Origin of the sequence: Massilia agri, from assembly GCF_024753255.1 — a bacterium.
Taxonomy (GTDB): domain Bacteria; phylum Pseudomonadota; class Gammaproteobacteria; order Burkholderiales; family Burkholderiaceae_D; genus Telluria; species Telluria agri.
This window is the reverse complement of record NZ_JANUHA010000001.1, coordinates 510844-567037: the sequence shown is the minus strand read 5'-3', so window position 1 is coordinate 567037 and position 56194 is coordinate 510844. Positions and strand designations below refer to the sequence as shown.

At 63.1% G+C, this 56194-nt stretch carries 54 protein-coding genes, 2 tRNA genes and 3 pseudogenes (2 of these 59 running past the window's edge); 36 read left to right on the top strand and 23 right to left on the bottom strand.

What is annotated here, in order from left to right:
• Both NX780_RS02610 and NX780_RS02605 read left to right on the top strand, forming a co-directional pair.
• Positions 1-667: the 3' portion of an AraC family transcriptional regulator gene (locus NX780_RS02610; RefSeq protein ID WP_258826303.1), read on the top strand. 155 nt of this gene lie to the left of the window's left edge; the window shows 667 of its 822 coding nt (coding positions 156-822); its start codon lies beyond the left edge, outside the window; the stop codon is at positions 665-667.
• Between the two features lie 120 nt (positions 668-787).
• On the top strand, positions 788-1105 hold the full coding sequence (locus tag NX780_RS02605) for a hypothetical protein (protein ID WP_258826302.1): 318 nt from the start codon (positions 788-790) through the stop codon (positions 1103-1105).
• A 73-nt stretch (positions 1106-1178) separates the two neighbouring features.
• Here the strand turns inward: NX780_RS02605 and NX780_RS02600 are convergent, their stop codons facing one another.
• Together NX780_RS02600 and NX780_RS02595 are read right to left on the bottom strand one after the other, a co-directional pair.
• Positions 1179-1364 carry a hypothetical protein gene (locus NX780_RS02600; protein WP_258826301.1) on the bottom strand — a complete coding sequence of 62 codons (186 nt, stop codon included), beginning with the start codon at positions 1362-1364 and terminating at the stop codon, positions 1179-1181.
• 134 nt (positions 1365-1498) lie between these two features.
• Positions 1499-2149: a TetR/AcrR family transcriptional regulator gene (locus NX780_RS02595; protein WP_258826300.1), complete on the bottom strand. Its 651-nt coding sequence runs from the start codon at positions 2147-2149 to the stop codon at positions 1499-1501.
• Positions 2150-2266: 117 nt separating this feature from the next.
• Between NX780_RS02595 and NX780_RS02590 the strand changes: the two genes are divergently transcribed.
• The 10 genes and pseudogenes from NX780_RS02590 (at position 2267) to NX780_RS02545 (ending at position 14642) form a co-directional block, all read left to right on the top strand.
• Entirely contained in the window at positions 2267-3406 is a 1140-nt protein-coding gene (locus tag NX780_RS02590) for an HlyD family secretion protein (RefSeq protein WP_258826299.1), read from the top strand.
• A 9-nt stretch (positions 3407-3415) separates the two neighbouring features.
• The gene (locus tag NX780_RS02585) at positions 3416-5020 is read left to right on the top strand and encodes a DHA2 family efflux MFS transporter permease subunit (protein WP_258826298.1); all 1605 of its coding nucleotides are present in this window, start codon (positions 3416-3418) and stop codon (positions 5018-5020) included.
• Positions 5021-5034: 14 nt separating this feature from the next.
• A complete protein-coding gene (locus tag NX780_RS02580; protein ID WP_258826297.1) occupies positions 5035-6477 on the top strand; it encodes an efflux transporter outer membrane subunit in 1443 nt (480 codons plus the stop codon).
• Between the two features lie 147 nt (positions 6478-6624).
• Positions 6625-7665 (top strand): WD40/YVTN/BNR-like repeat-containing protein, encoded by a 1041-nt coding sequence (locus NX780_RS02575; protein WP_258826296.1) that lies wholly within the window; start codon positions 6625-6627, stop codon positions 7663-7665.
• 35 nt (positions 7666-7700) lie between these two features.
• Complete coding sequence (locus NX780_RS02570; protein ID WP_258826295.1) at positions 7701-9401, top strand: DUF8614 domain-containing protein; 1701 nt, start codon at positions 7701-7703, stop codon at positions 9399-9401.
• Between the two features lie 203 nt (positions 9402-9604).
• Entirely contained in the window at positions 9605-10744 is a 1140-nt protein-coding gene (locus NX780_RS02565) for a methyl-accepting chemotaxis protein (RefSeq protein WP_258826294.1), read from the top strand.
• Positions 10745-10852: 108 nt separating this feature from the next.
• Entirely contained in the window at positions 10853-11539 is a 687-nt protein-coding gene (locus tag NX780_RS02560; RefSeq protein ID WP_258826293.1) for a hypothetical protein, read from the top strand.
• A 109-nt stretch (positions 11540-11648) separates the two neighbouring features.
• A pseudogene (locus NX780_RS02555) lies at positions 11649-12611 on the top strand (IS1595 family transposase); the annotation flags it as partial.
• A gap of 99 nt (positions 12612-12710) precedes the next feature.
• Entirely contained in the window at positions 12711-13724 is a 1014-nt protein-coding gene (locus NX780_RS02550; protein WP_258826292.1) for a BON domain-containing protein, read from the top strand.
• A gap of 102 nt (positions 13725-13826) precedes the next feature.
• Positions 13827-14642, top strand: a complete 816-nt coding sequence (locus tag NX780_RS02545) for an HDOD domain-containing protein (RefSeq protein WP_258826291.1) — start codon at positions 13827-13829, stop codon at positions 14640-14642.
• Here the strand turns inward: NX780_RS02545 and NX780_RS02540 are convergent, their stop codons facing one another.
• On the bottom strand, positions 14643-15602 hold the full coding sequence (locus NX780_RS02540; RefSeq protein WP_258826290.1) for a LysR family transcriptional regulator: 960 nt from the start codon (positions 15600-15602) through the stop codon (positions 14643-14645). It lies immediately after the preceding gene.
• A gap of 64 nt (positions 15603-15666) precedes the next feature.
• Here NX780_RS02540 and NX780_RS02535 point away from each other — a divergent pair, with 64 nt between their 5' ends.
• On the top strand, positions 15667-16266 hold the full coding sequence (locus NX780_RS02535) for a cysteine hydrolase family protein (protein WP_258826289.1): 600 nt from the start codon (positions 15667-15669) through the stop codon (positions 16264-16266).
• 45 nt (positions 16267-16311) lie between these two features.
• Positions 16312-17295: a choice-of-anchor A family protein gene (locus NX780_RS02530; protein ID WP_258826288.1), complete on the top strand. Its 984-nt coding sequence runs from the start codon at positions 16312-16314 to the stop codon at positions 17293-17295.
• A gap of 16 nt (positions 17296-17311) precedes the next feature.
• On the opposite strand, the gene NX780_RS02525 is transcribed toward NX780_RS02530, so the two are convergent.
• From NX780_RS02525 to NX780_RS02485, 9 genes are all read right to left on the bottom strand, one after another.
• On the bottom strand, positions 17312-18475 hold the full coding sequence (locus tag NX780_RS02525) for an MFS transporter (protein ID WP_258826287.1): 1164 nt from the start codon (positions 18473-18475) through the stop codon (positions 17312-17314).
• Positions 18476-18580: 105 nt separating this feature from the next.
• Complete coding sequence (locus NX780_RS02520) at positions 18581-19171, bottom strand: IMPACT family protein (protein ID WP_258826286.1); 591 nt, start codon at positions 19169-19171, stop codon at positions 18581-18583.
• A gap of 48 nt (positions 19172-19219) precedes the next feature.
• The gene (locus NX780_RS02515; protein WP_258826285.1) at positions 19220-20869 is read right to left on the bottom strand and encodes a choice-of-anchor I family protein; all 1650 of its coding nucleotides are present in this window, start codon (positions 20867-20869) and stop codon (positions 19220-19222) included.
• A 127-nt stretch (positions 20870-20996) separates the two neighbouring features.
• Positions 20997-21072: transfer RNA gene (locus NX780_RS02510), tRNA-Lys, on the bottom strand.
• A 79-nt stretch (positions 21073-21151) separates the two neighbouring features.
• Complete coding sequence (locus tag NX780_RS02505) at positions 21152-21667, bottom strand: hypothetical protein (protein ID WP_258826284.1); 516 nt, start codon at positions 21665-21667, stop codon at positions 21152-21154.
• Between the two features lie 230 nt (positions 21668-21897).
• Positions 21898-21973, bottom strand: a tRNA-Lys gene (locus NX780_RS02500).
• 63 nt (positions 21974-22036) lie between these two features.
• On the bottom strand, positions 22037-23851 hold the full coding sequence (gene tfpB, locus NX780_RS02495) for a type IV pilus assembly ATPase TfpB (RefSeq protein ID WP_502572586.1): 1815 nt from the start codon (positions 23849-23851) through the stop codon (positions 22037-22039).
• Between the two features lie 25 nt (positions 23852-23876).
• Positions 23877-24659 carry a spermine/spermidine synthase domain-containing protein gene (locus tag NX780_RS02490; RefSeq protein WP_258826283.1) on the bottom strand — a complete coding sequence of 261 codons (783 nt, stop codon included), beginning with the start codon at positions 24657-24659 and terminating at the stop codon, positions 23877-23879.
• Between the two features lie 126 nt (positions 24660-24785).
• Positions 24786-25307, bottom strand: a complete 522-nt coding sequence (locus NX780_RS02485) for a glycine zipper 2TM domain-containing protein (RefSeq protein ID WP_258826282.1) — start codon at positions 25305-25307, stop codon at positions 24786-24788.
• Positions 25308-25727: 420 nt separating this feature from the next.
• Between NX780_RS02485 and NX780_RS02480 the strand changes: the two genes are divergently transcribed.
• The 5 genes from NX780_RS02480 (at position 25728) to NX780_RS02460 (ending at position 30845) form a co-directional block, all read left to right on the top strand.
• Positions 25728-26147 (top strand): barstar family protein, encoded by a 420-nt coding sequence (locus tag NX780_RS02480; protein ID WP_258826281.1) that lies wholly within the window; start codon positions 25728-25730, stop codon positions 26145-26147.
• 71 nt (positions 26148-26218) lie between these two features.
• Complete coding sequence (gene purN / locus NX780_RS02475) at positions 26219-26851, top strand: phosphoribosylglycinamide formyltransferase (RefSeq protein ID WP_258826280.1); 633 nt, start codon at positions 26219-26221, stop codon at positions 26849-26851.
• Between the two features lie 15 nt (positions 26852-26866).
• Positions 26867-28186 carry an RsmB/NOP family class I SAM-dependent RNA methyltransferase gene (locus tag NX780_RS02470; protein ID WP_258826279.1) on the top strand — a complete coding sequence of 440 codons (1320 nt, stop codon included), beginning with the start codon at positions 26867-26869 and terminating at the stop codon, positions 28184-28186.
• Positions 28187-28195: 9 nt separating this feature from the next.
• Complete coding sequence (locus NX780_RS02465; protein ID WP_258826278.1) at positions 28196-29515, top strand: mechanosensitive ion channel family protein; 1320 nt, start codon at positions 28196-28198, stop codon at positions 29513-29515.
• A gap of 115 nt (positions 29516-29630) precedes the next feature.
• Positions 29631-30845 carry a DesA family fatty acid desaturase gene (locus NX780_RS02460; RefSeq protein ID WP_258826277.1) on the top strand — a complete coding sequence of 405 codons (1215 nt, stop codon included), beginning with the start codon at positions 29631-29633 and terminating at the stop codon, positions 30843-30845.
• 66 nt (positions 30846-30911) lie between these two features.
• Here the strand turns inward: NX780_RS02460 and NX780_RS02455 are convergent, their stop codons facing one another.
• From NX780_RS02455 to rpmB, 3 genes are all read right to left on the bottom strand, one after another.
• Positions 30912-31634, bottom strand: coding sequence for a hypothetical protein (locus NX780_RS02455; protein WP_258826276.1), 723 nt, complete (start codon positions 31632-31634; stop codon positions 30912-30914).
• A gap of 168 nt (positions 31635-31802) precedes the next feature.
• Positions 31803-31970, bottom strand: coding sequence for a 50S ribosomal protein L33 (gene rpmG, locus NX780_RS02450; protein ID WP_005665735.1), 168 nt, complete (start codon positions 31968-31970; stop codon positions 31803-31805).
• A gap of 13 nt (positions 31971-31983) precedes the next feature.
• Positions 31984-32220, bottom strand: a complete 237-nt coding sequence (gene rpmB / locus NX780_RS02445) for a 50S ribosomal protein L28 (protein WP_026354825.1) — start codon at positions 32218-32220, stop codon at positions 31984-31986.
• 239 nt (positions 32221-32459) lie between these two features.
• On the opposite strand from rpmB, the gene NX780_RS02440 reads away from it, so the two are divergent.
• The gene (locus NX780_RS02440; protein ID WP_258826275.1) at positions 32460-32903 is read left to right on the top strand and encodes a hypothetical protein; all 444 of its coding nucleotides are present in this window, start codon (positions 32460-32462) and stop codon (positions 32901-32903) included.
• Between the two features lie 6 nt (positions 32904-32909).
• On the opposite strand, the pseudogene NX780_RS02435 reads toward NX780_RS02440, so the two are convergent.
• Positions 32910-33143 (bottom strand): annotated as a pseudogene (locus NX780_RS02435) (JAB domain-containing protein); the annotation flags it as partial.
• A 37-nt stretch (positions 33144-33180) separates the two neighbouring features.
• On the opposite strand from NX780_RS02435, the gene NX780_RS02430 reads away from it, so the two are divergent.
• Positions 33181-34836 (top strand): recombinase family protein, encoded by a 1656-nt coding sequence (locus NX780_RS02430; protein ID WP_258826274.1) that lies wholly within the window; start codon positions 33181-33183, stop codon positions 34834-34836.
• A gap of 346 nt (positions 34837-35182) precedes the next feature.
• On the opposite strand, the gene NX780_RS02425 is transcribed toward NX780_RS02430, so the two are convergent.
• From NX780_RS02425 to NX780_RS02405, 5 genes and pseudogenes are all read right to left on the bottom strand, one after another.
• Positions 35183-35983 (bottom strand): hypothetical protein, encoded by an 801-nt coding sequence (locus tag NX780_RS02425; protein WP_258826273.1) that lies wholly within the window; start codon positions 35981-35983, stop codon positions 35183-35185.
• 2199 nt (positions 35984-38182) lie between these two features.
• Positions 38183-38659 (bottom strand): response regulator, encoded by a 477-nt coding sequence (locus tag NX780_RS02420; RefSeq protein WP_258826272.1) that lies wholly within the window; start codon positions 38657-38659, stop codon positions 38183-38185.
• Positions 38647-39405: a sensor histidine kinase gene (locus NX780_RS02415; protein WP_258826271.1), complete on the bottom strand. Its 759-nt coding sequence runs from the start codon at positions 39403-39405 to the stop codon at positions 38647-38649. The genes NX780_RS02420 and NX780_RS02415 overlap by 13 nt, the downstream gene beginning before the upstream one ends.
• A gap of 3 nt (positions 39406-39408) precedes the next feature.
• Complete coding sequence (locus NX780_RS02410; RefSeq protein WP_258826270.1) at positions 39409-40320, bottom strand: restriction endonuclease; 912 nt, start codon at positions 40318-40320, stop codon at positions 39409-39411.
• 384 nt (positions 40321-40704) lie between these two features.
• Positions 40705-41160, bottom strand: a pseudogene (locus NX780_RS02405) (UPF0758 domain-containing protein); the annotation flags it as partial.
• A 136-nt stretch (positions 41161-41296) separates the two neighbouring features.
• Between NX780_RS02405 and NX780_RS02400 the strand changes: the two are divergent.
• From NX780_RS02400 to NX780_RS02375, 6 genes are all read left to right on the top strand, one after another.
• The gene (locus tag NX780_RS02400) at positions 41297-41746 is read left to right on the top strand and encodes an FKBP-type peptidyl-prolyl cis-trans isomerase (protein WP_258826269.1); all 450 of its coding nucleotides are present in this window, start codon (positions 41297-41299) and stop codon (positions 41744-41746) included.
• Between the two features lie 17 nt (positions 41747-41763).
• Positions 41764-42711 carry a 4-hydroxy-3-methylbut-2-enyl diphosphate reductase gene (gene ispH, locus NX780_RS02395; protein WP_258826268.1) on the top strand — a complete coding sequence of 316 codons (948 nt, stop codon included), beginning with the start codon at positions 41764-41766 and terminating at the stop codon, positions 42709-42711.
• 169 nt (positions 42712-42880) lie between these two features.
• On the top strand, positions 42881-43810 hold the full coding sequence (locus NX780_RS02390; RefSeq protein WP_258826393.1) for a branched-chain amino acid ABC transporter permease: 930 nt from the start codon (positions 42881-42883) through the stop codon (positions 43808-43810).
• Positions 43811-43826: 16 nt separating this feature from the next.
• Positions 43827-45029: an ABC transporter permease subunit gene (locus tag NX780_RS02385; protein ID WP_258826267.1), complete on the top strand. Its 1203-nt coding sequence runs from the start codon at positions 43827-43829 to the stop codon at positions 45027-45029.
• Positions 45026-45808, top strand: coding sequence for an ABC transporter ATP-binding protein (locus NX780_RS02380; RefSeq protein ID WP_258826266.1), 783 nt, complete (start codon positions 45026-45028; stop codon positions 45806-45808). The genes NX780_RS02385 and NX780_RS02380 overlap by 4 nt, the downstream gene beginning before the upstream one ends.
• Positions 45805-46527: an ABC transporter ATP-binding protein gene (locus tag NX780_RS02375; RefSeq protein WP_258826265.1), complete on the top strand. Its 723-nt coding sequence runs from the start codon at positions 45805-45807 to the stop codon at positions 46525-46527. Before NX780_RS02380 ends, NX780_RS02375 begins: the two co-directional genes overlap by 4 nt.
• A 196-nt stretch (positions 46528-46723) precedes the next feature.
• Here the strand turns inward: NX780_RS02375 and NX780_RS02370 are convergent, their stop codons facing one another.
• Positions 46724-47308, bottom strand: a complete 585-nt coding sequence (locus tag NX780_RS02370) for a phasin family protein (RefSeq protein WP_258826264.1) — start codon at positions 47306-47308, stop codon at positions 46724-46726.
• Between the two features lie 334 nt (positions 47309-47642).
• Between NX780_RS02370 and NX780_RS02365 the strand changes: the two genes are divergently transcribed.
• From NX780_RS02365 to NX780_RS02355, 3 genes are all read left to right on the top strand, one after another.
• The gene (locus NX780_RS02365; RefSeq protein WP_258826263.1) at positions 47643-48563 is read left to right on the top strand and encodes a DMT family transporter; all 921 of its coding nucleotides are present in this window, start codon (positions 47643-47645) and stop codon (positions 48561-48563) included.
• Positions 48560-49255: a nitroreductase gene (locus NX780_RS02360; RefSeq protein ID WP_258826262.1), complete on the top strand. Its 696-nt coding sequence runs from the start codon at positions 48560-48562 to the stop codon at positions 49253-49255. The genes NX780_RS02365 and NX780_RS02360 overlap by 4 nt, the downstream gene beginning before the upstream one ends.
• A gap of 124 nt (positions 49256-49379) precedes the next feature.
• Positions 49380-50576, top strand: a complete 1197-nt coding sequence (locus NX780_RS02355) for a serine hydrolase (protein ID WP_258826261.1) — start codon at positions 49380-49382, stop codon at positions 50574-50576.
• On the opposite strand, the gene NX780_RS02350 is transcribed toward NX780_RS02355, so the two are convergent.
• A complete protein-coding gene (locus NX780_RS02350) occupies positions 50577-51380 on the bottom strand; it encodes an IclR family transcriptional regulator (protein WP_258826260.1) in 804 nt (267 codons plus the stop codon).
• Positions 51381-51513: 133 nt separating this feature from the next.
• Here NX780_RS02350 and NX780_RS02345 point away from each other — a divergent pair, with 133 nt between their 5' ends.
• The 6 genes from NX780_RS02345 to NX780_RS02320 all read left to right on the top strand — a co-directional run.
• On the top strand, positions 51514-51900 hold the full coding sequence (locus NX780_RS02345; protein WP_258826259.1) for a diacylglycerol kinase: 387 nt from the start codon (positions 51514-51516) through the stop codon (positions 51898-51900).
• 112 nt (positions 51901-52012) lie between these two features.
• Positions 52013-52651: a peroxiredoxin gene (locus NX780_RS02340; protein WP_231056851.1), complete on the top strand. Its 639-nt coding sequence runs from the start codon at positions 52013-52015 to the stop codon at positions 52649-52651.
• A 119-nt stretch (positions 52652-52770) separates the two neighbouring features.
• Entirely contained in the window at positions 52771-53544 is a 774-nt protein-coding gene (locus NX780_RS02335) for a sulfite exporter TauE/SafE family protein (protein ID WP_258826258.1), read from the top strand.
• 118 nt (positions 53545-53662) lie between these two features.
• Positions 53663-54523, top strand: a complete 861-nt coding sequence (gene cysT / locus NX780_RS02330) for a sulfate ABC transporter permease subunit CysT (protein WP_258826257.1) — start codon at positions 53663-53665, stop codon at positions 54521-54523.
• Positions 54523-55437 carry a sulfate ABC transporter permease subunit CysW gene (gene cysW / locus NX780_RS02325; protein ID WP_258826256.1) on the top strand — a complete coding sequence of 305 codons (915 nt, stop codon included), beginning with the start codon at positions 54523-54525 and terminating at the stop codon, positions 55435-55437. Before cysT ends, cysW begins: the two co-directional genes overlap by 1 nt.
• Positions 55434-56194, top strand: the 5' portion of a protein-coding gene (locus NX780_RS02320; protein WP_258826255.1) for a sulfate/molybdate ABC transporter ATP-binding protein. Its footprint extends 313 nt past the window's final position; only the first 761 of its 1074 coding nucleotides appear in the window; it begins with the start codon at positions 55434-55436; its stop codon lies beyond the right edge, outside the window. Before cysW ends, NX780_RS02320 begins: the two co-directional genes overlap by 4 nt.

Below are 56194 nucleotides of genomic sequence, written 5' to 3'. Positions count from 1 at the left end.
CGGCGAGCTGATCCGGGCGAACGAGCCCTCGCTGGTCTTTTATCCGCGCGGCATGAGCCATCTCTTGCGCATCCCTGCCGGGCACAGCGCTTCGCTGCTGTGCGCCGACATCGTGTTCGAAGAAGGGGTAGCCAACCCGCTTGCGCGCCTGCTGCCCGATTGCATGCACATGCCCCTGTCCGAAACCCCCGGTCTCGGGGCGACGCTGGAGATGCTGTTCGGCGAAGCGGCGGCAGAGGCGCCCGGGCGCGAGCTGGTGCTGGACCGCCTGTGCGACGTGCTGCTCGTGCAGCTCATGCGACGCGAGTTCGACAGCGGGCGTCTCTCCCCCGGGCTGCTCGCCGGGCTGGCTGACCGGCAGCTGTCACTGGCGCTGGCCGCGATCCACGAACGCCCGCAGGAACCGTGGACCCTGCAGTCGCTCGCCACCGTCGCCTGCATGTCGCGCGCGGCCTTCGCCGAACATTTCCGGAATGTCGTCGGGGTGCCACCCGGCGAGTACCTCAGCCGTTGGCGCATTGCCCTGGGTGGCCGTCTGCTTCGGCAAGGCATGCCGGTCAAGCTGGTGAGTGCGCAGACGGGTTTCACCAGTCCTTCCACGTTCACGCGCGCCTTCACCACCCGGATGGGGACGTCGCCGCGCGGATGGCTCAAGCAGGCAGCGTGAGCGGAGGGTGCGCCGTTTCAATCGTGCCGGGGTTGCCACGATCGTATTGACGCTATGATGGGGGCGTGTGGCGGCAAGCCACTTTGCCGCCGGTCGCGTGTCAAGCCCGAGGAGATCGTTATGTACGAACACGGCAATGAATACATCGGGACGGTATTCGTCCTGCCCGAAACGCGCTGCTTTGAACTGAAGACCACCGTTCACGGCGCGCCGGCCATCGTCCACGGCACGATTTCCCAGCAACTGGCGGCCCGCTTCGCCGATGGTGCGCCCGATGCGATCGATCCGCGCCAGGTGGCCGCCCAGCCGCGCCGCGTGGAGGTCATGACCCGCGAGATCCACGAACGCCACCGCGCGCCGCGCAAGGTCTATTGCCTGACCCGGCTGTTCGATTTCGAGACGCAGGCCCAGGCGGACCCAGCGCCGGCCCTGGCCTAGTCGCGGGCGAAAAAAATGCCGCCCGGCTTGCGCGGGGCGGCAGTTCTGCTTGTTCGTTCAGCGGGGCAGCTGCTCAGCTGAAGGCAATGAAGCGCTCGGGGATATCGATGGTCCCCGCCTGTGCGGCGGCGGCATAGGCGCGCATGTCGGCAACGACCGCTTCCAGCTGTTCGTTGTTCGGGTTCTGGAGGAAACCTTTCATGCGTTCCTGCAGGGCGGCCTGCTGGTCGCGCCATTCGTATCGGGAAGACTTGCTCATGCTTCCTCCTCGCGGCGAACTGCCGCTGTCGTTTTTTTGTTCATGACATCCTCCTTTGGTAAGGATGTCAGATTGACATAACAATGCGCTCCCGGTCGGTGCGATGACGCACAGACCACTTTTTGACCATCTGGTCAAAGAATGCTGTGATAAAAAAGCTCTAGACGATCGGCAAGTAAGCGGCGGGCTTCCTCATGGCTCGGCTGGCGTTGCGGAAACAGGAAACGCATGACCGGGTCGCCATTGATGCAGGCGATCAGGTGCGAGGGGAGCAGGGCCACCGGCACGTCGGGACGCAGCTGGGCGCGGATGTCGGGCCGGGCAAAGTAGCGCTCCAGCATTTCGCGGGTGGCGCGCGGGCCGGCTTCATAGAAGGCCTCGGCCAGTTCCGGGTTGCTGCCGGCCTCGGCGATCACCACGCGCTGCAAGGCCATCGCATCCGGTTCGCACAACATGTCGTAGAAATAGCCGGCGAACTCGCCGATAACCTCGCGCAGCGGACGCTGGTCGACGTCCATTTTCCCGACCGGGAAAAAGCGCTCGCGGCGCGCCGCCAGCACGGCCTTCAGCAGGCCGGCCTTGCCGCCGAACTTCACATAAATGGTGCGCACCGCGACCCGCGCCTCGCGCGCGATCGCTTCCAGGCTCACGCCGGTATAGCCGTGCTTCAGGAAGAGACAGCCGGCGACGTCGATCAGTTCGCGGGTGCGCGCTTCGACCTCGGAGGCCTTGGGGCGGCCGGCCGACTTCAGGGGCGGATTGGACTCGGGAAGGTCTTTACTCATGAGGGGTAGAGTAATGCACCTAAAAATGAAATGCAACCGTTTCATTTCTTGACTTCGCCTGCGGCTTGCCGAATAATGCGATTGACCCATTTCATTTTTCTTCGGAGTTTGACCGTCATGGCAGAATCGCACACCCCGGCCGCGCAGCCGCCAGCCCAGCAAGCGCCAGCACCCGCTGCACCCGGCAAGACGCCACCCAACAAGCGCGTGCTCGGCGTGGTGGCGGTGATCGCCCTCGTCGCCCTGGGGGCGGGCGGCCGCATGTGGTACCGCAGCCATCACTATGTGGAGACCGAGAACGCCTACGTGACCGGCCGCGTGCACCCGGTCTCGAGCCGCGTGGCCGGCGTCGTCACCCGCGTGCTGGTGGACGACAACCAGATGGTCAAGGCCGGCGACGTGATCGCCGAGCTGGACCCGGCCGACCACAGCGTGCGCGTCGAGCAGATCGAGGCGCAGATCGCCAGCGTCCGGCAGCAGATGGCGCAGGCCGACGCGCAGATCGCGCAGGTGAAGGCCCAGGCCGCCGCCGCCGGCGCCCAGGTGAAGCAGGCCGAAGCCCAGCTGGTGCGCGCGCGCCAGGATGCCGAACGCTTCGGCCAGCTGTACAACGACACCATGAAGGCAGTCTCGAAGGCCGAGGTGGATGCGTCCAGCGCCGCCCGTGCCTCGGCCCAGGCCGACGTGGCCGCGCGCCGCGACAGCGCAGCCGCCGCCCAGGCGCAGGTGCTGGCCGCCAGCGCCGGCCGCGACGTGCTCGGGGCCCAGGTCAAGGTGCTGCAGGCGCAGCTGAAGGACGCGCAGCAGCAGCTGGGCTACAACCGCATCGTCGCGCCGGTCTCCGGGCGCATCGGCAAGCGCAGCGTCGAAGTCGGCGCGCGTGTGCAGCCGGGCCAGCAGATGCTGGCCGTGGTCGAGGACGATGTCTGGGTGACCGCCAACTTCAAGGAAACCCAGCTGGCCGGCCTCGAGCCGGGCCAGGAAGTGGAGCTTGCCGTCGACGCGCTGCCGGGCAAGCACCTGGTCGGCCGCGTGCACAGCTTCTCGCCGGCCTCGGGCAACCAGTTCGCCCTGCTGCCGGCCGATAATGCGACCGGCAACTTCACCAAGATCGTCCAGCGCGTGCCGGTCAAGATCGTGCTCGACCCGCGGGACGTGAAGAAGTACGCCGGCCGCCTGGTGCCGGGCATGTCGGTGGTGGCCGAGGTCGCGCTTGGCCAGAAGAGCGCGCACACCCAGACCGCCAGCGCCCGCTAAGGAATCGCGATGACCAGCCTTAGCAAGGCAGCCGTGCCCGCCGCCGTGCCGGGCGCGCCGGCCAACGGCGCCCACATCGATGCGCGCACCTGGATGGCGGTAGCCGCAGGCATGCTGGGCGCCTTCATGGCGGTGCTCGACATCCAGATCACCAACTCCTCGCTGCGCGACATCCTGGGCACGCTGTCGGCCACCCAGGAAGAGGGCTCGTGGATCTCGACCGCCTACCTGTGCGCGGAGATCGTCGTGATCCCGATGACGGCGCTGTTCACCCGCGCCTTCGGCGCCCGTCTCTACATGATCGGGACCACCGTCCTGTTCCTGCTCTTCTCGACCCTGTGCGGCGCGGCCTGGAACCTGGAAAGCATGATCGTGTTCCGCATGCTGCAAGGCTTTACCGGCGGCGCCCTGATCCCGATGGCCCTGACGCTGGTGGTGACCCGGCTGCCGGCATCCAGGCGCGCGGCCGGCATGGCGATCTTCGGCCTCACGGCCACGCTCGCCCCGGCCATGGGCCCGACCCTGGGCGGCTACCTGTCCGAACTCTACGGCTGGCCCTCGATCTTCTACATCAACTGGGTGCCGGGCGTGCTCCTGGTTGCCGGCATGGTGTACGGCCTGGACAAGGAAAAGCCGAATTTCAACGCGCTGTTGAAGGCGGACTGGCTCGGCATCGGCCTGATGGCGATGGGCCTGGCCTGCCTCACCATCTTCCTGGAAGAGGGCAATTCGAAGGACTGGTTCGAATCCTCCTTCATCGTCACCTTCGCCTCGCTGTCCCTGGTCGGCATCCTGGGCTGGGTGGCGGTGAGCTTCTCGCGCCCCGACCCCTTCGTGAACCTGCGCCTCTACGGGCAGCGCAACTTCCTGGTCGCGACCGTGCTGTCGGCCGTGATCGGCATGGGGCTGTATGGTTCGTCGTTCCTGCTGCCGCTCTACCTGGGCCAGATCGCGGGCTACACGCCGATGCAGATCGGTGAAGTGATCGCCTGGGTCGGCCTGCCGCAGTTGTTCGTGATGCCCTTTGCCGCCGCGCTGTCCTCGAAAGTCGACAACCGCATCCTGTGCTCCTTCGGGCTGCTGCTGTTCGGCGGCTCCTGCCTGATGAACGCCTTCATGGACGCCACCACCGGCTACGACCAGCTGATGTGGACGCAGGTGATCCGCGCGATCGGCCAGCCCTTCGTGATGCTGACCCTGTCGAACTTCGCGATGCAGGGACTGCCGCCGCAGGACATGCCCTCGGCCTCGAGCCTGTTCAACATGACCCGCAACCTGGGCGGTTCGATCGGCATCGCGCTGCTGGCCACCAGCCTCACCAACCGCGAGCACTTCCACTCGGCGATGCTGGGCGAATCCGTGTCGCACTTCGCCCCGGCGACCCAGCAGCGCCTGGATGCGCTGACCCAGGGTTTCATTGCCAATGGCATGGATCCGGCGACGGCCGCGAGCCAGGCCCTGGCCGTGGTCGACCGCCTGGTGCGGCGCGAGTCCTATGTGATGGCCTACAACGACGGCTTCTGGATCATCGGCATCGTGCTGATCGCCTGCATCGCGGCGATCTGGCTGGCCGACAAGGTGAAGTCCCCGAGCGGCGCCTCCGGCGCGCATTGAAAGAGAGAATAGACATGCTGAAGAATACTGTACTGATCGCGGCCCTTGGCGCGGCGCTTGCCGGCTGCACCACCATCGGCCCCGACTTCAAGGCGCCGGCCACCGCAGCCGATGCATCCTGGCGCCACGCGGCAGCGACCGACGAGGCGGCGCGCCTGCCGGCCCGGTGGTGGACCGTGTTCGGCGACGCCACCCTCGACGACCTGGAGGGCCGCGCCCTGCGCGACAATCCGGGCGTGAAGGCGGCCGCGCAGCGCCTGCTGCAGGCCCAGGCCCAGCTGGGCGTGGTGCGCGCCGGCCAACTGCCGAGCGTCGCGGTGAGCGCGGGCGTGTCGAACTCGCGCACCTCCGCCGAAACCTCGCAGGGCATCGCGCTCGGTGGCCGCTCGATCGAGGGCAACAATTTCAGCGTCGGGGCCTCGCTCTCGTATGAGCTCGACCTGTGGGGCCGCGTGCGCCGCGTGGTCGAAGCGGCCGATGCCCAGGCCCTGGCGGCCCAGGACGATCGCGATGGCGTGATCCTGCTGCTGTCCAGCCAGGTGGCCTCGAACTACTGGCAGCTGCGCGGCCTGGACGCCGAGCTGTCCATCCTGCGCGGCGCGCTCGACGCCCGCCGCGAAGCCCAGGACCTGGTCGAGGCGCGCTTCAAGGCCGGCCTGTCCAATGAGCTGGACGTCTCGCGCGCCCGCATCGAACGCGCCAATGCCGAAGCCGACCTGCACGAGGTGCAGCGCCAGCGCAACGCGGTCGAGCACGCGCTCGCGACCCTGGTAGGCGCTTCCCCGAGTGCGCCGCTGCTCGCGAGTGCGGCGGGCGCGCGGCTGCCGCAGCCCCCTGGCATCCCGGTCGGCCTGCCGGCCAGCCTGGTGGGACAGCGTCCGGACCTGGCCGCCAGTGTCGCCCAGCTGAAGGCCGCCAACGCCCAGGTGGGCGTGGCCGAAGGCGCCTTCTATCCTTCGCTCTCGCTGACCTCGAACTTCGGCTACGCCTCCGAGCACCTGCGCGACCTCGCCAGCGGCGGCGCGCGCCAGTTCTCCTTCGGTCCGCTGGCCCTGTCGCTTCCGGTCTTCGACGGCGGCCGCAACCGCGCCAACCTGGCGCTGTCGAAAGCGCGTTACGAAGAAGCGGTGGCCAACCACCAGGCGCGCCTCCTGACCGCGCTGCGCGAAGTCGAGGATGCGCTGTCGGACGTGCAGCAGCGCCGGCAGCAGGGCGAGGTGCAGGCGCAGTCGCAGCAGGCCGCGGCGCGCGCCCTGCAGGTGGCGCAGGCCAGGTACGAGCGCGGCGTGTCGACCTACCTCGACGTCACCGACGCCCAGCGCAATGCGCTGGCGGCCGACCGTGCGGCGGCGCAGATCGCAACAGGGCGCCTGCTGGCCACCGTCGCCGTGGCGCGCGCCCTCGGCGGCGGCTGGGAGCAGGGCGAGCCGCTGGCCACCATCGCAAAAGCACCGTAGGGTGGGCGGTCCTCCGCCCACGCGTTCAACGCTCGCATGAAATGATGCGGCGCGGTTGTTCACCGGCTGGTTGAACGCGCGGTCGGCAAAGCCGACCACCCTACGAGATACAATGGGCGAACACTCAACCATACGAGGATCCGTCCCATGTCCCTGCCTGCACGTGCCCTGATCACCGCCGCCCTCCTGGTTTCCAACGCGGCCCTTGCCCAATCCTGGCAAGCCATCCCGAGCGGCACGGTTGCCGAACTGCGCGGCCTGTCCGTCGTCAGCGACAAGGTGGCCTGGGCCAGCGGCGCCAAGGGCACGGTCCTGCGCACGGTCGACGGCCAGCAATGGCAGGCCATGCAGGTGCCGGACGCGGACAAGATCGACTTCCGCGACATCCAGGCCTTCGACGCGAAGACTGCCATCGTGATGGGGGCCGGGCCCGGCGCGGCCTCGCGCATCTACCGCACGGTCGATGGCGGGGCGACGTGGAAGCTGGTCACCACGAACCAGGTGCTTGATGGCTTCTGGGACGCGATGGCCTTCTGGGACAAGGACAACGGCATCCTGTTCGGCGACCCGGTCAAGGGCAGCTTCCAGGTCTACACGACGGCCGACGGCGGCCTCACCTGGCAGGAAGTCGCAGCCAGGGGCATCGAAGCGATGCCGAACGAGGGCGCTTTTGCCGCCAGCGGCACCTGCCTCACCGTGGCCGGCTCAAACGACGCCTGGATCGCCACGGGCGGCAGCGCCAGCGCGCGCGTTTTCCATTCCTCTGATCGCGGCAAGACCTGGCGCGCGAGCTCGACGCCAATTCCCGCCGGTGCGCCCGCACGCGGCGTGTTCTCGGTCGCCTTCCTGAACAGCAAGGAGGGTTTCGCCGCAGGCGGCGACTACAAGGAAACCCGCATGGCCGGCATCAACGGCGCCTACACGGCGGACGGCGGCGCGAGCTGGACGCCGGTCGAGGTGGCCCCGGCCGGCTATATGTCGGTGGTGGTGCCGGTGCCGGGCGCACCGCGCGCCTTCGTCGCCGCCGGCCTGGCCGGTTCGGGCTATTCGACGAACGGCGGCCGCAACTGGGTCGAACTCGACAGGACGCCGATGAACACGGTCGGCTTCGCCAGCCCCACGCAAGGATGGGCGGTGGGCCCGAAGGGGCTGCTGATGAAATATACCGGACCGTCGCTGAACAAATAATAGAATCGCCGGACAATAACACCCAAGGAGACACCATGAAGAAACTGCTCGCTCCCCTCGTGCTGTTTGTGGCCGTCAGTGCCGCTTATGCCGAACCCGCCACCGTCGCCCAGCTCGACGCCATGGCCAAGCGCTTCGCGCCGGCCGAACTGAAGGCCGACACTTCCAGGCTGTCCAAAGGCGACCGCGCCGCCATCGCCAAGCTGATCGAAGCGGCGAAGATCGTCGACACCCTGCAGCTGCGCCAGCGCTGGTCCGGCAACGAGGCCCTGTGGGCGGCCCTGCAGAAGGACCAGACGCCATTGGGACGCGCGCGCCTGAACGCGTTCTGGCTGAACAAGGGGCCCTGGTCCTCGCTCGACGACAACCGTTCCTTCATGCCCGCCGAATATGCCGGCATCAAGATCCCGGCCAAGAAGCCGGAAGGCGCCAACTTCTACCCGGAGAATGCGAGCAAGGCCGCGCTGGAGAGCTGGATGAACGGCTTGCCCGCCGCGCAGAAGGCCGATGCCCAATGGTTCTTCACCGTGATCCGCACCGGGCCGGACGGAAAATTCAAGACCGTGAAGTACTCGGACGAATACCGCGCCGACCTGGAAAAACTGGCCAGGCTGCTGCGCGAAGCGGCCGCCGCCACCGACAACGCCTCGCTCAAGAAATTCCTGCTACTCCGCGCCGACGCTTTCCTGTCGAACGACTACCTGGCCTCGGACTTCGCCTGGATGGACCTGGATTCGCCGGTCGACATCACCATCGGCCCCTACGAGACCTATAACGACGAGCTGTTCGGCTACAAGGCCGCTTTCGAAGCGTACGTGAGCATCCGCGACCAGAAGGAGACGCAGAAGCTGGCCTTCTTCGGCAAGCACCTGCAGGAACTCGAGGACAACCTCCCGCTCGATAAACAGTACCGCAATCCGAAGGTCGGTGCGATCGCCCCGATGGTCGTGGTCAACGAAGTCTACGGCGCCGGCGACGGCAATATGGGCGTGCAGACCGCCGCCTACAACCTGCCCAATGACGAGCGCGTGATCCGCGAGCGCGGCTCCAAGCGCGTGATGCTCAAGAACGTGCAGGAAGCGAAGTTCGAATCGACCCTGAAGCCGATCTCGAAGCTGGTGCTGCGCGCCGAGGACCAGAAGGACCTCGACTTCGATTCCTTCTTCACCCACATCCTGGCGCACGAGATCATGCACGGCCTCGGCCCGCACCACACGAAAAAGGATGGCAAGGAATCGACCCCGCGCCAGGACCTGAAGGACACCTATTCCACCATCGAGGAAGCCAAGGCCGACATCACCGGCCTGTGGGCGCTCGGCTACATGATGGACAAGGGCCTGCTGAAGGACACGCTGGGGCAGGGCGTGCAAGCCGAACGCAAGCTGTACAACACCTTCCTGGCGTCGAGCTTCCGCACGCTGCACTTCGGCCTGACCTCCTCGCACGCGCGCGGCATGGCGATCCAGATGAACTACCTGCTGGACAAGGGCGGTTTTATCGCCAATGGCGACGGCACGTTCTCGGTCGACTTCAAGAAGATCAAACAGGCCGTCATCGATCTCGACCGCGAATTCCTCACCATCGAAGCGACCGGCGACTATGCGCGTGCCAAGGCCATGATGACGAAATACGTGGTGATCCGTCCGGAAGTGCAAAAGGCGCTCGACCGCCTGAAGTCCTCGGTGCCGAACGACATTCGTCCGTCCTTCGTGACGGCGGCGGCGCTGACGAAATAGCAAGAGAATGCGCGGGACCCGGGCGGCTGCGGCCGCCCGCATGGCAACGACGCAACACTTGGGCTGCTTTTTACTTAACTTAAACTGAAGGCCCCGTCAATCCATACAGCGCCATGTTATAGTGAGTGCATTGCCTGAGGGAAAGTATTGGCGCGCACGGCGTGCCAATACCGCCGTCCCACGGTGCTGACAGATACCACGACATGACGACGAAGCCCACCTCGATTGGCGCGCGGCTGGCCATCGGCTACGGCGCCTTCCTCCTCCTGATCATTGCCTTGAGCGCCCTCGCCATCGTGCGCGTGGGCCAGATCGGCAGCCTGCTCGACGGAGCCGAAGGCGTGGCCCGCGCCAAGCAGCGCCACGCCACGGAGATGCGCGGCAGCGTGCGCGAGCGCGCCACCGCCCTGCGCGACGTGGTGCTGGCGGCGGACGCCGCCGCCGCGGCCGGCCCCATCAGCCGCATCACGACCCTGAGCGACAACTACGCACGCGCCGCTTCGCCGCTGGACGCCCTGTTCCACGAACTGCCCGACGTCCAGCCCGAGGAAAGGAAGGCGCTGGCCGCGATCAAGGAACAGGAGCGCCGCGCACGTCCGCTGCTCGAGCGCGTCATCGCCCTGCATGCGCAGGGCAGCCCGCACGAAGCCGCCACCCTGCTGACCCAGCAGGCCGGCCCCGCCTTCGCCGACTGGATGGCCAGCCTCACCCGTTTCATCGAAGTCGAGGACAAGCTCGCCGGCGACGGCATGGGTGCGGCGCGTGGACTGGCCTCGAGCTTCGCCGGCTGGATGTCGGCGCTGTGCCTGGCCGCGCTGGCGGCGACGGTGCCCGGCGCCTGGTTCGTCGCCCGGGGCCTGGCGCGCAAGGCGCAGGAATCCGAGGCGCCTGCAACGGTGGCGCCAGGTCTTGCGCCACCCCCGCCGAAGAATGCGGACGACATCGTCGGCGCCATCGACGGCATCGCCTTCCAGGCCAATATCCTGGCCCTCGATGCCGCGGTGGAAGCGGTCAGGAACGGCGCCCACGAGGGTGGCGCGGCCGAGGAGGCGCGGGCGCTGGCGCAGCGCGCCGCATCCGTCGCCCGCGACATCCGCCAGCTGCTTGCCAGTCCGGCCGCCCAGCAGGAAGAGGCGAGCTCCATTGGTGCGATCGCCGATGCCGCAGCCAGGGTCACGGCGGTGATGTCGGCCATCGTCCCCGGCGCCGAACTGCTCGAGACGGCGCGCCGCGAGACGGCGCTGCTGCGTGCGGCATCGGCCGCCACCGCCCTCGAACAGGGTGCGCAGCGCCTGGCGCGCGCACTGGATGCGCCGGCCGCCAGCGCCGGTGTATCGGGCTGATTTGACAAGTTTGCTCTTCTTAACACAGAGCAATATTTTCCTCAAAGCAGGGCTTGATATGGGGCTAGAATTGCCGATAGGCATTCTATCGTCCCCGAAAGCACCACCATGCTCAAGCCTCTCCTGCTTGCCGCCCTCTGTGCGGCCCCGGCCCTGCAAGCCGCGGAACTGACGGCGCTGGAACAGCGCTGGCTCAAGGCCGCCGGCCCCGTGCTGGCCTATTCCCAGCAGCTCAAGCTTCCCCTCGACATCACGGTCCAACCGCAACCCCGTCCCAACGACGTGCCGCTGGCCATGGGTTTCGACAATGGCCGCTGCAAACTGGTCATGTCCCTGCGTAACAACCCGGATGCGGAAACCGTGCTGGCCGGCGTGCCCGAGTCCGAGCAGGGCGCCCTGATCGCGGCGATGGCGGCGCACGAGATCGCCCATTGCTGGCGCCGTGTGCAAGGCGCCTGGCACGAACTGCCGGCCGGCTTCGTCGAGGTGAACGAGGAAAGCGCAAGCGACGCATCGCTGCTGGCGGCCTCGAAAGCCATGCGCGAGACGCGCCGCGAGGAAGGCTTTGCGGATCTCGCCGCCCTGGCCTGGACCATGCAAAGCAATCCGGACGAGTATGCGCGCGTCTACCGCTGGCTGGCCGGCCTGCGCGACAAGGTCGCCGTGCCGCGCAGTAGCCATGACACCCGCGCCTGGGTCAAGCTGGCGGGTGACGGCGCCCGTTTCGGCAAGTCCGGTGCGCCGTTCGAGGATGCCGATGGCCTCTGGCGCGAAGGCTTGCTGGACGGTCAGTAAGCGCTGCTTGCGCCGCACCATACGGTTTTCCAAGGCGCTGTCACCGTCAGATGTAGAAATTGAACTGTTGAGCTGAGCGGATGTCCAAGCTGGACCGTCAGGAGGGATCATGCGCTCGCCAGGCTTTGTCCGCTTGCTTCGGCAAGTACCCATGCTCAACAGGCAGCAACGTTCACAGTTGCTGGCAGCACTGCGGCCAGCCATCGGACTGGACAGCGTATGCGAAACGATCGAGCAGGCAAGGCCGGCGCCGCTGTCTTGCCCGGACTGCGGCGCCAGCCGCCACTACCGGCATGGCGTGAACCGCGGCTTGCAACGCTATCGCTGCCGGGCCTGCAACCGAACTTTCAACGTCTTGAGCGGCACCCCGCTGGCGCGCCTGCGCCACCGGGAAAAGTGGCTCGACTTTTCAAAGGAGATGCTCGACTCGCGCAGCGTGCGGGCGGCCGCGAACAGTAGCGGTACATCGCAACACCAGCTTTCGATGGCGCCATCGCTTCCTCGGCGGCATCCGGCATGACCAGCCCGAGCGCCTGACGGGCATCGCTGAAGCCGACGAATTGTTCCTGCTCGAATCACAGAAGGGTTCACGCAAGCTGGACAGGCCCGCCCGCAAACGCGGCGGGGTCGCACACCGTCGGGGAATTTCGCGTGAACACGATTGCATCCTCGTCGCACGCGACCGCGGCGGCCAAACGTGCTCCTTCGTCACCGGCCGGGCTGCCGTCACCGCCAGGCAGCTGCACCGGCATCTGCTTCCTGTGCTCGACCCGGACGTCCTTTTGGTGACGGACGGACACCCCGCCTACCAGACTTTCGCCAGGCAAGCGCGGATTGCGCATGCCTTCGTCAAGCTGCGCCTGGGCGAGCGTGTGCGCGGCGCCGTGCACGTGCAAAACGTGAACGCCTACCACCAGCGTCTGCGCAGCTGGCTGGCGCGCTTTCACGGCGTGGCCTCGCGCTACCTGCCGAACTACCTCGGCTGGCGCTGGGCGCTGGATGGGGAACGGATCGCGTCACCTGAGCGTCTCCTGAGAGCGGCGGTCGGGATTTTCCACACCTGATAGTGACAGCGCCTTTTCCAAAGCAGCGTACGTTGTCGCACAGATGTTCCTTGCCGTGGGGCGTTTAATGGACGCCATCACAACAACCGAGCACAAGGGACATCGACATGAACAAGCTCATCGCAACGCTGCTGGCCTCGGTGGCCGGCGCCACCATCGCGGCAGCGCCTGCTGCCGCCCAGGGCAAGACCGACAGCGCCGGCTATCGCACGGCGATGCAGAAGATCGAGGCCGACCACAAGGCGGCCAAGCAGAAGTGCGACGCGCTCAAGGATGAAGACGTGTGCGAAGAGCAGGCCGATGCCGCCCGCGCCCGCGCCGAACTGGCCGCCGTCACGAAATACGACAACACCCCGTCCAATCTCGAAGCCGCGCGCCGCAAGCTGGCCGATGCCGAATACGAGCTGGCCGAAGAGAAGTGCGACATGCTGAAGGGCAACGAGAAGGACAGCTGCCAGAACAATGCCAAGTCGGTGCGCACCGCCGCGCTGGCCGATGCCAAGGCCGGCCGCGACAGCACCGCCAGCACCACCGGCGGCAGCGGCTCGACCGCCGCGACCGCGGGCAGCGCCGGCCTGATCGCCAGCACCGACACCAAGGACCCGGTAAAGGCCGCCGCAGTGCAGAAGTGCGAAGACAAGGGCAGCAAGACCGCCTGCCTGGTCGAGAACAAAGGTACTGCCGACACGGCCCTCGAGCGCGCCGGCGAGAAGACCCGCGCCGCCGCCGTGGCCGCCGTCGACAAGACCAGGCAGGCGGCCAGCAACGTGGCCGATAAGACCCGCGAAATGACCGGCGCCGCCACCGCCCGCACCGAGCGTGCCGCGGAGAATGTCGGCGACAAGACCCGCGACACCGCCTCGAACGCCGCCGACAAGACCGAGCGCGCCGGCAGCAGGACCGCAAGCGCGCTGTCGGATACCGCCATCACCGCCAAGGTCAAGGCCGGCCTGGCCGCCGAGCCGGACCTGAGCGCACTGGCGATCAAGGTCGAGACCGAGAAAGGCGTCGTGATGCTGAGCGGCTTCGTCGAATCGAAGGCCGAGGCGGAACGCGCCGAGAAACTGGCCAAGGGCGTCGACGGCGTGACCAGCGTGAAGAGCAACATCAAGGTCAAGTAAGCCGCGCCGTATCGATCCAGGAGCCCGCATGCAGGCGCATGCGGGCTTTTTGCCGTGCGCGCGGCGCCGTGCTCATCAATTGGCCAAGGGTATAATTCTCGCGTGAACAAACTGGAAGCCTTTGGCTACATTACCGCCCAGGCGGCGCGCGGGGAAATCAGCTTCCCCACCAGCGTGAACGCCGTGCTGCGCCTGCAGATGGCGCTCGACGATCCCGATTGCCATGTGGACGAGGCGATCCGCCTGGTGCTGTCCGAACCGCAGCTGGCGGCGCGCACCGTGGCGCTGGCCAATACCGCGGCCTTCGGCAGCGCCGGCGGGCAGGTGAGCAATGTGCGCGCGGCCGTGCTGCGCATCGGCTACCGGCGCCTGCGCGGCCTGGTCGCGGCCCTGATGGTGCGCCAGTTCGGCCACCGCCTCGGCGACCGGGTGCTGCGCGCCAAGGCCGAGCAGCTCTGGACCCACAGCGCCCAGGTGGCCGCGCTGGCCCAGGCGCTGGCGCGCCACGTCACCCGCGTCGATCCCGACACCGCCCTGTTCGCCGGCATCGTGCACGAGGTCGGCGGCTTCTACCTGCTCTCGCGCGCCGACGAATTCCCCGGCCTGCTCGAGGACGACCCCGAGAACTGGGGCGCCCTGTGCGAGGACGTGGTGAGCGTGGAAGTCATGCGCAAGCTGGCCATCCCGCCGGACGTGATGGAGGCCATCGGCGCCCTGCGCGACGGCGTGCCGAACGCCGAGCCGCACACCCTGCTCGACACCCTGCTGCTGGCGAACCGCCTGGCGCCGGTGGGCTCTCCGCTGGGCGATGCGTCGGTGGCAAGCGGCGCGCTGCCTTTCGACGAGGCGACCCTGCAGCGATTGCGCGCCGAGGCCGAGGAAACCGCGCACGCGCTGGGCGACGCCGCCCTGGTCTGACTAATCCCAGGCGACGATGCCGGCCTGGCCGGCCGGCGTTGCCGCCGCAAGGCGACGGTCGCGCAGCGCGCGTACGACGGCGCGCACGCCCGGCCTGCGCATCTGCGCGGGCAGGGCGGCAATCGCAAACCGGCGCCGCGCCAGCGCGGGCTCCGGCAAGGGCAGGGGCAGGATGCGCACGTCGCGCGGCTCCGGGAAAATCGACAGGCGCGGCAGGATCGCATAACCCATTCCCCGGCCTACCATGGCGGCGATGCTGGTGTCGTTGGCCAGCGTCCGGCTGGGCGCCAGATCGAGGCCCGCGGCGCGGCAGCGCGCCAGCATCCCCGCGGCGCCGCTGCAGGCCAGGCCGATGAGCGGGAGCGTGTCGCCCGCCGGCCAGCTGCCGGGCTGCGGCGCCAGCGAGGTCGGCAGCACCAGCACGTAGTCGTCATGCAGGTAGGGGCGGGAAGCCAGGCCGGGCGCCAGCGGCAACTGGGCGATGCCGATATCGGCCAGGCCTTCGCGCAAGGCATGCTCGATGCCCTGCCGTTCCTCGATGCTGTCGTCGATCTCGACGCGCAGCGCCGGGTGGCTGCGGGCGAGGACTTCGAGCACATGGGGCAGCAGGTGGGTGCCGACGCTGCGGAAGCAGGCGATGCGCACGGTCGCATCCAGCGCTTCGGCGCCGCGCGCCGCCTCGACCAGGCCGGCCTCCAGGCGCAGCATCTGGTGCGCCTTGGCCAGCACGCGCCGCCCGGCCTCGGTCGGTAGCGAACCGCCCGGCCCGCGCGCAAGCAGCGTCGCGCCCAATTCTCCCTCCAGTTCGGCGATGGCATGGCTGATGCGCGACTGCGTGCATCCGAGCTCGGCCGCAGCGGCGCTGAAACCGCCATGCTCGGCGACCGCGACCAGCATCTTCAGTTGATTCAGCTTCATGCCATCGAAATCCTTCATGTCGAGCCGGCCATTATCTGCCATTTCGGTAGCCGCATGCGGGCCGCCGGCGCAAGATGGCGGCTCCCATCCACCACCGGACACCGCCATGCAAGCATTGCCATCCAACGCCGCCCTGGTCAGCATCGACGTGCAGCAAGCCTTCGACGACCCCGCCTGGGGCCAACGCAACAACCCCGATGCCGAACGCCACATCGCCGCACTGCTGGCGGCCTGGCGCAGGAGCGGCCGCCCGGTCTTCCACATCCAGCACCGCTCGGCGGCGGCCAGCGGACGCTTCCAGCCGGGCACGCCGGGCTACGCCCACAAGCCCGAGGCGGCGCCGCTGCCGGGCGAACCCGTCATCGTCAAGAGCGTCAACAGCGCCTTCATCGGCACCGACCTGGAAGCGCGCCTGCGCGCGGCCGGCATCGACACGCTCGTGATCGTCGGCTTGACTACCGACCACTGCGTGTCGACGACGACGCGCATGGCAGGCAACCTCGGCTTTGCCACCTTCATCGTGGCCGATGCGACGGCCACCTTCGAACGCACGGGGCCGGACGGACGGCAATTCAGCGCCGAACTGATGCACGATGCCGCTTTGGCAAGCTTGCACGGTGAATTTGCAACAGTCGTGTGGGCGGAATCCTTGATGAGCGGGCTAAATGCTATCCCAAAAGAAACAGCTAAAGGGCAGAAAGCATGAGAGAGTGATACTATTGAGAATCTAATATTTCTCTATGGAACCATCATGCGGCTATCGATCCTGGCGCTTGCGGCGATCCTGGCAACGGGCACGGCACAGGCCGGCGTCATCGACCTGGGCAGCATGATGGGCAATGCCAACATCTACACGATCAGGAATTTTTCCGCGACGTCGAGCGATGTGGAAGGGACGGTGGTGGCGGGCGGGAACGTGAACATCAGTTCCTACTCGATCAACGCCGCCCCGAACGCGAACGCCAGGAACGAGTATGCGCTGGTTGCCGGGGGCAACGTCAACCTGAAAGGCGGTTCGATCGACAACGGCAAGATGTATGCGGGGGGCAGTGTTGACCTGCAATGGGCGGCGCAGCCCCAGCGCAGCAGCGAGAACCCGATCGACTTCGTCGCGGCCGCGGCCTATTACCAGGCGCTCTCGAACGACCTGTCCAAGGTGCAGAGCACCGGCACGGTCGGCACGCTGTGGGGCGGCTCGGTAGTCACCGGCAGCGGCTTGGGCGGCGTGGACGTGTTCAATGTCTCGGCAGACATCTTCCGTACCTCGCACACCTGGAACCTGGAAAAACTGGTCAAGGGCCAGACCCTGATCTTCAACATCAGCGGCGCCAACGCCACCTTCAACGATGGCGGCGTCAGCTTCGAACCGTTGAAAGACTACAATGTGCTGTTCAATTTTCCGGACGCCGTGTCCCTGAATGTGAAGGGCATCATTGGCAGCGTACTCGCGCCGAACGCGACAGTGGACGCCAACTGGGGCGTGATCAACGGCCAGGTCATCGTCGATACCTGGAACTCCACCATCCAGGTCAATTCCAACCACTACTTCACGCCGGTCAACCTGGCAGGTTTCCGCGATGCACCGCCGGTTGTGATCCCGGACGATCCGGTCATCGTGGCGCCGGATCCGGCCGACGTGCCGGAACCGGGCACGCTGGCGCTGATGTTCGCCGGCGTCGGCATGGCGATGGCGGCGCGCCGCGTGCGCCGCCTGCCGGTCCAGGCCTGCGCCTGAGCTCTTCTTTCCTGCCTCAAGCGGCGGCGCGCGCCGCTACCCGGCCCTGCGCCAGCATGGCCAGCGCCAGCAGCACGCCGCTGAAGGCGAGCCCTGCCGCCACCCACTGCGGTGACGCATAGGAATAGCCCAGCGTCAGCGGAATCCCGCCCAGGAAGGCGCCCAGGGCATTGCCGATATTGAAGCCCGACTGTCCCAGCGAGGAACCCAGCATCTCCGCTTCGCGCGAGTGCGCGATGAGGAGCACCTGGATCGGCGGGCCCAGCGCCAGAGCATTCGCGCCGGTGGCGAAGGCCAGCACCAGCATGGCCGGCTCCGACGCCGCGAACAGGCCATTGCACAGCAGCAGGGTCGTCATGCTCAGCAACAGGATCAGGATCGCCTGCAGCGGCGCCACCCGGTCGGCCAGCCGGCCCCCGAGATGCACGCCCACCGTCATGCCGATCCCCACCACCGTCATCACCATCGGGATGCGCGCCGGCGCGATGTGGGTGATGTCGGTCAGCAGCGGCGCGATATAGCTGAAGAAGGCGAAGAAGCCGCCGGTGCCGATCGAGGTGATGGCCAGGGCCAGCCACAGCGCGCCATGGCGGAAGATGCGCAGGTCCTGCATGAGTCCGGTGCGCGCCTTGGCCGCAATCGGCGGCACCAGGCGGTGCAGGGCGAACATGGTGACGAGGCCAATGCTTGCTACCACGAGGAAGACGGCGCGCCAGCTCAGGTTATGGCCGAGCCAGGTGCCGGCCGGCACGCCGATCACATTGGCGACCGTCAGGCCGGTGAACATGGTGGCGAGCGCGGCCGCCACCTTGCCTTCGTCGGCCAGGCGCGCGGCGACCACGGCGCCGACGCCGAAGAAGGCGCCGTGCGGCAGGCCGGCCATGAAGCGCGACAGCATCATGAGTTCGTAGTTCGGAGAAAACGCCGACATCGCATTGAAGATGGTGAACATCAGCATGAACCAGACCAGCACGCTGCGCGGCGGGCGGTGCGCCATCAGGCTCACCAGGGTCGGCGCGCCCACCACGACGCCGAGCGCATAGGCGGTGATCAGGTGGCCGGCCTGGGGAATGCTGATCTGCAGGCCGCCGGCGATGTCGGGGAGGATGCCCATGATGACGAATTCGGTCATGCCGATGCCGAAGCCGCCGAGGGCGAGGGGGACGAGGCTTTTCTTCAAGGTGCGCTAACGATAAGGGGGAACCGGCCATTATCACCCCCGGGGACGGGTGTGTCCGCTTTCGTGTCGTGATGGCAGGTATAGCGCGGGGAAATGAAATACAGGCTATTCGATGCCGGGCCAGGCGATGCGGCCGTGGCCGGCGTTGTCCAGCCTGGTGCGCAGCGGCGCGGCGTCCGGCACGGGCAGGCTGAAGTCGAATTGCACCTCGTCGCCGTGACGCACTTCGTCGAGGCGGGCGCCGGCGGCGTCGAGTTCGCGCCGCACCATGCCTTCCAGCGCATACGGCGCCGTGCAGCGCAGGTGCTGCAGCTTGATGATGGGAATCTTCTGGGCCTGCAGCAGGGCTTGCGCCACGCTGTCCGTGTAGGCGCGCACGAGTCCGCCCGCACCGAGCTTGACGCCGCCGAAGTAGCGCACCACGGTCGCCAGCACGCCTTCCAGGTCCTGGTGGCGCAGCACGTCGAGCATGGGGCGGCCCGCCGTGCCGCTCGGTTCGCCATCGTCGACGGCCGCCGACTGGCCGCCCGCCAGCAGGGCCCAGCAGACGTGCGCCGCGCCGGGGTGTTCCGCACGCAGGCTTGCGACGAGCTGCTGGGCGCCGGCCCGGTCCGGCATGGGCTGGACACAGGCGATGAAGCGGCTCTTCTTGATGATGAGTTCGAAGTGGACGGGGGAGGCGATGGTTTGTGGCATGGCGCCGATTATCGGCGGCGCCAGCCCCATTTGCCAACTGCCGGCGAATCAATAGGCGAGATTGATCTGCAGGACGGCCGTGGTGCCGCTGACTTCGTTGCCGACGATGAGGAGCGGCTTGCCGTTCGGCGATTTGTCTGCCGGGATCAGAGCCAGGCCTTCCGGACCCGAGTCACCGCCCGTGCCGGTGCGGGTATTCAGGTAGGTGACGTAGCTGGCGGCCGAGGGCTTGCTGACGTCGTAGACCATCACGCCGCCCACGCGTTCGAGGCCGATGAAGGCATAGGTCTTCTTGCCGAAGCGGCCGACCACCACGCCTTCCGGCTCCGGACCCTTGGAGGCGCTGCGGGCGTCGAGCTCGTTGTTGTCGTTGCTGGCGTTGAAGCGCACGTTGGCGAGCGCCTGGGTGTTCTTCTCGAACTCGTCGCCGGAATCGTAGACGCGGTTCAGGTTCGTATCCCAGATCGAGAAGGAGCGCGCGCCGAAGGCATACAGCTCCGTGCATTGGCCGGCCGCGTTCTTGCCGGCGCTGCCGCCGTTCGGCGTGGTCGTGATGCGCAGGCGGCCCAGGTTCGAGTCCAGGATCAGGTTGGCGGCGTCGCCGAAGACGGCCGGGTCGAGGCCGGCGCTGCAGTGAGTGCGCACTCGCGTCTCTTCGTTGAAGCCCGGCCAGTCGGCGCGCGCGTCGCCCTCGTTGGCGGTGATCAGGTAGGTGGCGCCGTCGACGGTGAAGCGGGCGATGGCGTCCGGCAGGTACAAGCCTTTCACCGGCTGGGGAGCGATCCTGATGGCCGGGCTGCCGCTGTTGGTGTTGGTGCCGCCGTCCTCGTCCGAGGCATCCATGCCCATGCCGGCCACGTTGTGGTTCTTGGTGCCCAGCGGCTTGATGGCCGTGACCTTGGCGGCGGCGACGTCGACGATGGCGACGGCATTGTTTTCCTGCAGCGTGACGTAGGCAGTGCGGCCGTCCTCGCTCACGGCGATGTATTCGGGCTCGAAGTCCTGGGCGGCGCCGGCGCCGGGGCCATAGATGCGGATGCCTTGCGCGCGCAGCGCGGCTTCCTGGCCGTTGAAGGCGCGGAAGTCGGCGGTGGCGACTGACGGGGTGCCGCCACGGTTGACGGTGATGACGCTGATGGAGCCTTCCGGATCGACGGAGCCGGCCTGGCCGTAGCTGTTCGGCTCGCCTTCGTTGGCGACCAGCACGGTGCGGCCGTCCGGGGTGAAGGTCAGCATGTCGGGCAGGGCGCCGACCTTGACGCTGTTGACGAGCTTGAGGTCGGCGGCATTGTAGAAGGCGACCGTGCCGGGGCTGGTCTTGGGATCCGCCTCGATGGCCAGCGCGACCAGGCCGTCGTGGATGGCGACGCTGTTGACGGCCTTGCCCAGGCTGCTGACCTTGATGGTGCCGACCAGTTTCGGGGTGCTTGGGGCGGCCAGGTCGAGGACGTCGACGGTGCCGTTGGCGCCGTTGACCACGAACAGGCGTTTGCTGGCCGCATCATAGGCCGTGATCTCCGCCGCGCCGGCCGCGCCGCCGTTGTAGCCGCCGATCTTTTCCATGCTCAGGGTGCGGGGCGTCAGCTCCTCTTCGTCATCGTCGCTGCCGCCGCAGGCGGTCAGCAGGGTGGCGGCAAGGACGGCTGCGCTCATCAGGCGCAGGGGCGAGGGCGGTGCGGAGAAATCGAAGAACGGCATGGTCGGGTTCCAGGGTTGAAAACCCGACAGCTTAGGTTGCGTTAATGACAGCGATATGACGTGGAAAACGCGGCGGAAAACAAAAAAGCCGTCACGATTTCTCATGACGGCTTCCTTGCTGAATCTTTGGTAGGCCGTGCTGGGCTCGAACCAGCGACCAACGGATTAAAAGTCCGCTGCTCTACCAACTGAGCTAACGACCCGAAGAAGCCAAGATTATAGCGGGAGTCTTGCGAATTTCCAAGAACTTCCTGCGCGATCGTGTAGAAGCGTGGTGAAACGTCAGGTCTCGACGTGCTTGTCTTCCTCCTGTGCCTGCTGCATCGCCTCCGGTTCGAGCTTCTCGGCTTCGACATTCATGCGCACGAACAGGCCCCAGCTGGCAAGCAGGATGCCGGCGGCGACGCCGATGGAGGCAACCTGCGGCAGTTTTTCCGGATCGGTATGCAGGAACTGGAAGACGCCGACCAGGCATTCCACTCCCAGCGACACCACCACCACGAGCAGGAAACGTGACAGGAAGCGGCGCAGGCGAGTAGGCGAGCTCACGTGCACTTCGCGCTGGACCTCTTCTTCCAGCACGGTCTGGCCCAGTTCGAAGGCTGCCACGGAGATGGTCAGCAGGCCGACGCATTCCAGGATGAGCTGGAATTGCTCTTGCACCGATTGGTAGCCGGTGCCGAACAAGGCCGACCATATCTCCATGCCGGCAAGGACGATCAGGCCGAAGCCACAGACGAAGAAGAGCAGGGCGATGAAGATGAAGCCGAGCGAGCTGATTTTTTGCAGGTATTTCACCGGATGCCTCGTGTGAGAAGTTCGATGACTGTAACACCCTCTACGCGCTTCCTTCTGTGCGGCAAGGTACGGCCACTTCTATTCTGCCGGAGATCCGCTGAGAGGTCTTGGTAGATCCCTGATGTCACCAATACGATGATCGATCAGTGGCTAAGCGCCATTGCACCAAAAGCACAAAACAAAAACGGCGCCATGATCGCTCATGACGCCGTTTCTGCTGCAACTAATTCTGGTAGGCCGTGCTGGGCTCGAACCAGCGACCAACGGATTAAAAGTCCGCTGCTCTACCAACTGAGCTAACGACCCGAAAGAGGCAGCATTATAGCCGGCCGATTGGGTTTGCGCTAGTGCTACCTGAACAATTCGCGATCAGACCAGCGCAGCGGTGACCTTCAGCACCTCGTCAGCCGTCGTCACCCCCTCGACAACCTTCATCGCACCGGCGATCCGCAATGGCTTCATGCCATCCGCCACGCTCTGCTGGCGCAGTTTCTGAATGTCGCCGGATTCGCGCACGATGTGCGCAAACCCTTCGCTCACGGTCAGCAGCTCGTAAATGCCGGTACGGCCCCGGTACCCCGTCTGCCGGCACTCCGGGCAGCCGATCGGCCGGTACACGGTCGCCGGCTTCGGGATATTCCATGCGCCGCCGATGCTCTGCCACACCTCATCGCTCAGCTCTCCGCCCGGCGCTTTGCAGTCAGGGCAGAGCGTACGCACCAGGCGCTGGGCCATGACGCCGATCAGGGTCGCTTCCAGCAGATAATCCGGCACCCCCAGCTCGATCAAGCGCACGACCGCCGATGGCGCGTCGTTCGTGTGCAAGGTCGAAAACACCAGGTGCCCGGTCAGCGCAGCCTGGATCGCCATTTCCGCCGTGGGCAGATCGCGAATCTCACCCACCATGATGATGTCCGGGTCCTGCCGCATCAGCGCGCGCACGCCATCGGCAAACGACAAATCGATCCCCGGCTGCACCTGCATCTGGTTGAACGAGGCCTCGACCATCTCGATCGGGTCTTCCACGGTGCAGACATTCACTTCGCTGGTCGCCAGCGCTTTCAGTGTTGTATACAGCGTCGTCGTCTTGCCCGAGCCCGTGGGGCCGGTGACGAGAATGATCCCGTGCGGCCGATTGGTCAGCGCATCCCAGCGCGCCGCATCGTCCGGCGGAAAGCCCAGCTCCGGCAGCGTCTTCACGACCACTTCCGGGTCAAAAATACGCATGACGAGCTTTTCGCCAAACGCGGTCGGCAGCGTCGACAGGCGCAACTCCACTTCCTGTCCGCCCGCGGTCCGCGTCTTGATGCGCCCGTCCTGCGGCCGGCGCTTCTCGATCACGTCCATCCGGCCGAGCAGCTTGATGCGCGCCGTCATGGCAATCATGACGACCGCCGGCACCTGGTACACCTGATGCAGCACGCCGTCGATGCGGAAGCGGATCACCGCGAATTCGCGTTTCGGTTCCAGGTGAATATCCGAAGCGCGCTGCTCGAAGGCATACCCCCACAACCAGTCGACAATGTTGACGATGTGCTGGTCATTCGCATCGAACTGCTTGTTCGCCTTGCCCAGTTCGACCAGTTGTTCGAAGTTGTTCCGCATCGCCAGGTCTTGCCCGGTATTGCGGTTGGCATCGCGGATCGATTTGGCCAGGCTGAAGAACTGCGAAATGTATTGGGCGATATCGAGCGGATTGGCCAGCACCAGTTCGATCTTGCGGCGCGAGATCTTGGCGATCTCCGCTTCCCATTCGGTATTCGCCGGGTCGGCCGTTGCGACGACCAGCGTCGAGGCGCTCATTTCCACCGGCAGGATGTTGAAGCGCGCCGCGTAGCTGGCCGACATCACGTCCGCCACCTTGGTGAAATCGATCTTCAGCGGATCGATGCGGATGAAGGGCAGGCCGACCTTGGTTGCGCACCATTCGGTCAGTATGTCCAGGGTCAGCAAACGATGCGGTGGCTGGGCGGAGACCAGCTTGCACTGTGCCACGGCCGTCAGCGGATGCATCGAGCCCGCAGCATTTTTCAGGATTCCCTGGGCTTGCGCGAACTGGGCCTTGACGTTTTCCTTGGTGACGATGCCGTCGGCCAGCAGCCACGAAAAAATGGACTGCAGGTCGAGCGCGCGCAGGCGAGGGGCCTTGACGGTGGTGGCGGGTGGGACGGCATGCGTGTTCACGTTCAGCTCCCGGTGGGAAAGAAGTTCAGGCGGCGGCGAGGATGCCCTTGACCCAGGATTTCGCCGGCAATTTTGTCTCGGCGACGATCTGCGCAGCGCGTGCCGCCAGCGCTTCCTTGTCGATCACCGGACGATCACGGAAGCACAGCGCCACCACATTGCCCTCGTGGACTTCCGGCAGACAGATCACGTGCCCGAAGGCGAACTTCATCGCCTTGATGTTCTTGGCAAAGCTCGGGTGGTCGCCGAACAGGTTGACCGTCATGATGCCGCCATCGGCCAGACAGTCCTTGCAGGCCTGGTAGAACTCGGGCGTGTCGAGCACGGGTCCGCGCGCGGTCGCGTCGTACAGGTCGCATTGCAGCACGTCGAAGGCGCCATGGTTGGCGGAATCGAGGACAAAGTCCATCGCATCCATCTCGAGCACGTCCAGGCGTTCATCGAGGGGCGGCAGCTTGAACATCGAATTGCAAATGGCGATGACCGATTCATTGAGCTCGACGGCAGTCACCGTCGATTCCGGGAACTGGCGATAACAGAACTTGGTCAATGTGGCAGCACCGAGGCCGAGTTGCGCGATGGCCTGCGGCTTTTCGATGAACAGCATCCAGGCCATCATCTGCTGCGCGTACTCGAGTTCCGGCCAGTCCGGCTTGCGGATGCGCATTGCGCCCTGCACCCACTCGGTGCCGAAATGGAGGTAGCGGACGCCGTCCTGCTCGGACAGCGTGACAGGGGCGAACTTGGGCTTGCGCGCGGGACGGCGCGAGGATTCGGCCTGTTCGATGGATTTGCGTTTGATGAGCATAGGACGACCTGATTGAATCGCCCTATTATCGGGGGAGGGGTTCCCGCAGCGCAAGCTCGCGCTTGCGCCGCGGTGTCCGTTCACGCCGGTACGCTGGGTCCCGGCGCAACGAGAAATAACAAGAGATTAATAAGCGTCGAGCGGTTGCACCGAAACGCGCAGGCGCACGCGGTTGCCCGGGTCGCGGTTCATCAGCGACGTATAGGTCTGGCCGCGGTACTCGTAGGTCACATCGTAGCCATTCGTGCGCGACTCATAGGCCTCGACCACGCGGCACTGGCGAACCGCCTGTTCCTGCACGCCTTGCGGGCGGTTGGCGTTCTCGGAGCGGTCGCCGATCATGGCGCCGGCAATCGCGCCGGCTGCCGTCGCGGCGACACGGCCACTGCCGCTGCCGACCTGGTTGCCGAGCAGGCCGCCGACGACACCGCCGACAATGCCGCCGCCGACGCCGCGTTGCTGCTGCACCGGCACCTGCACATACTCGGTTCGGCATTCCTCACGCGGCGTGCGGATCTGTTCGACGCGCGGCTGGACGCGGACGACGCGGCCAAAATCTTCAAATTCAGAGTGCGTCGTCTGGGCCTGGGCCAGCGGCAGGGCGCTCACGCCCAGGGCGGCGATGATCAGTTTGACGTTCAGGTTCATGGTCTACCTCACAATGGAGTTCGTATCGGGGCGATCTTTTCGTCGTCTGGTGGGGTGGGAACCGACCGGACTTTCATGCCTCCTATGGTAATCTCAACGCAGGTAACCCTCGAATCCCCGTGGCAACAAAATGTAACAGGGGCGGGCAGCCGGACGCCGCCTTGCCAGAATGGCAGAGATGTCGAAAAGGGGCATTTCCAGGCATATGCACCCCTACCAATTCTTACAAATGCGATTCCTGAGATCACATTTGGGTTGCTTCCCATACCACAAAACGTTACCCTTACACACTAAGGGGTTTATTGGCGCGTGGAAACGATAGTCGGGAGAGAAAAGACGGGCGGATGCCAACCGCCACCAGGCGTGGCGCCTGAAACGTTCAGGGCCACATGACACCGAGCTGGTCATCTTGAGGAAAAAATGAGTTTGTTGATGAGAGTGCCGCCCAATCTTGTGCAGTCGATCCGCGCGTTCCGCGTCGCCGAGCTGCAGCAGGAGGCTGCGCGCCTCGGTCATCACTTCCTGTATGCGCATTGCGCAAATACCCTGACCAAGCAACAAGTCTGCGCCCGTATCGGCGAGAACTTCTATTTCCCCAAACCCTGCAGCAAGAATTTCGATGCCCTGCGCACCTGTCTGACGGCGACCGTCAGCGAAGCAGGGCCGCAGCCGGGTTTCCTTGTCGTCCTCGAACAACTGCCCAGCGCACAGAAATTCGACAAGGAAGCACGCGAGAACCTGCTCGACGTGTTCCGCGACGCGGCCGAATTCTGGGCCGAGAAGAAAGTCCCCTTCCGGGTATTCTACTCCTTCGCCATTCCCGCGACGGAAACCATCTAGGCCGCATCCGGGCGGCCTCCGAGCCCTCGCCGACGGCGGTTGCCGGCCGGCGATACGGTACAATGCCGGCTATGAAAAACATCGTGATCCTCATTTCCGGCCGTGGCAGCAATATGGAAGCGGTCGTGCGCGCGGCGGAAAGCCAGGGATGGCCGGCCCGCATCGCGGCGGTGATCAGCAATAAACCGGAAGCCAAGGGCCTGGAATTCGCCCGTGCCCGCGGCATCCCGACGGCCGTGGTGGCGAACAAGGAATATCCTTCCCGCGCCGAGTTCGACGCGGCCCTGCAGGAAGCCATCGACCGTTTCGCGCCCGACCTGGTCGTGCTGGCCGGTTTCATGCGCATCCTGACCGCGCCCTTCGTGGAACATTACGAGGGCCGCATGCTGAACATCCACCCTTCGCTGCTGCCGCTGTTCCCGGGACTGGGCACGCACCAGCAGGCGCTGGACGCCGGCGAGAAGGAACACGGCGCCACCGTCCACTTCGTTACCGCCGAGCTCGATCATGGGCCGGTGGTGGCGCAGGCCCGGGTGCCGGTGCTGCCGGGCGATACCGAGGACACCTTGTCTGCCCGCGTGCTGGTCGAGGAACACAAGCTCTACCCGCATGCGGTGCGCCTCTTCGTCGAAGACAGGCTCAAGATTGAAAACGGTGAGGTCCGCATCCTGGACGATGCGCCCGCCGAAACCACAAGCATTTAAAACCAAGGAACACCCATGAGATTGCCTCCAGCGATCATCGCCAATACCGAAGAAGTATTGCGCGAGATCCTGCGCTTCACGTCGCCCGCCGACGTCACCCTGTCGCGCTACTTCAAGGACCACCCCCGTTTCGGCGGCCGCGAACGCGGCGTCATCGCCGAAGCCGTGTATGCCGTGCTGCGCAATAAATCCTTCTTCACCGATTTCGCCGGCGCCGGCAACACGCCCTCGATGCGCAAGCTGGCCCTGCTGGGCCTGGCCGAGACCGTCGGCATCGACGCTTTGGGCGGCCTGAGCGAGGATGAGACCCATCTCCTTACCCGTGTCAAGGAAGTCGACCGTTCGCTGTTGCCGCCGCAGACCCAGGCCAACCTGCCGGGCTGGCTGTACGACAAGCTGGTGGCGCAGTTCGGCGAACAGGAAGCGCTGCAACTGGCCGCGGTGCTGAACACCCCGGCGCCGCTGGACCTGCGCGTCAATTCCATCAAGGCCAATCGCGAGGACGTGATCGCCGAGCTCGCCAAGGCCCCGATCGCGGCCGAGCCGATGCCGTATGCGCCGCTGGGCCTGCGTGTCCATAAAAAGCCTGCGCTGCAGAACCTGCCGCTCTTCAAGGAAGGCGCGATCGAGGTGCAGGACGAAGGCAGCCAGGTGCTGGCGCAACTGCTCGGCGCGCGACGCGGCGAGATGGTCGTCGACTTCTGCGCCGGCGCCGGCGGCAAGACCCTGGCGTTGGGCGCAACCATGCGCAATACCGGCCGCCTGTACGCCTTCGACGTCTCGGACAAGCGCCTGTCGAAGCTGAAGCCGCGCCTGGCGCGCAGCGGGCTGTCGAACGTGCACCCGGTGCTGATCGCGCACGAGCGCGACGCCAAGATCAAGCGCCTGGCCGGCAAGATCGACCGCGTGCTGGTCGATGCGCCCTGCAGCGGCCTGGGCACCCTGCGCCGCAATCCGGACGTCAAGTGGCGCCAGAAGCCGGAGGCCGTTGCCGAGATGCAGGAAAAGCAGGCCTCGATCCTGGACGGCGCCTCGCGCCTCGTGAAAACCGGCGGCCGCCTCGTGTATGCCACCTGCAGCCTGCTGAACGAAGAGAACGACGTCATCGTCGAGCAGTTCCTGTCCACCCATCCGGACTTCGAGCTGGTGCCGATGAACCAGGTGCTGGAAGAGCAGAAGATCCCGCTGGAAATGGATCAGTATCTGAAGATGCTGCCGCACAAGCACCAGACCGACGGTTTCTTCGCGGCCGTGCTGCAACGCAAGGCTAAAGTGAAGGCCCCGGCCGTGGAAACGCCGGCCGACGAGTCGGAACTCCCGCAAGCAGAGGAATAACGCCGACACATGCCGCTCCAGCAACTGCTGGCCGACCTGCTCGGCGACATCCACCAGCCCGCCATCCTGTGGCAGGCGCTTGCCATTGTCCTGTGCGTGCTGGTCGGCTGGGGCCTGGCGCGGCTGATGCACCGTTCCTGGCTGCAGAATCACCAGGACCAGCACGGCGGCCTGATCGGCCTGGGCATGGGCAGCTTCAGCCGCGTGCTGCCGCCGCTGCTGATCTTCGGCCTCTTGGTGACGACGCGCGCCGTGATGGCGCACTACCAGAACGTGCATTTGCTCGACGTGGCGGTGCCGCTGTCGTCTTCGCTGGCGGTGATCCGCACCGTGTTCTATCTCCTGCGGCGCGTGTTCGCACGCCGAGGCCCCCTGGGGGAAGCGCTCCAGACCTTCGAGAAGATCTTTGCGCTGCTGGTGTGGCTGGGCGTGGCCCTGCACATCATGGGCGTACTGCCCGACGTCATCCGCTTCTTCGAGGAGCACAAGCTGCCGATCGGCCAGCACAAGATCTCGCTGTCCGACCTGGTCGAAGGCGCAGTCTCCATCGTCGTCCTGATGATGCTGGCGCTGTGGGCCGGCGCGGCGCTGGAAGAGCGTCTGATGAACGTCGAGCGCATGCACACCTCGATCCGGGTGGTGCTGGCACGCATGAGCCGTGCGGTACTGATCCTGGTCGCCGTGCTGTTCAGCCTGGGGCTGGCCGGCCTCGACCTGACCGTGCTGTCCGTGTTCGGCGGTGCGCTCGGCGTCGGCCTCGGTCTCGGCATGCAGCGCATTGCCAGTAACTATGTTTCCGGTTTCATCATCCTGCTGGAACGCAGCCTGACCATCGGCGACCCGATCACCATCGACAAGTATTCCGGCAAGGTCGCGCGCATCAATACGCGTTATACCGTGCTGCGCAGTACCGACGGCACCCAGACCCTGTTGCCGAACGAAATGCTGATCACCGGCGTCGTGCTGAACCAGTCTTTGACCAACCGAAATGTCCGCGCGGTAACGAAACTGACGGTGTCCTACGACAGCGACCTGTCCGTCGTGATGCCGCTGCTGGAAGCCCAGCCGAAGGGCGTGGCGCGCGTGCTCGAGCAGCCGGCGCCGAACGTATTGCTGAACGCCTTCGCTGCCGACGGCTACGAACTCGAAGTCGGCTTCTGGCTGGGCGATCCGGAGAACGGGCAGGGCGGGCCGATTTCGGACGTCAACAAGAAAATCTATGCCCTGGTCGAATCCGGTCAAATAAAACTTGGTCATCCGTCTATTGATACGCGCTTACTCGATGCGCATATAACATCAGTTGTGGCGCGTGCTCCAAACGCGACGTAAATCATGGTGAAATAGGGCACTTGAACATGCCGTGCGTCATTGGAACCGCGTAAAATGATGGGTTGCGGGCCGTCGCGATAAAACGATGGGCCTAAGCATTATCAATGGAGACTGAATGAATTTCTTGAGTAGTGAACCCGTGCAAGCCGTGCTGAGCTTCCTGTCGACCGGCCTGCTCGACCTCACCGGCTGGCAAATCTTCTTTGTCACGCTGGGGCTGACGCATATCACGATCGCGGCCGTGACGATCTACCTGCACCGTCACCAGGCGCACCGCGCGCTCGAACTGCACGCCATCCCGAGCCACTTCTTCCGTTTCTGGCTGTGGATGACCACCGGCCAGGTTACCAAGGAATGGGCTTCGATCCACCGCAAGCACCACGCCAAGTGCGACACCGAGGAAGACCCGCACAGCCCGCAGACCCGCGGCATCAAGAAGGTGTTCTTCGAGGGTGCGGAACTGTACCGCGCTGAAAGCAAGAACAAGGAGACCATGGAGAAGTACGGCCATGGCACGCCGGACGACTGGCTCGAGCGCAATGTCTACTCGAAGCACAGCGCCATGGGCGTCGTGCTGATGCTGCTGATCGACTTCGCGCTGTTCGGCATCGTCGGCATCTCGGTCTGGGCCGTGCAGATGATGTGGATCCCGATCACCGCGGCCGGCATCATCAACGGCATCGGCCACTACTGGGGCTACCGCAACTACGACTGCAGCGATGCGGCCACCAACATCATTCCCTTCGGCATCCTGATCGGTGGCGAAGAGCTGCACAACAACCACCATACCTTTGCCACCTCGGCCAAGCTGTCGAGCAAGTGGTACGAGTTCGACCTGGGCTGGGGCTATATCCGCATCCTCGAGACCCTCGGCCTGGCCAAGGTGAAAAAGGTTGCGCCGAAGCCGGAATTCGCCAAGGACAAGCTGGTCGCCGACCTCGAGACCCTGCAGTCGGTAATCGCCAACCGCTATGACGTGATGGCGAAATATGCGAAGTCGGTGCGCCATGCTTTCCGTGAGGAATTCGAGCACCTGAAGCACAAGGCCGAGCTGGAGTCGCGCTTCCTGAAGAGCTCGCGCAAGCTGATGCAGCGCGAGCCGGGCAAGCTGGAACTGTCGCAGAAGCAGCAACTGGTCGAGCTGTTCCAGCACAGCAAGGCGCTGGAAACCATGCACCAGATGCGTGTCGAACTGGGCGCGATCTGGGAGCGTTCGCACTCGACCCGCGACCAGCTGCTGCAGCAGCTGCAGGACTGGTGCGCACGCGCCGAAGCCTCGGGCATCAAGGCGCTGCAGGACTTCTCGCTGCGCCTGCGCAGCTACGCATAAGCTGCTTTTCAAAGCACAGTGATGACGGCTCCCCTCGGGGAGCCGTTTTTCATTGTGGCCAAGTATTCAGATCAGGAGAACTTGCGCATCCTCGGGCAAGATGAGGCGGGCGCGCGGATCGAAGTTTTCGTTGCCGGTGAAGCGGTGGCAGTAGACCGGGGCATTGGCGTGGTTGCGCGCCGGTTCGCTGGTCGGAAAGCGCGCCAGCACCTGGCTGCCGTCCCTTACCTCGACCTGGGCGAGCGGCGAACCGCTGCAGACGGAGACGCCGAGGCGGCGCGTGAAGGCCCAGGCCAGCAGGCGGTGGTGCCAGGGGACGAGCGGCTCCATGGTCGCATGCACGTCGCGCAGCAGGCGCCGCACTTCGCCGATGGTCCAGGCGTCCGGCGGCAGGGTCGGGATCAGGACCAGGTTGGCGCGCAAGTCCCTGGGGTGCTTGTTGATCGAAAAGCTGCCATCCTGCTGGGCGATGCGATCCTCGACCGGCACCACGTAGAGCCCGTGCTCGCCGGCGCGCACCGGGAGCGATACCCCGCCCCCTTCGAGCCAGACCGACAGGTCGTCGGTACGCACGCCGGCGCGGGCGGCGCGCAGCTGGACGGCCAGCGCGGCGCGGCCCCCCAAGCCCTGCTGGACGGCCTTGGCCATCGGATAGAACAACTCCTTGTAGGGAACGAGACGGTGGTGCGTGGCCTTGACCTCGACGGTCTGCAATGTGTCCGGACTGTCGGGCGCCGCCGCCTGGGCGCACAGGGTGCAGGCGGCGAGGAGGGAGAGGAAGAGGCGCATGCTGCTCGGCGGGAGAGTCGCGACGTCCCATCCTTCCACGGTCCAGGGGGAATTGCAATATTTGCACGCGTACGTGCTGCGTGGCGTCAGGAAGTGTGGCTTTCGCGCCGCCGCAAATAAAAAAGCCGCCAGTCGAGGACGGCGGCTTTTTTGGAGAAGCAAGATCGATTACTTGATCTTGGTTTCCTTGTAGATCACGTGCTTGCGTGCCTTCGGGTCGAATTTGGTGATTTCCATCTTCGCCGGCATGGTGCGCTTGTTCTTGGTGGTGGTGTAGAAGTGACCGGTACCTGCGGTCGATTCCAGCTTGATTTTGTCGCGGCCAGTTTTTGCCATGATAGCTCCCTAATTAAACTTTTTCGCCACGGGCACGCATGTCGGCCAGCACGGCGTCGATGCCGAGCTTGTCGATCACACGCAGACCGGCGTTGGACAGACGCAGGGAGACCCAGCGGTTTTCCGATTCCACGAAGATGCGGCGGTTCTGCAGGTTCGGCAGGAAACGACGCTTGGTTTTGTTGTTAGCGTGGGAGACGTTGTTGCCAACCATCACTCCCTTGCCGGTAACTTGGCAGACACGTGCCATAGTGCACTCCTTAAGAATATCCAGGATTGGAAAAACGAGAGTATAGCGTGAAAACCGAAAGCAAATCAATCACTTGCGAAAAACAATTGTGTCTTAATCCAGTCTAAAATTTAACAATTGTGGATGAGCTCGCTGGTAATCGATTTTTCTGATTCAATGCGCAGCGAATTGTTGCCTGTAGGACATGCATGCTAGAGTCATTGTCGTGTTTTCCACCGATAGAAAGTAGAACGTATTTCATGCGCCTCCTCGCCAGCCTCCTCCTCAGTCTCGCCATCCTCGCACCCCAGGCCGCCACGGCTGGACCAGCAGCCACCGCACTCGGTGAATGCCTCAAAGACAATACCAGCGGCAAAGACCGCAAGGACCTGGCGCGCTGGGTCTTCATCTCCATGTCCGCGCATCCGGACATGCGCAGCCTGGCCACGGTGAGCCAGGACGCGCAGCTTGACTCCGACAAGCGCATGGCTGCGGTGCTGACGCGCCTGCTGAGTGAAAGCTGCCCCACACAGACCCGCGCGGCCGTCGAGCAGGAAGGCCAGCCCGGCTTGTTTAACTCCTTCAAGGTCCTGGGCGAAGTTGCCATGCTCGAATTGATGTCGAACCCCGAAGTGACGAAGACGATCAGCGGCTATGTCCAGCATGTCGACATGGCCAAGCTGGAGAAGGTGCTCAAGAAGTAAATCAGCTCATAGCTGGCCGTGCTCGGCAAAGGAATGCACTTGCGAGCCGGCCACCACGAAGTGGTCCAGTACCCGGATATCGACCAGGGCCAGCGCCTGCACCAGGCTTGACGTCAGGCGCAGATCGGCCTCGCTCGGCTCGGCCACGCCCGAGGGGTGGTTGTGGGCCAGGATCACGCCGGCGGCATTGCAGTGCAGCGCCGCCTTCACCACCTCGCGCGGGTAGACGCTGGTATGGGTATTGGAGTACCAACTTCGATACTTTACAATATGCAACATGAGTGAACACAAACAAACGAGGGTACTAGCGTACGCCCGGTTCTCGTCTGCGCGACAGGCGAAAGGAACCAGCCTTGAACGACAGGTCAGGAACGCACAGAAATGGTGTCAGGAGCGTGGATTCGTTCTGGATGACCTCACACTACAAGATACCGGGATAAGTGCTTGGACAGGCGCAAACAAGCGGCGCGGCAAACTGGGATTGCTACTCGACCTCATTGAAGCGGGAAAGGTTGAGGCCGGCACTTATCTGCTTGTCGAGGCTTTCGACCGGCTCACGCGTGAGGAGCTCACGGACGCTGTCGGGCTTATCACAAAGCTGCTGGAAGCCGGACTCATCATCGTTACACTAACGGATGGGATAGAGTGGACCAAGGAGTCCATGAATTCCCAGAAGATGGACTTCATGATGAGTGTCCTTTTGCTGTCAAGAGGACATGAAGAGTCATTAATGAAAGCCAAGAGGCTGCGGGAGACCTTTGGCAGCGCGCGAGAGAAAGGCAGCCGAAAGGAATTTGGGAGCGCTCCGGGATGGCTCTGGCGACCAGAAAGCACGGAGCCCTGGCAAGTGGTTGACAAGCATGCGGAAGCAGTGGTGAAGGTGTTCGAGTTGGCAGCAGCTGGATATGGCAGCAAAGCGATTTGCAAAACAGCGAATGCTGAAGGGTGGCCAATTCCTACTCGGGAAACAGAGAAAAAGCCTAAAAAATGGCATCCAACAATGCCAGGAAGGCTGTTGCGAATGCGCGCAGTGCTGGGCGAGCATGAGTATCGCATTATGACTCACGAGGCCAAAAAGGAAGTTAATCATTGGCGAGGTAAAAGCAGTGGAATCGTTATTCCTGATTTTTATCCTCGTATCATTAGTGATGAACTGTGGCATAGAGCGCGGGCTAGCATAGCTACCCGTGCGACAACTAGCCGCCGGCGAGACGAACATTATTTCAACATTTGGAGTGGGCTGCTTCGCTGCGGGTATTGTGGAGCTATGGTCCACAGGAAAAATGAGAGCAGAGGAAATAGTAAGGCGCAGTTAATCTGTTCAAACAAAATTGCTGGTTTGACAGAGTGCAAAACTGGAGCCGCGAGTGCTACGGACGCTTCCCTGCTAACTACCATAAGCGCATTAGCCGGAGCCGAAATGGGGCTCGGATACGATAAGGACGAGTTAGTCAAAAAGATTGATGTCGCGAAATCAAAAATAAGCGACATCTCTTCCAGTGCGTCCGCACTAGCGAAAGCTATTGTTGCTACGAGTGGAGAGCTTCCAGAATTAATTGTTGAGGCGGAACGGCTTCGAAAAGAAAAGGAATTGTTGCTTAACGAAATTGAAGAAGGTGAGCAGAAGCTAGCTTCTGAACCAAATAGCTTATTTGACGATTCATATGCTAACGAAGTTCTAGCGCAACTATATATAAAAACGGAATTGGCGAAGGAGGCTCGGGCGACTTGTAATGTGCGAGTCTCGCGGGTGGTATCAGCAATTTGGCACTTTGCCTACGACCTTGCTATTGTTGAATTCAAAAGCGGAAGCGTTACTGCTGTTGCTCTTAATCCGAAAACCAAGAATGGCGAACGGCCTTTACTACAGCGCGTGCATAATGAGTCTCTCAACCTTATGGATTTGGTTTCAAAATTCATGAGTGTAAAATAAAAAAAGGGAGGCCTTTCGACCTCCCTTTTTAATTAATATGACATGAGAGTTTCTTTTCAGGATAAATGGAAGTTGAACTCTGGAGTTTATTGGTTTCTTGAGATAAAAATATGGTCGCTCTACACAAAATGGCCGCCTTATAGGCGGCCTGGAAACTTATGTCCATCTTCGCTTTTCGAAATGCAAGAAAACCGTCCCCGACCGAAGTCATTCGGTCGGGAACGGGAACCAATACGAGCGGCAGCCAGCAACGCGTTCCGCAAGGTCAAGGCCGAGATTTGTGGCTTTAACGAGTGGTTCTCGTTTGACATGGTGCCAGCCTACGCCATGTCTCCTTTCCTACCTTTTATGAAAACAATGTTTCCGCAAAATAGTATAGCGCCGTTTCGAAGCATAAAAGCGAATCTGTCTGTGCCTGCGTCCATCCCACATTTTCCAGGTCTTTACGCAGCTTCTTTTCGAAGGTGCCGGTGCAGATGAAAATTATCTTTCCCCAAAGCTGCCCAAGTCCAAGAAGGCGTGGTCCGTCTCGCCGGGCGCTGTCCTGCAAAACCTTGCCTAACCAGGTCAATAAGGCCTTGTAATCCTTAGCGTTTTTACGGCTTCGCTCAACTTCAATAAAATATAAACGGCCCTCGCTACGCAGTAGGACATCAGGTCGCTTACCCGCAACTCCGGATTCGCCGCCGAGCCACAGGCCCTGCGAAATCTCCCGTTCAGTCGAAACGCGATAACCTTGCACTATCCCTGAGATGGCGATTTCGTTTGCAATACAGCGATGTCGGTAATGTGCGCTACTAAAGCTGCGTACAAGGTCCTTTCCACTATCCGCTGTGATACCCATGCTCTTCAGCCTGCGCGCTCCGGTTGCCGAAAGCGCATAGAGGGTGCTGCCGTCAGCACCTCGCCCTAGAATGACAAATCGACTCAGGCGCAGGCGACGCAACGTTCGCTGAGCCATTCGTATGGCGGATTCTGTCGGTTGGGTTCTTGCTACATCAGGCATAGCACTCGGCTTTGGCGCCCATCGCCGCCAGCATAATGTAGCAAGGTCGCGGGTCCGCAACCAACCGAATCTGTGCAGTGCTCTCAGGACCCGCGTTTCATTTTCTTGAGCAATATTTCGTCCATCGTTTTTGTTCATCATGACTGTTCCGAAAGTTGTTGTCATGATTCGTATAGAGAGAAACCCCGTTCATCTCCCTGTACGAGGGAGGGTGAACAGGGGAGGTGAACAGCCGCTTCGCGCCTGGCGGTCACCGTTCGCTTTCCCCGGCTGGACGCCGGGCCGCTCACTGACAGCGGCTGAACGCCGCCGTCAGGCCGCAAACCCCAAGGGCGCCCCCACGCCAAAGGCGCGGGTAAGTGGCTCAACCCGGCCCGCTGGACGCGGTTGGGCTGTCGGTCAGCGCTGCGCCTGCCTTGACCCACTTACCCGCGCCTTCGGCGTGGGGCGCGGGGCCTATTGGGCCCCCCACGGTGCACCGCCTAGCTTGGGCTCGGCTATCGCTGCGGCGACGCTCTACGAGCTGCCTGCGATTCCACCGCGGCCCCCCCCCGCAGTGCGTACAACCGTGTGGGCACGGTCGCACACACTGGGCAGCGGCTGCACGCCTTGCCCCGCCGATCCGCCGTAGGCGGTTCGGCGGCTCCAGAAGTCGCCGCACGCGTCGACATCTGGGGCGCGGCCCCAGACCCCGCACTGCCGCGGGCTGCCACTGGGGAGTACAGCTCCCCAGTACCTAGTAGCATGGTTCAAAAAATCCCTGCAATTAGTCCTATTATTTCGACCTCAAAAAAATTATGCTGCCAGTGCAGTTTATGACCTCTCCTGTTGCCTATATTCAAATGTGGGGCCTTGAGCTTCACCGCCAGCTGGGTTCGGAGACATGACGGCAGCCAGCTGGGGACAGGGGTACTGTGGGGAAGCGGTTGAGATACCTCGGCGGGTGGCGCGATAAGATGCTAGAGCCCGCTACTGCGAAAGTCTGGCACGGCATACATACTCGTCCCAAGGTTGGCGTGTTGTGAGCATCCGGCGCTAGTAGCTCTTTGTGCTGCTAGGGTGGCGGAGCTCCAGCCTGAACCCAGATTGGCAAGAAACTCAATATTGAGTTACTCAATCATAAATACTCAATATTGAGATACTCAATTAAGGATAATCCTTTGTTGTATAACTCAATATTGAGCATATGTTTTGGATTATCCTTTTAAAATATATTAGTACATAGGCTTACCTAAGAAGCATAAGCTCAATATTGAGATTATATTCGCGCGTGCATGCGTAATTCCGCTTCCAGCGGCCGGCAGCCAGGGAAGAGTGCCACAATGTGTCGACCTGCTGACCTTTGTGCGTCGCTGAAATTTGACAAGAGGTGCCAAGCACGAAGCGGTCTTCGACGTCGCGTGGAAATAGGGAGCCTTATGGCTCTGCGCGGCTCTCGGGTTGCGATGGAGTTCTGTGCGCCATCTAAGTGCGCGGCTACCAAGAGTCTAGAGCATTATCGCTTGCCCTGGGATTTCTGAAGAGGCGACCGCATTATCGGCTCTGGGTCATCTTCCCGTGCCGGATGGCTGGCTCCGAGCAAGCAGCGCTGCTTTCCTATTCTTTTGTTTGCCTAGAGTTAAGCCCGGCTGTTCGAAGGCCTTTAAAAGGTCATAGAAGGGCCGCCAGGACCTCGCAGCGGGTTATGTAGGGGTGTGGTGGCCTAAGTAGTCTGCGGTGCCTCCTGGGGCTTCTATGGCGTTCTGTTCCACGTGCTGTGTTGCTCAGATGGGTTCAATGCAACCACACCGCTTCAACCAAGCTCACGTTCGTGCTACAGATTGTCGGGCGCCAGCTCTGCGCTGGTCGAGGCTGAAGGCGACCAAGCATTGCTCCAGCACATTCCCTGGTTGCCCAGGTTCTAGGCCCTCAGCGCGCAAAGGGCCACCGGAGGCCATCGGAGGTTCACTAAGCATCGACAAGGCGTATGGTAGGGCTAGTGCGCCTCGGCAGCTCTTCACTAGCCTTAAGCACGCTATCGCGCTCTACGCCAATTGGGGGCTGTAGTGCATGTAGAAGGCCCACCACATCAATTCTCACTTCGTTGCTCTTGAGGTCACGAACCGAATTGCAGCCCCTGGTTGACAGCTATGTCACCATTTGTTGAAAGCGGCAAATCAGCATTGCTGCCCGTTACACCCTTGAGTGCCTGAAAGCTTGGCCTGTAGTCAAAGTTAGTGAACCTCGCAGTTGATGCTCTGATAGCTGAGAGTCGGCGTGCTCGCTGCCAACCGCAGTTTATGAATTAGCTATGTCGTGCCGACTGGAGTTAATTGCTACTTCAGTCGTCGGAGTCGCAATTTATATAGTTGTAGACTTGATGACCGCGTGAGAGTCAATTGGGGTCGCAATTATGTTGGCAACCTCTTTTTTAAAATCTTGCACCCTATCCTTCGAAGTGTACTCGCAATACAAGGTTTTGGTTTCAGCTATGATTTGTTCATTGTAATGAGCGGAATATGCACTAACATTTTTCCCCAGATTACCTTGAGTTCGGACATACTTGATAACATAAAAACCCTTGTATTTTTCATACACATCGGTGGGTACGACGAATGTGGGTTTCCAATTGCCCATCGGTATATTTAAATCAATTATATAAGCACGATATTGTGCCTGATTTGCAGCATTTATCGCGTCTTCAACGTTGTTCATGACATGAATTTTCATGCCTTTTGCTTCGATGTAATCAAACAACCATTGAATATGCTCAGGTTCGTCATCGACGATAAGTATTGTATCGTCCAGAAGCTTTTGAGGGAGTTCTACAGTTGCCATAATTTTTTAGGAATAGTGATTCGGAAAGTGGTAACACTGCTTTTAGGGGAATGATGAGCAGTAATTTTTCCTTCTAAGATTTCTTCAGTGATTTTCTTGCAAATGAAAAGTCCGATGCCTGAGCCTTGTGCAACCTTTCCGTGTGCTTCGCGACTACGGAAGCCCATTTCGAAAATCTTCTCTGCGTCGTTATTGCTGAATCCGATGCTTTTACCGATTAGCTCAACGGTAAGCTCACTGTTCGCATTAACTGAAGTAGTTACCTCAACGGTCTGAAACGAAAGCCCATATTTAAGCCAGTTGTCGAATAGGTTAATAAAGATTTGCCTCAGCAATTCAGGGCGTGCCGTAACTCTATACTGGTCGCTGGGATTCAATAGCTCAATATTGATTTCTTTTCGACCAGCTTGACTTTGGAAAAATTGAATAGCTTCAATTATTATTTGGGGCAAGACTGATGTCGCCGCTTCCCGTGCTGTCCGTAGCTCACTTTTCTCAGATGTCTCGAAGAAAAAATCTGACAGATATGCAAGGTTGCGGATAAGTGAGACACATTGTACTAACTGAGCTCTACTAGCGTTGACCACTCGTTTAGCTTTTTCGCCTTGATATGTGCCATCTACGACGTTATCTAAGTTGCCAATAACGCCACTAATAGGGTTAACTACTTGGTGGACGAAATTCGCAAGGAACAAGAGTCCTACATCTTTTCCTTTTGGAAAGGTGGTTGTTTCATTCTCGCTCATATATTATCGCTGAGTTATTTTAATGATATTGCTGTTGACAGTGTATTCAAAATCACCCCATAAAGCTATTGCATCAAAGGTTCTCTTGTATCTGCTTAGTTGTGCCTCAATAGAATTACTGCATGTAACTATGCATGTGTAAATTGAGTCGGGTGTAATAGATGATACGGTAATTCTCAGAGCAACTAGATAGCTTAGGAAAGCGTTCATGGACGGGCCGTCCACTTTTTTAATTGAATCAGAAATAACTGTTCCAGGAAAATTATATCGACTCGGCTCATAAAATATTTTGTCGAACCGCCCGAAACCTTGAATGCTTTCCATCTTCATTTGTAACAGAGAAGAAAGTGCTTGTGCTGCTTTCAACATTGGCGGGGCCACCTCATCTTTAAACTCAATTGATGAGTGATAGCTACTCACACACTTACTCAGGGTAAGTGTCAAGTCAAGAGTCGACCCCGTGATTGGGATAGGTGTATTTTCGAGTCCGTATTTCCATGCAATGTCTTGATATTTTGACAGCAGCATTTCAATCTGATGTCCGGGCCACAGTCTTATTGTTGGGCCCCTCTTCAATTTATTCCATTTTTCGACTTCGGTTATGGCAGTCGGAGTAACTTTTGCAGTCGTGCACAACAAAAGTACATCGGCCGAATTCGATTCTGCAAAAGCTAATTTTTTGTAAATAGTGAACCAATCGACCGAAGTTGCATATCGCTTGCACTCAACATACCATTTTTGCGTAGTTTGTGTTAAGGAGAAATCATTTTGAATAATGTATCCCTCGATATCTCGCCCACCATCTGCTCCTGGGGTTCGCCAGGTAACATTCCTCATCCCATGCGCAATCATTAGGTCAAACGTGAGGTTTTCAAATTCTGTGTCGCCAACGTCAGCTAGTTGTCTAGTCACCATTTTGAGTATTTCTTAGCCCTGTCTATTGCGTAATGTCCACTTGGAAACCATGCCTAACGCAAAGATTCTACGATTAAGCTGTGAAAAGAACAAACTATTTGTCTGTAGGTGTTGCACTTTTTGTAACCGAATTCGGGTGAGACATGTGAACTTCGATTTCCGGATTAGTTTTCAGAGAGCAGCTGCGGTGTCTGGATGCCTTGAAGGCAACACGGCCCCACCTTGGAAAATGCCCTGGTGACTTGAATTGTGAGCTGTTGAGCTGCACGCGCTACCTCATCCTGCGCAGAGTTGGTAGGTAGCGAGAGCTGAGGCGCACAGCTTTGGTTATATACAGAGCTGAGTAATAGCTTCGCGGGTCGCTAAGGTATAAAATCGTAGTTGGTACTCCGAAAGCTGGGTCAGCGTCCCGCGAAACATTTCACTGAAACGGATCAGGCGGTTCTTCACGTCGAGGAAGAGCACCACGAAGGATTCATGGGCCTGCAGGGCGAACTGGTTGCGCAGGTAATGGCGCACCGCGTCCGGGGAGCAGAGCCCGGTGCGCTGGAATTCCTCGCCCACCGCCCGCCGGGTGAGCTCGATGGCCGCCTGAAGCTGGGCATATTTGGCCGGCCCGAGCCCGTGCAGCCGGCCGAATTCGCTGGAAGAAGCGTGCAGCAGCCGGTGCAGCGAGCCGAAATGCTCGAGCATGTCGCGCGCCAGCGCCACCGCGCTTTTACCGGCCACGCCGACGCGCAGGAAAATCGCCAGCAACTCCGTATCCGACAGGGCAGTGGCGCCGGCGCGCAGCAGCCGTTCGCGCGGGCGTTGCTCTTCCGGCCATTCCGTGATTCTCATCGTGGGGTCCTTGCCAAAAATGGGGCAGAAATGGAGTAGATAAGGGGGCAAACTGCGGCGCCGCGGCGCGGCCCCGGCCCAGTAGCGGTAAAATAGCGGTTTGCCTGAACCAGGCTTGCCAGACACAACAAAGAACATGTCCAACGCACCCGTCGTCAACGCATCCTCCTATCTGACCCTGCATTATCGGCTTGCCACCGCCGACGGTACTGATCTCATCACTACCTTCGACGGCACCCCGGCCACCTTGCTGCTGGGCCAGGGCCAACTGGCGCCTTTCCTCGAGTCGCGCCTGATCGGCCTGCCGGAAGGCGCCCACGAAACCTTCGAGCTGAGCGCGGCGGACGCCTTCGGCGAGCGCAATCCCGACCTGATCCAGCCGGTCTCGAAGGCGACGCTGGAAGAGAATTCCGTGCCGGACGCCGACTACAAGGTGGGCGAGCTGATCGAATTCAATGCGCCGAAGGGCGGCCGCTTCGCCGGCGTGCTGCTGGAAATGCGCGACACCACCGCGCTGTTCGACTTCAACCACCCGCTGGCCGGCCAGGCCCTGCGTTTCGAAGTGAAACTGATCTCGGTTCTGTAAACAGGAACAAAGCACTCATGGAAAACGAAATCCTCCTCGCCCAGCCGCGCGGCTTCTGCGCCGGCGTCGACCGCGCCATCGAGATCGTCGAGCGCGCGTTGCGCCAGTTCGGCGCTCCGATCTATGTGCGGCACGAGATCGTGCACAACGCCTATGTCGTGGAAGACCTGCGCAACAAGGGGGCAATCTTCATCGAAGAACTGGAAGATGTTCCTGCGGGTAATACCCTGGTGTTCTCGGCCCACGGCGTCTCCAAGGCCGTGCGCGCCGACGCCGAGGCGCGCGGCCTGACCATTTTCGATGCCACCTGCCCGCTGGTGACCAAGGTCCACGTGGAAGTGGCGAAAATGCGCAAGCAGGGCTGCGAGATCATCATGATCGGCCACGATGGCCATCCGGAAGTCGAAGGCACGATGGGCCAGGCGGAAGAGGGCATGCACCTGGTCGAGACCGTCGAAGACGTGGCGACGCTGCAGGTCAAGAATCCGGACCAGCTGGCCTACGTGTCGCAGACCACCCTGTCGGTCGACGACACCGCCGACATCATCGCGGCACTGAAGGCGCGCTTCCCGAACATCATCGAGCCGAAGAAGGGCGACATCTGCTACGCCACCACCAACCGCCAGGAAGCCGTGAAGTTCCTGGCGCCGCAGGTCGAGGTCGTGGTCGTGGTCGGCAGCCCGAACAGCTCGAACTCGAACCGCCTGCGTGAAGTGGCCGAGAAGAAGGGCACCCCGGCCTATATGGTCGACAATGCCAGCAAGATCGACCCGGCCTGGATCGAAGGCAAGAAGCGCATCGGCGTCACCGCAGGCGCCTCGGCCCCGGAAGTGCTGGTGCAGGCCGTGATCGACCGCCTGAAAGAACTGGGCGCGGCCAGCGTGCGCGCCCTCGAGGGCGTGGAAGAGCACGTCGTGTTCCCGCTGCCCAAGGGCCTGGACGGCGCACGCGCGGAAAGCGCCTGAGTTGTCTTTACAAGAAGCAAATTTGCCGAAGGGGCGCGTTTTCCGGTATTAGTTTTCCATTTGCCAAGTTATGATGGCGGCCATCGGAACATGAACGCCAGGCCAGAAACGGCACTGCGGGGCGACCCGGCAGTGCCGTTTTCAATTCGCCGGAGACTAACGCGCAATGCTGGAAACCTTCCTTCAACAAATCCTCAACGGCCTGGTGCTGGGCAGCATGTATGCCCTGATCGCCCTCGGCTACACCATGGTCTACGGGGTGCTCAACCTGATCAACTTCGCCCACGGCGACGTGCTCATGATCGGCGCCATGATCGGCCTCACCATCCTCAAGCTGCTCGAGACCCATGCGCCCGGCCTGTCCGGCGCCCTGCAGCTGGCCATCGCCATCCTCGGCGCCATTCCGGTGGCCGTGCTGGTGAACATCCTGATCGAGCGGGTCGCCTACCGCAGGCTGCGCAATGCGCCGCGCCTGGCGCCCCTGATCACGGCGATCGGCGTGTCGATCCTGCTGCAGACCTTCGCCATGATGATCTGGGGCCGCAGCCCGCTGCCTTTCCCGCAGCTGCTCTCGCCGGAACCGGTCAGCATTGGCGGGGCCCTGATCTCGCACACCCAGATCCTGCTGCTGGTGCTGGCCGCGGTGTCCATGGTCGCCCTGGTCCTGCTGGTCGAACGCACCAGGATGGGCCGGGCGATGCGCGCCGTGGCCGAGAACCCGCGCGTGGCGGGCCTGATGGGCGTCGATTCGAACCGCGTGATCGTCGCCACCTTCGCCATCGGCGCCGCGCTGGCCGCAGTCGCCGGCGTGATGTGGGGCGCCAACTATGCCTCGATCACCTTCACCATGGGCGTGCTGCCGGGGATGAAAGCCTTCTGCGCGGCGGTGCTCGGGGGGATCGGCAACATCTACGGCGCCATGATCGGCGGCATCCTGCTGGGCATCATCGAAGCGCTCGGCGCCGGCTACATCGGCGACTTCACCGGCGGCTTCCTGGGCAGCCACTACCAGGACATCTTCGCCTTCGTCGTGCTGATCCTCGTGCTGACCCTGCGCCCCTCGGGCATCATGGGCGAGCGCGTGGCGGACCGCGCCTGAGCCGGGAGGACACGATATGGCACTCCTGAATTTCGACGTCCAGCACAAGCCGCGCCAGGCTTATACCAGCATGGCGGTGGTGCTGGTCCTGATGCTGGTCTTCCCCTTCGTCGCTTCCCAGTACGGCAACTCCTGGGTGCGCATCGTCGACCTCGCGCTGCTCTACATCATGCTGGCGCTGGGCCTGAACATCGTGGTCGGCTTCGCCGGCCTGCTCGACCTGGGCTACATCGCCTTCTTCGCGGTCGGCGCCTATCTGGTCGGCCTGTTCGCCTCGCCGCAGTTCGCGGCGCTGCTGGAATCGCTCATCTACTATTCGCCCGCGCTGGGCGAAGCGCTGGTGGCCTTCTTCGGGCCCGAGATCCAGCAGAACGGCATCCACCTGTCGGTGTGGGCGATCGTGCCGCTGGCGGCGGTCGTCGCCGGCCTGTTCGGCGCGCTGCTGGGCGCCCCGACCCTGAAGCTGCGCGGCGACTACCTCGCCATCGTGACGCTGGGCTTCGGCGAGATCATCCGCATCTTCATGAACAACCTGAACGACCCGATCAACTTCACCAACGGGCCGCAGGGCATCAATATGATCGACCCGATCCGCGTGTTCGGCGTCTCGCTGCATGGGGAGGGCGGCGTGGTGCAGGTGGGCGGCTATGCCATGCCCTCGGTGAACGCCTATTACTTCCTGTTCCTCCTGCTCACCATCGTGACCATCTTCACGACCAGCCGCCTGCAGCATTCGCGCCTGGGCCGCGCCTGGGTGGCGATCCGCGAGGACGAGATCGCGGCCAAGGCCATGGGCATCAACACCCGCAACGTCAAGCTGCTGGCCTTCGCCATGGGCGCGAGCTTCGGCGGCGTGGCCGGCGCCATGTTCGGCGCCTTCCAGGGCTTCGTGTCGCCCGACTCCTTCGAGCTGAAGGAATCGATCGCCGTGCTGGCCATGGTGGTGCTGGGCGGGATCGGCCACATCCCCGGCGTGGTGCTGGGCGGCGTGCTGCTGGCGGGGCTGCCGGAAGTGCTGCGCCACGTGGTGGAGCCGGCCCAGATGGCGCTGTTCGGCACCGTCGTCATCGAAGCCGAGGTGCTGCGCCAGCTGCTCTACGGCCTGGCGCTGGTCCTGATCATGCTGTTCAATCCGGCCGGCCTGTGGCCGTCGCCGAACCGCGAAGAGCGGCCCAACGCGGCGATCGCCCGCGAAGAAGAAGAGGAGGCCAGGGCATGAGCGCGCAGTCGACGAACCTGCTCCTGAACATCTCCGGCGTCAACAAGCGCTTCGGCGGCCTGCAGGCGCTGACCGACGTCGGCATCCGCATCGCGCGCGGCCAGATAGTTGGCCTGATCGGGCCGAACGGCGCCGGCAAGACCACCTTCTTCAACGTGATCACGGGCCTGTACCAGCCCGACAGCGGCAGCTTCGAGCTGGCCGGCAAGCCGTATTCGCCCTCGGCCCCGCACGAAGTGGCCAGGGCCGGCATCGCGCGCACCTTCCAGAACATCCGCCTGTTCGGCGAGATGACGGCGCTCGAGAACGTGATGGTGGGCCGCCACGTGCGCACCCGCCAGGGCGTGTTCGGCGCGATCTTCCGCCACAAGGCGGCGCGCGAGGAAGAGGCGGCAATCCGCCTGCGCGCCCAGGAACTGCTCGATTTCGTGGGCATCGGCCAGTACGCCGGCCGCACCGCCAGATACCTTTCCTACGGCGACCAGCGCCGCCTGGAGATCGCCCGCGCACTGGCGACCGAGCCGCAGCTGCTGGCGCTGGACGAGCCGGCGGCCGGCATGAACGCCACCGAGAAGCTGGCCCTGCGCGAGCTGCTGGTAAAGATCAAAAACGAAGGCAAGACCGTGCTGCTGATCGAGCACGACGTCAAGCTCATGATGGGCCTGTGCGACCGCATCACGGTGCTCGAATACGGCAAGCAGATCGCCGAGGGCCTGCCGTCCGAGATCCAGAAGAACGAGGCCGTGATCAAGGCCTACCTGGGCGGAGCGCACGAATGACTGAAAACATCCTGAAAGTGAGCGGCCTGAAGGTCGCCTATGGCGGCATCAAGGCGGTCAAGGGACTGGACCTGGAAGTGAACCGGGGCGAACTGGTGACCCTGATCGGCGCCAACGGCGCCGGCAAGACCACCACCCTGAAAGCCATCACCGGCACCCTCCCGCCCTGCAAGGTCGATGGCGAGATCCGCTACCTCGGCCAGCCCTTGAAGGGCACGCAACCTTGGCGCATGGTGCAGCAGAAGCTCGCCATGGTGCCGGAAGGGCGGGGCGTGTTCACGCGCATGAGCATCCACGAGAACCTGCTCATGGGCGCCTACACGCGCAATGACAAGGCGGGCATCGCGGACGATATCGAGAAGTGGTACGCGGTCTTCCCGCGCCTGAAGGAGAGAGCACACCAGCTGGCCGGCACGCTCTCGGGCGGCGAGCAGCAGATGCTGGCGATGGCGCGCGCCCTGATGTGCCACCCGACCTTGCTGCTGCTGGACGAGCCCTCGATGGGGCTGTCGCCGATCATGGTCGAGAAGATCTTCGAGGTGATCCGCGATGTGTCGCGGCAAGGGATCACCATCCTGCTGGTCGAGCAGAACGCGAAACTGGCGCTGCAGGCGGCGCACCGGGGCTATGTGATGGAATCGGGCAGCCTGACGATGACGGGGAATGCGGCCGAGATGCTCAATGATCCGCGGGTGCAGGCGGCGTATTTGGGGGAGTAGGGTGGACCGGGCCACGAGAGGCGGGTTCCCCGTCCGCGCGTTCAAATACTGTTTGAGCAGACGTATCGGCCGTTCATCGTGTTGTTGAACGCGCGGTCGGCGTAAAACAGTCCACTGGACTGTTTTACCGACCACCCTACGAAAAACAAAAAGCCGGGACGTCGCCGTCCCGGCTCTTTACTTTACGACGCGCAGCTTAGGCCGCAGCGGCGGCAGTCGCAGCAGTCGCGGTGTTGGTCGCCTTGCGGGCGGTCGCCGAAAACTGGTTCACGGCGGCGTTCAGGTTCGACTCGATGGCTTCGACGGCCTGCTTGGTGGTCTTGCTGAACTGCTCGTAACCGGCGTTGGCGTTGCTGATCGCGGTCTTGACGGCGGCGACATAGCTTTCCGAACCGGCCGGGGCGTTCTTGCTCACTTCGTCGACCAGCGAGATCACCTTGCGGTTGGCTTCGACGATCTGGCCTTCGGCGGCCTTCGAGAACTCGGCGCCGGTGCTGGTGGCGATCGAGGCGAGCTGGCGGCTGTAGGACAGGGCGGTTTCGGCGGTCGGCTGGGCCTGCGAAGCGGTCACCGAGAAGAATTCCTGCGGATCCTTGGCGCTCAGCAGCTGGCGGGCGACGTTCGACGAGGTTTCCAGGGTAGTGCGGGCGGTGCTGATGTTCAGGTCGACCAGCTTCTCGACGCTTTCGAAGGTCTTGGTGGTCAGCGAGGACAGCAGGGCGAACTGCGATTCCAGGTTGGCTTTGGTGGCGTTCGAGAACTGCTCAGGAATTGCAAACATGTGGCTCTCCAAAATTCAATGCGTACAGTGGATGAAATGTTGCTTGGACCGGTGAGGCAGATTTTTTCCGTCGATTTGCAACGAAACTCTTTTTTGTGCACCGCAACAGGGCAAATTTTCACGCAATTGATTAGGGGAGTCAAGCGATTTTGACGCGCCGCACCATCATCGTGTGCATAAATTTCTTGAATGCATTTCTACTAAGAAATTTCAACATCTTGTTATTGATGCAACGCAAGGATTTGTGGCCTGCCAGGCTCCCGAACGGGGTCGACGGCACCATGCTAGACTAGGCACTTGTGCTTTGATTAAGCTGCTGTGCAGCATCTTATCCATGTCGCACGGCACCTCCTCCCCCGCGCATCCAGTCTCGTCAAGCTCCTGGCTGTCGCCGGTGCCGCTGTTCTTCGTCTTCCTGTGGAGCACCGGCTTCATCGTCGCCAAGCTCGGCCTGCCTTACGCGCCGCCGCTGACCTTCCTGATCCTGCGCTGCCTCGGCGCCCTCGCGGTGCTGCTGCCGATGGTGCTGCTCTTTCGCGCGCCCTGGCCGCGCGGGCGGATCCTGCACGTGGCGTTCGCCGGCCTGCTGCTGCAGGCCGGCTACCTGGGCGGGGTGTGGGCCGCGATCAAGCTCGGCATGCCGGCGGGGCTCACCGCCCTGATCGTCGGCATGCAGCCCATCCTGACGGCGGCCTGCGCGCCCCTGATCGGCGAACAGGTGCGTCCGCGCCAGTGGCTCGGGCTGGTGCTCGGCCTGTCGGGCGTGGCGCTGGTGGTCTATGCCAAGCTGCACCTGGCCGGCCTGACGGCCGCCGGCATCCTGCTGTGCGTGTTCGCGCTGTTCTGTATTACCGCCGGCACCATGTACCAGAAGCGCTGGTGCCCATCCTTCGATCTGCGCACCGGCACCGTGATCCAGTTCGGCGCCACCGTCGTGGTCCTGCTGCCGCTGGCCATCCTGCTTGAAGACCTCGACCCGGGTTTTTCCAGCGTCAGCTGGAGCAGGGACTTCATCGTCGCCTGGCTGTGGTCGATCTTCGCGCTGTCGATCGGCGCCATCTTTTTACTGTTCACCCTGATCCGCCGCAGCCAGGCCACTGAAGTGACAAGCCTGCTCTACCTGACCCCGCCCACCACCGCGATCATGGCCTGGCTCCTGTTCGGCGAAGCCTTCAGCCCGCTCGCCCTGGCCGGCATGGCGGTGGCGGTGCTCGGCGTGGCATTCGTCGTCAGAAAACAAGGAGACCCCCAATGATCACCAGCCCCCAGCAGGAAGCCGTCGACGCGGCGATCACCTCGCGCCGTTCGATCCGCGCTTTCCTCGACCGCGAAGTCGCGCGCGAAGACATCGAACGCATCCTCGACGTGGCGGCCCGCGCACCCTCGGGCACCAATACCCAGCCGTGGAAGGTGTATGTGTTGACGGGCAAGGCGCGCGAGCGGCTGGTCGACGCCATCGGGCAGGTGAACGCCGACCCCCGGCAGGCCAAGGAACATACCGAGGAATACGCCTACTATCCGCGCGCATGGATCTCGCCCTATGTCGACCGGCGCCGCAAGGTGGGCTGGGACCTGTATTCGCTGCTGGGCCTGACGCGCGACAACAAGGCCGGCATGGCGGCCCAGCACGCGCGCAACTACCGCTTCTTCGACGCCCCGGTCGGCCTGATCTTCACGATCGACCGCATCATGGAACAGGGCTCCTGGCTCGACTACGGCATGTTCCTGCAGAACATCATGGTGGCCGCCCGTGCCCGCGGGCTCGACACCTGCCCCCAGGCCGCCTTCACGCAATACCACCGCGTCATTGCCGAGGAGCTGCAGCTGCCCGCAAACGAGATGGTCGTGTGCGGCATGGCCCTCGGCTGGGCCGATCCGGAACGCATCGAAAACACCCTGGTCACGGAACGCGAGCCGGCACAAGGCTTCGCCCGCTTTCTGGAATAATGGTAGACATGTGCTGTTGTATTTTGCATTGTTGCCGCACGGAATTTACATATCTCTTGCGATAGCACGTCGTTCGGCTACACTGCATCCGTACCTCATCAGTTTGTGCCGAAGGGTTTTTTAGATGTTCAAACTTGCATTGGCCGCAGTCGTTTCGCTGCTGTTTGCCTTCCAGCCCGTGCATGCCGCGGGAGCGGGGGCGGGGGCCGGCGCAGGCGCCAGCAAGAGCGACACCGTCAAGAAAAAACAGAAGCGCAGCAGCGTCAAGAAAACCGTGCGCAAGAAGAAGGCCGCGCGCGCCAGCCGCAAGGACCTGGCCCACGCCATTGCCGACGACAACCGCCAGCGCATGGTGCGCCGCGTGGAAATGGTGCGCGGCAAGCGCAAGGTGACGTATCACGTGGTGCGCCGCGCATCCGGCGCGGCCGCCATCGACCCGCGCAGCCTGGGCGACGCCGCCGGCCTGCGCCGCACCACCGACCCGCTCTCGCTGCGCTCCAACGTGGCCTTCGTGCTCGACCAGAACAGCTCGGAAGTGCTGTTCGAGAAGAACGCCAACATCGCCCTGCCGATCGCCTCGATCACCAAGCTCATGACGGGGCTCGTCGTGGTGCAGGCCAGGCAGGACCTCGACGAAGTGCTGCGCATCACCGACGCCGACGTCGACCGCCACAAGTATTCGAGCTCGCGCCTGCCGGTGGGCACACGCATGACGCGCCGCGAGCTGCTGCATATCGCCCTGATGAGTTCGGAAAACCGGGCAGCCTCGGCACTGGGCCGCAACTATCCCGGCGGTATCGACGCCTTCGTGGCCGCCATGAACGCCAAGGCCGCCGAGCTGGGCATGAAGGACACCCATTACGTGGATTCGAGCGGCCTGTCGAGCCGCAATGTGTCGAGCGCACGCGACCTGGCGCGCCTGGTCGCCACCGCCCACGGCGAGCCGCTGCTGCGCGAGTACTCGACCACGCCGAACTCGGTGGTCAAGGCGAGCGGTCGCCCGATGCGTTACGCGAACACGAATTACCTGGTGGCGCTGCCCGACTGGAACATCGGCCTGCAGAAGACCGGCTTCATCAACGAAGCTGGGCGCTGCCTGGTGATGCAGGCGGCCATCCACGGCCGCAACGTGATCATGGTCTTCCTGGATTCGAAGGGGAAAATGTCGCGCACCGCAGACGCGGGCCGGGTGCGCCGCTTCCTCGAGGCGCTGGCGCCGGGCAAGCTCGACGTACTGGCCCCGGGCACCCTGGGCGAGGCGGCCGGCCCACCCGTGATCGGCAGCTACAGCGCCGCAGCGCCGGTGCCGGCGCTGCACTGATCAGACGGCCGGGACAGGGCGGTAGCCCAGCGTCGCCGAAATGCTGGACGCCGTCTGCACCAGATCTTCCAGCCATTCTTCCTGCAGGCGGTCGGCCGGGGCCGAGATCGACAGGCCGGCCACCAGCTTGCCGCTGTCGTCGAAAATGCCGGCGGCCATGCAGCGCACGCCCAGTTCCAGCTCCTCGTTGTCGCGCGCGTAGCCGCGGGCGCGCACCAGGCTCAGCTCGCGCTCGAAGCGTGCGAGATCCGTGATCGAATTCTTGTTGTGGCCGGCGAGACCCGTGCGGGTGGCGTAGGCGCGGATGGTTTTCGCGTCGTCGATCGACAGGAAGAGCTTGCCGGTCGAGGTCAGGTGCAGCGGCGCGCGGCCGCCGATGGCGCGCACCACCTGCATGCCGGAGCGCTCGGAGTAGGCGCGGTCGATGTAGACGATCTCGTCGCCCTGGCGCACCGACAGGTTGACGGTCTGCTGGGTCTTCTTGTGCAGGGCGCGCATGAAGTCGAGCGCCGCTTCGCGCACCGAGAGCCGGCTCTTCACCACGTTGCCCAGTTCCAGCAGGCGCATGCCGAGGCGGTAGGTGCCCGGCTCGACGCGGTCCACGAAGCGCGTGACGACCATGTCGTTCAGGATGCGGTGCGCGGTCGACGGGTGCAGGCCGGAGACCTTCGACAGTTCCTTCAGGCTCACGGGGTCGGAATAGTTGGCCAGCGCATCGAGCAGCGCCATCATGCGCTCGATCACCTGGATCGAGGTCTTGGCCGGGGCCGAGCCGGGGGCCGCTTCTAGGGTTTCCATTTTCATGATGTGGTTGGTGCGGTGCAGTATTCATCACTTTATACCATGATGTGAAACGACCGTGCAAACCGATGGGCTACGGTGTGCAAGGCGGCGATGGCGGGGCATAATGACAGTCCGGCAATGATATCGAACCACCATGGAACACTTGACCAGCGAATTCAAGACCAAGCGCGGCATCGCCCGCCTGTTGGCGGCCTGCCGCAATACCTGGGACGGCCTGTCCTGGGCCTGGCGCAGCGAAGCCGCCTTCCGCCAGGAGGTCGTGGTGGTCGCCATCGCCACCATCGTCGCCCTCCTGTTGCCGGTGTCCAGCTTCCAGAAGCTGGTCCTCGTCGGCGTACTGGTGCTGGTGCTGATCGTCGAGATCGTCAACTCGGCCATCGAAGCCATCGTCGACCGTATTTCTCTCGACCGTCACCCCCTGTCCAAGGTCGCCAAGGACATGGGCAGCGCCGCCGTCGCGCTGGCCTTGCTGCTGGCGCTGGCGACTTGGCTCGTCGTGCTGTACAACCGCTTCATGTAGCTCATGCACTGGCAGTACAAGCAAATAAGAAAGCTGTCGTTTGATTCATCCCCATGTCCACTTAGACTAGGGCCTGATACAACGTTGTCCACCTTACACACGGAGAAATGACATGACCTTACGCCTCGGCGATACCGCGCCCGATTTCGAACAGGAATCCAGCATCGGCAAGATCCGCTTCCACGAGTGGGCGGGCGATTCCTGGGTGGTGCTGTTCTCGCACCCGGCCGACTTCACGCCGGTCTGCACCACCGAGCTGGGCTTGACCGCCAAGCTGAAGCCGGAATTCGACAAGCGCAACGTCAAGGCCATCGCGCTGTCGGTCGACCCGGCCGACAAGCACCGCGACTGGATCAAGGACATCGAGGAAACCCAGCAGACCGTGGTCGGCTTCCCGATCATCGCCGACGCCGACAAAACGGTGTCCAATCTGTATGACATGATCCACCCGGAAGCCTCGGCCACCGCCACCGTGCGTTCGCTGTTCATCATCGATCCGGCCAAGAAAGTGCGTCTGATTATTACCTACCCGATGAGCACCGGCCGCAACTTCGACGAGGTGCTGCGCGTCATCGACGCCCTGCAACTGACCGACGGCTACACCGTGGCCACCCCGGGCAACTGGAAGGATGGCGACGACGTCATCATCCCGCTGACCGTGCAGGATCCGGCCGTGATCGAGCAGAAGTATCCGAAGGGCTACACCTCGCCGCGTCCCTACCTGCGCCTGACGCCTCAGCCGAACAAGTAATCGCGCTGCGCGCCGGACGGCCATGCCGTCTGGCGCTCTCTGCATAAGCAAATAAGAATCCTGTTGTTGGCTTCGCTGTCGCGTACCCTTACGCTGTGGCTTAACGTGAGGGATATTGGATGTCGACGACGTATATCATTGCAGGATTCGCGGTTGGGCTTCTGGTGGGCATGACCGGCGTGGGTGGCGGCTCGCTCATGACGCCCCTGCTCACCCTGCTGTTCGGTGTCTCGCCTTCCGTCGCGGTCGGCACCGACCTGGCCTTCGCCTCGATCACCAAGGGCGTCGGCACCATCACCCACCGTTTCAACCGAACCGTGCAGTGGCCCATCGTCGGCCGTCTCTGCCTGGGCGCCTTGCCGGCCGCCTTGCTGGCGACCCTGGCCCTGGGCCGGTTCGGCGCGCTCGACCAGCACATCGGGCAGGTCATCCGCTATTCCATCGCCATCTCCGTCATGCTGACCGTGGTCGCGCTGCTGCTGCGCGCGCGCATGCTGGCCTGGATCAACGCCCATCCCGAACGCCAGCTGCAGGGCAGGGCGCTGGCCGCCGCCACCGTTTTCTCGGGCGCCGTGCTGGGCGTGCTGGTCACCGTGTCCTCGATCGGCGCGGGCGCGATCGGCGCCACCCTGCTGGTGCTGCTCTATCCGCGCCTCACACCGGCCGAAGTGGCGGGCACCGATATCGCCTACGCCGTGCCGCTGACCGCGATTGCGGCCATCGGCCACTGGTGGCTGGGCTCGATCGACTGGATGCTGCTGCTGACCCTGCTCGTGGGCTCGGTGCCCGGCATCACCCTCGGCGCCATGGCGGCGCGCAAGGTGCCGGAACGCGTGCTGCGTGGTTTGCTGGCCATGACGCTGACCGGCGTCGCAGCCAAGCTGGTGTTCTGAGTTCTGTTCAACAGCTAATAGCCGATCTGTCTATGCAAATGAGGAATGCGTCGTTTGTAATATAAGCACTGCGTGAGATTATGAAGGCCTGTTAGAAGGATTTGTAATAAGGGCCTCCATGACCTCGCTTGCTTTGCCACAGCGGAAATCCCCCGGCCGTGTGATACCCGGCTTCGGCATCTCGCTCGGCTTCACGATTTTCTACCTGGCGCTGATCGTGCTGATCCCGCTGTCGGCGGTCTTCCTGAAGACCTTCACGATGAGCTGGGACGCCTTCTGGAGCGCCGTCACCTCCGAGCGCGTGCTCGCGTCCTACCGGCTCACCTTCGGCGCCTCGCTGCTGGCCGCCTTCATCAACGTGATCTTCGGCGGCATCGTCGCCTGGGTGCTGGTGCGCTACACCTTCCCGGGCAAGCGTTTCGTCGACGCCCTGGTCGACCTGCCGTTCGCCCTGCCCACCGCGGTGGCCGGCATCACCCTGACCGCCCTGTACTCGCACAACGGCCTGATCGGCGAACAGCTCGCCAAGGTCGGCATCAAGGTGGCCTTCACGCCGCTGGGCGTGCTGATCGCGCTGACCTTCATCGGCCTGCCTTTCGTGGTGCGCACGGTGCAGCCGGTGCTGGAGGAAGCCGAGCGCGAACTGGAAGAAGCCGCGGCCAGCCTGGGCGCCTCGCCGCTGCAGACCTTCCGGCGCGTGGTGTTGCCCTCGATCGTGCCGGCCCTGCTCACCGGCTTCGCGCTGGCCTTCGCCCGCGCCACCGGCGAATACGGTTCGGTGATCTTTATCGCCGGCAACCTGCCGATGGTTTCCGAGATCACGCCGCTCTTCATCATCACCAAACTCGAGCAGTACGACTACGCGGGCGCCACGGCGATCGCGGTGGTCATGCTGGTCATCTCCTTCATCCTGCTGCTGACGATTAACCTGCTGCAGGCGTGGACACGCAAACGTGCGGGTAAAGGGGGGCGCAACTGATGAGCGCAGTCCTCGACAAGCTCAAGGCGGCGCCAAAGACGGCGGCCCCGGCCCGCCGGCCGAAGACCAATGTGCTGGAACCGGATTGGGTGCGCTACGCCCTGATCGCGGTGGCGCTGGCTTTCCTCACGCTGTTCCTGTTCGTACCCCTGGCCGCCGTCTTCACCGAGGCGCTGAAGCGGGGCTGGGACGTCTACCTCGAATCGATCCGCGACCCGGACGCGATATCGGCCATCAAGCTCACGCTGATCGCGGCCGGCATCTCGGTGCCCCTGAACCTCGTGTTCGGCGTGGCCGCCGCCTGGGCCATCGCCAAGTTCGAATTCCGGGGCAAGAGCTTCCTCCTTACCCTGATCGACCTGCCGTTCTCGGTCTCGCCCGTGATCGCGGGCCTGATCTACGTGCTGCTGTTCGGCGCCCAGGGCTGGTTCGGCGACTGGCTGGCCGAGCACGACATCAAGATTTTGTTCGCAGTGCCGGGGATCGTGCTGGCGACCGTCTTCATCACCTTCCCGTTTGTCGCGCGCGAGCTGATCCCGCTGATGCAGCAGCAGGGCACCGAAGAGGAAGAAGCGGCGCTGGTATTGGGCGCCTCGGGCTGGTCGACCTTCTGGCGCGTGACCATCCCGAACATCAAGTGGGGCCTGCTCTACGGCGTCATCCTGTGCAACGCCAGGGCAATGGGCGAGTTCGGCGCCGTCTCGGTGGTGTCGGGCCACATCCGCGGCGAGACCAACACGATGCCGCTGCACGTCGAGATCCTCTACAACGAATACAACTTCACGGCTGCCTTCGCGGTGGCGTCGCTGCTGGCATTGCTGGCGCTGGTGACGCTCGCGGTGAAGAGTCTTGTCGAATGGCGTCTGCATCAGGCACGCAGCGCGGACGCACGCAATTTGGAGCACGCAGAATGACGATCGAAGTCCAGCACATCCGCAAACAGTTCGGCCAGTTCACTGCGCTCGACGATGTTTCGCTCAAGTTCCCCGACGGCCAGCTGACCGCCTTGCTGGGGCCTTCCGGCTGCGGCAAGACCACGCTGCTGCGCGTGATCGCCGGCCTCGAGCATCCCGATTCGGGCGCCGTGCTGCTCGACGGCGAAGACGCCTCGCACCGCCACGTGCGCGAGCGCCAGGTCGGCTTCGTGTTCCAGCATTACGCACTGTTCAAGCACATGACGGTGTTCGAGAACGTCGCTTTTGGTTTGCGCGTGAAGCCGCGCAAGGAGCGCCCCTCCGAAGCCCAGATCCGCGACAAGGTGAAGCAGCTGCTCGAACTCGTGCAGCTCGACTGGATCGCCGACCGCTATCCGCCGCAACTGTCCGGCGGCCAGCGCCAGCGTATCGCCCTGGCGCGCGCCCTGGCCGTGGAGCCGCGCGTGCTGCTGCTGGACGAACCCTTCGGCGCGCTGGACGCCAAGGTGCGCAAGGAGCTGCGCCGCTGGCTGCGCCGCCTGCACGACGAGCTGCACGTGACTTCGATCTTCGTGACCCACGACCAGGAAGAGGCGCTCGAAGTGGCCGACCAGGTGGTCCTGATGAACAAGGGCCGCATCGAGCAGCTCGGCACGCCGGACGCCGTCTACAACCAGCCGGCATCGCCTTTCGTGTACGGCTTCCTCGGCAACGTCAACCTCTTCCACGGCCGCGTGCACGAAGGCGTGCTCGCCAG

Coding starts and splice junctions, on each gene's coding strand:
- NX780_RS02605 (WP_258826302.1), top strand. CDS start 788: ATGTACGAACACGGCAATGAATACATCGGGACGGTATTCGTCCTGCCC.
- NX780_RS02600 (WP_258826301.1), bottom strand. CDS start 1,364: ATGAGCAAGTCTTCCCGATACGAATGGCGCGACCAGCAGGCCGCCCTG.
- NX780_RS02595 (WP_258826300.1), bottom strand. CDS start 2,149: ATGAGTAAAGACCTTCCCGAGTCCAATCCGCCCCTGAAGTCGGCCGGC.
- NX780_RS02590 (WP_258826299.1), top strand. CDS start 2,267: ATGGCAGAATCGCACACCCCGGCCGCGCAGCCGCCAGCCCAGCAAGCG.
- NX780_RS02585 (WP_258826298.1), top strand. CDS start 3,416: ATGACCAGCCTTAGCAAGGCAGCCGTGCCCGCCGCCGTGCCGGGCGCG.
- NX780_RS02580 (WP_258826297.1), top strand. CDS start 5,035: ATGCTGAAGAATACTGTACTGATCGCGGCCCTTGGCGCGGCGCTTGCC.
- NX780_RS02575 (WP_258826296.1), top strand. CDS start 6,625: ATGTCCCTGCCTGCACGTGCCCTGATCACCGCCGCCCTCCTGGTTTCC.
- NX780_RS02570 (WP_258826295.1), top strand. CDS start 7,701: ATGAAGAAACTGCTCGCTCCCCTCGTGCTGTTTGTGGCCGTCAGTGCC.
- NX780_RS02565 (WP_258826294.1), top strand. CDS start 9,605: ATGACGACGAAGCCCACCTCGATTGGCGCGCGGCTGGCCATCGGCTAC.
- NX780_RS02560 (WP_258826293.1), top strand. CDS start 10,853: ATGCTCAAGCCTCTCCTGCTTGCCGCCCTCTGTGCGGCCCCGGCCCTG.
- NX780_RS02550 (WP_258826292.1), top strand. CDS start 12,711: ATGAACAAGCTCATCGCAACGCTGCTGGCCTCGGTGGCCGGCGCCACC.
- NX780_RS02540 (WP_258826290.1), bottom strand. CDS start 15,602: ATGGCAGATAATGGCCGGCTCGACATGAAGGATTTCGATGGCATGAAG.
- NX780_RS02535 (WP_258826289.1), top strand. CDS start 15,667: ATGCAAGCATTGCCATCCAACGCCGCCCTGGTCAGCATCGACGTGCAG.
- NX780_RS02530 (WP_258826288.1), top strand. CDS start 16,312: ATGCGGCTATCGATCCTGGCGCTTGCGGCGATCCTGGCAACGGGCACG.
- NX780_RS02520 (WP_258826286.1), bottom strand. CDS start 19,171: ATGCCACAAACCATCGCCTCCCCCGTCCACTTCGAACTCATCATCAAG.
- NX780_RS02515 (WP_258826285.1), bottom strand. CDS start 20,869: ATGCCGTTCTTCGATTTCTCCGCACCGCCCTCGCCCCTGCGCCTGATG.
- NX780_RS02490 (WP_258826283.1), bottom strand. CDS start 24,659: ATGCTCATCAAACGCAAATCCATCGAACAGGCCGAATCCTCGCGCCGT.
- NX780_RS02485 (WP_258826282.1), bottom strand. CDS start 25,307: ATGAACCTGAACGTCAAACTGATCATCGCCGCCCTGGGCGTGAGCGCC.
- NX780_RS02480 (WP_258826281.1), top strand. CDS start 25,728: ATGAGTTTGTTGATGAGAGTGCCGCCCAATCTTGTGCAGTCGATCCGC.
- purN (WP_258826280.1), top strand. CDS start 26,219: ATGAAAAACATCGTGATCCTCATTTCCGGCCGTGGCAGCAATATGGAA.
- NX780_RS02470 (WP_258826279.1), top strand. CDS start 26,867: ATGAGATTGCCTCCAGCGATCATCGCCAATACCGAAGAAGTATTGCGC.
- NX780_RS02465 (WP_258826278.1), top strand. CDS start 28,196: ATGCCGCTCCAGCAACTGCTGGCCGACCTGCTCGGCGACATCCACCAG.
- NX780_RS02460 (WP_258826277.1), top strand. CDS start 29,631: ATGAATTTCTTGAGTAGTGAACCCGTGCAAGCCGTGCTGAGCTTCCTG.
- NX780_RS02455 (WP_258826276.1), bottom strand. CDS start 31,634: ATGCGCCTCTTCCTCTCCCTCCTCGCCGCCTGCACCCTGTGCGCCCAG.
- rpmG (WP_005665735.1), bottom strand. CDS start 31,970: ATGGCAAAAACTGGCCGCGACAAAATCAAGCTGGAATCGACCGCAGGT.
- rpmB (WP_026354825.1), bottom strand. CDS start 32,220: ATGGCACGTGTCTGCCAAGTTACCGGCAAGGGAGTGATGGTTGGCAAC.
- NX780_RS02440 (WP_258826275.1), top strand. CDS start 32,460: ATGCGCCTCCTCGCCAGCCTCCTCCTCAGTCTCGCCATCCTCGCACCC.
- NX780_RS02430 (WP_258826274.1), top strand. CDS start 33,181: ATGAGTGAACACAAACAAACGAGGGTACTAGCGTACGCCCGGTTCTCG.
- NX780_RS02425 (WP_258826273.1), bottom strand. CDS start 35,983: ATGATGAACAAAAACGATGGACGAAATATTGCTCAAGAAAATGAAACG.
- NX780_RS02420 (WP_258826272.1), bottom strand. CDS start 38,659: ATGGCAACTGTAGAACTCCCTCAAAAGCTTCTGGACGATACAATACTT.
- NX780_RS02415 (WP_258826271.1), bottom strand. CDS start 39,405: ATGAGCGAGAATGAAACAACCACCTTTCCAAAAGGAAAAGATGTAGGA.
- NX780_RS02410 (WP_258826270.1), bottom strand. CDS start 40,320: ATGGTGACTAGACAACTAGCTGACGTTGGCGACACAGAATTTGAAAAC.
- NX780_RS02400 (WP_258826269.1), top strand. CDS start 41,297: ATGTCCAACGCACCCGTCGTCAACGCATCCTCCTATCTGACCCTGCAT.
- ispH (WP_258826268.1), top strand. CDS start 41,764: ATGGAAAACGAAATCCTCCTCGCCCAGCCGCGCGGCTTCTGCGCCGGC.
- NX780_RS02385 (WP_258826267.1), top strand. CDS start 43,827: ATGGCACTCCTGAATTTCGACGTCCAGCACAAGCCGCGCCAGGCTTAT.
- NX780_RS02380 (WP_258826266.1), top strand. CDS start 45,026: ATGAGCGCGCAGTCGACGAACCTGCTCCTGAACATCTCCGGCGTCAAC.
- NX780_RS02375 (WP_258826265.1), top strand. CDS start 45,805: ATGACTGAAAACATCCTGAAAGTGAGCGGCCTGAAGGTCGCCTATGGC.
- NX780_RS02370 (WP_258826264.1), bottom strand. CDS start 47,308: ATGTTTGCAATTCCTGAGCAGTTCTCGAACGCCACCAAAGCCAACCTG.
- NX780_RS02365 (WP_258826263.1), top strand. CDS start 47,643: ATGTCGCACGGCACCTCCTCCCCCGCGCATCCAGTCTCGTCAAGCTCC.
- NX780_RS02360 (WP_258826262.1), top strand. CDS start 48,560: ATGATCACCAGCCCCCAGCAGGAAGCCGTCGACGCGGCGATCACCTCG.
- NX780_RS02355 (WP_258826261.1), top strand. CDS start 49,380: ATGTTCAAACTTGCATTGGCCGCAGTCGTTTCGCTGCTGTTTGCCTTC.
- NX780_RS02350 (WP_258826260.1), bottom strand. CDS start 51,380: ATGAAAATGGAAACCCTAGAAGCGGCCCCCGGCTCGGCCCCGGCCAAG.
- NX780_RS02345 (WP_258826259.1), top strand. CDS start 51,514: ATGGAACACTTGACCAGCGAATTCAAGACCAAGCGCGGCATCGCCCGC.
- NX780_RS02340 (WP_231056851.1), top strand. CDS start 52,013: ATGACCTTACGCCTCGGCGATACCGCGCCCGATTTCGAACAGGAATCC.
- NX780_RS02335 (WP_258826258.1), top strand. CDS start 52,771: ATGTCGACGACGTATATCATTGCAGGATTCGCGGTTGGGCTTCTGGTG.
- cysT (WP_258826257.1), top strand. CDS start 53,663: ATGACCTCGCTTGCTTTGCCACAGCGGAAATCCCCCGGCCGTGTGATA.
- cysW (WP_258826256.1), top strand. CDS start 54,523: ATGAGCGCAGTCCTCGACAAGCTCAAGGCGGCGCCAAAGACGGCGGCC.